Source organism: Ruegeria sp. CL3 (assembly GCF_056536505.1).
In genome coordinates, this window is record NZ_JBQFPT010000003.1 from 341,113 (window position 1) to 398,783 (window position 57,671).

Sequence of the window (57,671 nt, forward strand, 5' to 3'; positions counted from 1 at the left end):
ATAGATATTCACCGGTGGACATCGGACTCGCCGTTCTGCGCCTAGCTGCTGCCCCCAAGAAAGCTGACTATGACTTTTGTACGTTTAGATCGAACGGATAGCGTGGTGGTTGCAACTCGGCCCCTGGAGGTCGGCAATATTGTCGAGGATGTTACGACCAATGCGCGCATCCCCTCGGGACACAAGGTCGCCACGCGGGTTCTTGCACCCGGCGATCCGGTCAGAAAGTACTCACAGATCATCGGTTACGCCACCCAACCGATCGAACCCGGCGACCATGTGCACACCCACAATATCGAGTTCCGCAACACCAGCGTGGACTACGAGTTTGCGACGGATCACAGGCCTACGAAACCCGCCACTTCGGTCGATACGTTCATGGGCTACCACCGGGACAGCGGTCGGGTCGGTACGCGCAATTACATCGCGGTTCTAACCACCGTGAATTGTTCAGCGACTGCGGCCCGGATGATCGCCAACCACTTTACGCCGGACAAGCTGGCCGAGTTTCCGAACGTCGACGGCGTGGTGGCCTTTGTCCACGGAACGGGCTGCGGAATGGCCGATTCCGGCGACGGCTTCGAAGCTCTTCAACGGGTCATGTGGGGGTTTGCGAAACATCCCAACCACGCTGCTGTTCTGATGGTCGGTCTGGGCTGCGAGATGAACCAGATCGACTGGCTACTGGACGCGTATGGGCTGAAGCAGAGCCCCACCTTCCAGACGATGAACATCCAGAACGTCGCCGGATTGCGCCGGACCGTGGAAATGGGCATCAGCAAGATCAACCAGATGCTACCCATTGCCAATGAGGCAAGGCGCAGCGAAGCCCCGGCGTCTGAACTGATGGTTGCGCTGCAATGCGGAGGATCGGACGCTTGGTCCGGTGTGACCGCCAACCCGGCGCTCGGACATGCCTGCGACCTGTTGGTTGCCCAAGGTGGCACAGGAGTCCTTGCGGAAACGCCCGAAATCTACGGAGCCGAACACCTTTTGACCCGTCGCGCCCTTGGTCGCGCAACTGGGGAAAAACTGATCGGACTGATCGATTGGTGGCAGGACTATACCGCCCGCAATCACGGTTCGATGGACAACAACCCAAGCCCCGGCAACAAGCAAGGCGGTCTGACGACCATCCTTGAGAAATCTCTGGGGGCAGCGGCGAAGGGCGGAACCACCCCTTTGACCGGTGTATTCAAATACGCCGAACCCATCACCGCCAAAGGCTTCACCTTCATGGACAGCCCAGGATATGACCCGGCCTCGGTGACCGGGCAGATCGCGGCCGGGTGCAACCTTGTTTGCTTTACCACGGGGCGCGGCTCTGCCTTTGGGTCGAAACCGGCGCCGACGCTGAAAATCGCTACTAACTCTGAGTTGGCAGCGCGCATGCCGGAAGACATGGACGTGGATGCGGGCGACATTCTGACCAAAGGTGCCAGCGTCGAAGAAAAAGGACAGGAAATATACCGACGACTTCTGCAAGTCGCATCGGGCGCACGGACCAAGTCCGAGGCGCAGGGCCTGGGTGACTACGAATTCGTTCCCTGGCAAATCGGAGCGGTGATGTGAAACGGATCCTTGTAGCCGGCGGTGGATTGATCGGTATCCGCCACGTGCGCGCCGTGATCGAGCATCCCGGCTGCGTGTTGGTCGGGTTGGCCGATCCAGATGGCTCGATCCAGATCGACGCGCCGCGTTTTGCCAGTATGGACGAGGTGAAGGGCCCGGTGGATGGCGTCATCATCGCGACGCCGACCCGCCTGCATGCCGAACATGGCATTCTGGCCGCATCCCGCGGTTGGCACATGCTGATCGAAAAGCCGGTTGCCGCATCGATCGATGATGCCCAGCGCTTGAGGGCGGCCGTTCGCAAGGCCGATGTCCGCAGCCTTGTAGGCCACCATCGGCGATATCACACAACCTTACAGCACCTGAAAGAGGTGATCGCGCAAGGTACAATCGGGCAAGTCATCAACGTCTCGTTGCTGTGGGCCATGCGCAAACCCGAAAGCTATTTTGAACAGAATTGGCGGACTTCCGATGGCAGCCCAGTCATGATCAATCTGGTGCATGATATCGATGTCTTGCGCTTTGTGATCGGAGAAATCTCGGATGTCGTCGCCCTGCCCGGAGCATCAATCCGCGGATCGGATAGGATAGAAAGCGGGGCTGTTGCGATCGCGTTCGAAAACGGCGCGACGGGCACCATTAGTTTTGCCGACACCGCACCTAGCCCTTGGGGGTTTGAGGCCGGAACCGGCGAGAACCCGAACATCGGCACGACCCGTCAGGACATGATGTGGATCACGGGAACCAGCGGCGCTGTCAGTTTTCCCTCCATGACCCTGTGGCGTGGAAAGGATTGGGGCACTGCGGCCCAAAAAAACCAACTTACACGACCGGAACAACAACGCGCGCCGCTTGAAGCGCAACTGGATCACTTCCTTGACGTAATCGACGGCGCCCCTCCACTAATCGACGTCGAGGATGCAGCCCGGACGCTTGAGGTCACATCATGGATCGAACAGGGGCTCAAGGCGCGAACAGCTCGAGCGCGGGCACCGGCCTGATGGCCATGCGGCCCGGCAAATTTCCGGACCACTCAAAAACCAATGATTATCCGCCGGGCAATGTGAGCATTCAAACTGCAAAGCCGCCCGCGCCAGACACAAGAATGAAAACCAGACACATTCACGGAAAGGGAAACCAATGAGCAAACCATCAATCGGGTTTATCGGCTTGGGATTAATGGGCGGAGCCATGGTGAGCCGACTGTTGGACCAAGGATACTCAGTCGCTGTATTGGGAAACCGCGACCGAACATATCTGGACGCCGCGATTGGCCGGGGCGCCCGCGAGATGCAAAACGCCCAAGAGCTGGCTCAGGCCAGCGACATCGTGATGCTGTGCATGGGCACCTCCGAACAGGTCGAGAGCCGAATGCGCGGCCCAGATGGAGTGATTGCGGGATTGAAACCTGGGGCTATCGTCATCGACTTTGGCACCTCGCTCCCAGGCAGCACACGCGCCTTGGCCGAGGAGGTCGCTGCAGCTGGCGGAAGCTACCTGGATGCGCCGCTTGGTCGGACGCCTTCGCACGCGCTAGAAGGCAAGCTCAACATTATGACGTCCGGCAACAAGGCTGCCTTTGACAAGGCCGAGCCGACACTGATGGATTTGGGCGAAAACGTTTTCTACCTTGGCCCCGTTGGCTCCGGACACACGATCAAGCTTATCAACAACTTCTTCGGAATGACCGTCGCAAACGCGATGGCCGAAGCCTTCGCCATGGCAGATATCACCGGAGTTGACCGCAAGCAGGTGTATGACGTTATGGCCGCTGGGCCGCTGCATTCCGGAATGATGGATTTCGTCAAAGCCTACGGCGTCGAGAAAGATCCAAACCAGCTGGCCTTTGCAATCAAGAACGCGGCAAAAGACCTCGGGTATTATGACCGTATGGCACGCGATGCAGGCGTCACCAGCGTGATGTCGCAGTGCGCGCTTTCGGCGCTGAATGACGCGCGCGACCACGGTCAGGCGGATGACATGGTCAGCCAGATGGTTGACTACTACGTCAAGCGTTTCAACACCTGATCGATGGCCGTCACCGCCAACCCCAATGCGGACCTGCCGCGCCTTGGCATCGTGCTGATGCTGACGGCGTGGCTGTTCTTTTCGCTGGTTGACCTTGGGGCCAAATGGTTGGCGTTGGCCGGCGTGCCGGCATTTCAGTTGGCGTTCATGCGCTATGCGGGGCACTTTGTGATCTCTGTGGGCGTGATCGCCAAGGGCGGGATTGAGGCCAGCCGGTTCAAGACCGACCATCCATGGCAGGTCATTAGCCGGGCCTTACTGCTGATCTCAGCAACCGTTTTCAATTTTTATGCCCTGCGGTTTTTACCTCTGACCGTCGTGTCGGCAATCATGTTCTCAAGCCCGGTCATCGTGTGCTTCCTGTCCGTTTTCGTGTTGAAGGAGAGAGTGGGCCCATGGCGTTGGGCGGCTATCATACTGGGCTTTCTGGGGGTGTTGGTTGTCGTGCGGCCGTTTGGTTCGGCCTTTCATCCGACCATGCTTCTGATCGTCTACAACGCAACCGCGCTGGCCTTGTATTCAATCATGACGCGCAGGCTATCCGGGGTTGTTGCCGTGGATACCATGCAATTCTACCTCGGGCTTACCGGGACGGTGGTCCTGCTGCCCTTCGCCATCTGGTTTTGGGTCCAGCCGGAAAACACGTGGAGCCTGATTGTCCTGATCAGTCTTGGCGTCTTTGGCTGGTGCGGGCATCAACTGCTGACGAACGCGCATCGGTTCGGAACGGCGAACCAGTTGATGCCATTCACCTATTCGTTCCTGATCTACGTTGCGATCTGGGGCTACCTTTTCTTTGACACGGTACCGGACGCATTCACGTTGGCAGGAGCTGCGTTGATCATGGTCGCCGGGCTCATCATCTGGAAAAGAGAAAAGAAATGACGCGAATTGCCTGCATCGGCGAAGCAATGATCGAATTGTCTATGCTGGACACCGGCGCAAAGGTGGGCGTTGCGGGGGATACGCTGAACACGGCCATCTACATGCACCGCGCCGCTCCTGAGCTGCAGGTGGAGTATGTGACATGTCTGGGCGACGACCCGTTCTCAGGGCGCATCGCCGACTTTATCGCCAGTCATGGCATCGGGACATCTGGCATCCGCATCATTCCCAACTCTTCTCCGGGACTATACGCGATCACGACATCTGCGAACGGTGAACGCAGCTTTACCTATTGGCGCAGCGAGGCGGCCGCCCGCCAGCTTTTTGCTGATCACGACTTCAGCTCGCTGAAAGGTTACGACGTGCTTTACTTGTCGGGGATTTCCGTGGCCATTCTTCCGCATTCGGTGAGGATTGCGCTTTTGGACTGGCTCGAAGGCGCTTCAGCCCGGTTGGTCTATGACAGCAACTTTCGTCCTCGTCTTTGGCATAGCGTCGAACACGCCCGGCAGATCAACCAACGGCTTTGGCAGCGCGCGGATATTGCCCTACCGTCCATTGACGACGAGATGGCGCTGTTCGGGGAAAGCGCGGATCAGGTGGCGGCACGATTTACCGATCATCACGGTGTCGGTGCCTTGAAACGCGGAGAGAATGGCCCTCTGTCCATCGGTCAGAACATTGACCAAACCTATGAACCTGCCAAAAATGTGCTGGACACCACAGCGGCGGGCGACAGTTTCAACGGTGGGTACCTCGCAGCCTTGCTTACGGGAAAATCGCAGGCCGAGGCCCTGATGGTCGGACACAATCTGGCGTCCACCGTTGTTCAGTTCCGCGGCGCGATCATTCCCGGATAAGTGGCGCGAGATCTTCGGCACCGACAAGGCCCAAAAGTGGCACTATCGGATCTGGCTGCTTGACGGCCGAGGCGATTTCCAACGCACAAGGATCGTTCAGCGCCCTGCTCTTGGCGGTCTCGGACATGCAATAGGAGATCCAGGCCCGCATCCCCGCAATCACCGCCTGAGAGCCGGTCTCACGGAGTGTGGGAACAAACCGATACAGCAGCTTCTGGCTGCCATCCATCGCGATTTGGTCCAGACGGTGCGCCAGCTCGGGGTTTTCAAAGCGGTGCAACAGAGCCTCGGCATAGTCTGGAACTTGTGCTTGCAGCGCTGCGGGCAGCGTTGCGCCCGCATCCCTCATCAACTGGGAAACCAACGGGCGCAAAACCGGGTCTCGAACCGCTTCGTGGACGTAGGTCAGGCCTCGCTCCAACCCGACATAAGCCAACAGGGAATGTGCTCCGTTCAACATGCGCAGCTTTCGCATCTCGTGCGGGGCTACGTCATCGACCAGTTGCACGCCCGGCCAATCCGGGTGAAGACCGGCGAAATTGTCTTCGATCACCCACTCCGAGAACGCCTCGGTCGGAACAGCCATAGGATCGCCGCTGATTGCGCGAACAGCGTCCGTGGTGGCCGGGGTGATCCGGTCGACCATCGCGTTTGGAAAGCGAACGGCATTCCAATTCACGTCCAGACTGGCTGCATTCGCAAAATCGGCAACGGCCGTTTCGAGCGTTTTGCCGTTTTCCATTCGGTTGTCGCAGCTTAGCACCGTCACAGGCTTGCGCCATCCCGCAAGGCCGAAAGCTAGAAACCCGATCAGCGTCGAAGGCCCCTGCCCCGCCAGATCGGCGGCAATCGCCGGGTCCTGAAGGTTCAGATTGCCCGCTGCGTCCAAGTGATAACCTTTTTCGGTGACGGTCGCCGAAATGATCTCGGCATCCGCCATCACATTGAAAATCTTGGCGCGATCCTCGGGCGCGACCAGAACGTCCCGCAGAGCTTTGATGCGCCGGACGCCCTGCCCCTGTACGCACAAATCGTACTCGAAACCTTGCCGGGCCAATCCATCGCGAACCGATGATGAACGCAGGCTGACGCCGACAACGTCCCATCCGCCCGCTTGATCGGTGTAGTCTAGCAAATGCGCCCGGGCGAAGTTTCCAAGGCCGAAGTGAAGAATAGTACCCATCTAGCTTTGCAATCCGTAAACCTGTTTCGCCAGATCGACCGCAAGCAACCGTGCAAGATGCTCGGCACTGTCCCGACCGAAGTAACCACGCCCAACCTGCTCGGCCAAATGAATCGCAACACCTCGTCGCCACAGATCGTGCCGCGCAGGAATGGACAGAAAAGCCCGCGTGTCGTCATTGAATCCGGCCAAATTGTAATATCCGGCCGTTTCAACCACCTGGTCGAAATACCGCGCAATCCCGGCTGGGCTGTCGTGGAACCACCAGGGCGGACCGATCCGAAGGCACGGCCAATGTCCCGCCATGGGGGCCAGTTCACGGGCATAGGTGCTTTCGTCCAATGTGAAGAGTATGATCCGCAGTTCGGGCGAGTTTCCGACCCGGTTCAACAGCGCCTCAAGGCCCGTGACCCAATCCATCGCGACTGGAATGTCGGCCCCCTTGTCCCGTCCGAAGTCCCGCATTACTGCGTCGTTCGTGTTGCGCTTGCTGCCCGCATGTATCTGCATGGTCAGACCATCATCGACAGACATCTTCGCCATTTCGATCAGCATATGCCCGTAGAACCGGCGAGCATCCTGTTCGGTCCCTTCCCGCCGTCTCAGCCGTTGGTACAGCGCATCCGGGTCTTCCAGCCACTCGGTCTGCACGCGTTCGATACCGTGGTCGGTGGCCGTGCAGCCCAGCTGGATGAAATAAGCCCGCCGCATACGCAGCGCGTTTAGGTAGCCATCATAGCTGCCCAGATCGCAGCCTGTCAGCTCGGCCAACTTGTTCAGGTTCTGCACGAACTCTGAGTCCGCCCCATCCAAAACCCCGTCTGGGCGGAACGTCGGAACAACCGGCCCGCCCCAACCGCTTGCTCGAATCTCCCGATGCTCCGCAAGGCTGGCGAGAGCGGAGTCTGTGGTGGCCAGAACCTCGATCCCAAACCGGTCGAACAAAGCCCTCGGGCGAAATTCGGGTCGCCCCAGCTTTTCGGCAATCTCTTCATAGATCAGGTCTGCCGAGCGCGAAGACAACTCCTCAGACACGCCCAGCGTTTCATGCAACACATAGTTCATCCAGATCCGGGACGGCGTTCCCAGAAACAGATGCCAGTGCTCGGCAAAGGTGCGAAACACGGCGCGAGGATCCTTCTTTCGCCCCTCTTCCCCAACGCCAAGTTCGGACAAGGGAACGCCCTGTGAATAGAGCATACGGAACACGTAATGGTCGGGAACCACAAGCAGCTCTGCCGGGTTGGGAAACGGCGCATCGGTTGCGAACCACCCCGGATCGCAGTGACCATGCGGAGACACGATCGGCAGGTCCTTGATGCCCAGGTACAGGTCTTCTGCCATCCCATTCAAATTACCAGTCAATTCCGCCTCCGATGCTGCTGCCCGCAATTGTTAACACAGTTTTTAATGGTTGCATCTTTCCCGTTCGAACCCGCAGACTGACCGGGTGATCCGGGGGAACGAATGAATATTGCGCTGATTGGTTTGGGGATGGTTTCGGGCACGCATGTCGCTGCCATTCAGGCATCGGAGCAAGGCCTCAATCTTGCCGGCGTCCTCGGGCGCAATCCTGAAAAAACAGCTGAGTTCGCGCAGCGAAACGACACCCGCGCGTTCAGCTCGGTCGAGGAAATCGCAAACGACTCAAACGTCGACTTTGCGATCATCGCAACCCCGCCCGATCAGCGCACAGAATTGGTTCGGGTTCTTTCGACCGCTTCGAAACCGATCCTGATGGAAAAGCCTATCGAAAGAACGCTGGACGCCGCGACAGCCATTGTCGAGCAGTGCGAGGTGTCTGGTGTGCCGCTGGGAATCGTCTTTCAGCACCGCGCCCGCGCCGCCTCGCAGGCGCTGAAATCCGTCATTGAAAAGGGTGCGTTGGGCGCGATCGCCACAGTGGAGATCCGTGTCCCCTGGTGGCGCGATCAGAGCTACTATGACGAGCCGGGTCGAGGCACTTATGCACGCGACGGAGGCGGTGTCATGATCTCGCAGGCAATCCACACGCTTGACCTCGCGATGTGGCTGCTGGGGCCGATCTCGGACATTCAAGCCATGATGAGAAAAACTCCGTTGCACGATCTCGAGGCCGAGGATTGGGCATGTGCAGTCTTTGAAATGGATAGCGGCGCGGTGGGAACTTTGATGGCGACTACTGCCGTATATCCTGGGGCCGCTGAGTCCATCACGATCCAGGGCATGCACGCCAAGGCGCATCTAGAGTCAGGTGTCCTGACCTTGACCACTTTCGATGGTCGGAAATCCACGGTTGGCGAAACGTCCGCCACAGGCGGAGGGGCTGATCCCATGGCGTTCACCCATGAATGGCACCAGACGGTCATCGAGGATTTCGCCAAGGCCATCGCCGGTAGAACGCAGCCCATGGCCACCGGACGCAGTGCCCTTTTGACCCACGCCGCCATCGACGCGATGCAGATCGCCAATCAAACCGGCCAGAAAACACGAGTCATCTCATGAGTCTGACCTGCGTCGCCCTTGGCCTGGACCACCGCCATATCTATGGCATGACGGAAAACATGCGCAAAATCGGAGTGGACTGCGTTGGCTATTGGACACAAGGCGATCCCGAAACGCTGGCGGGCTACGTCAAAAGGTTTCCCGATATTCCGCGGCTGGCTCGACTGGAAGACGCCCTAACTTGCGGGGCGGATTTAGCGCTTATTTCGGCAGTACCTGCAGATAGGGCCGCGCTAACGATCGGCGCCATGCAGAACGGCATGGACGTCATGAGCGACAAGCCGGGCTGCACGACTTTCGAACAACTCGACCAGATCAAGCGAACTGTCGCGGACACCGGTCGCATCTGGTCGGTGAATTTTTCCGAACGGTTTGAAACGGCCGTAAGCACCCGGGCGACCGAGTTGGTCGAGGCCGGTGCCATCGGGCGCGTAATCCAGACGGTCGGACTTGGCCCCCACCGATTGAACCGGGCAACCCGGCCGGAGTGGTTTTTTCAGCGTGACCGCTATGGCGGTATTCTGACCGACATCGCCTCGCATCAGATTGACCAATTCCTGCATTACACAGGTTCAAAAACCGCAGAAATCACAAACGCCTATGTGGCGAACTATGCAAACCCCAACGATCCCGGAATGCAGGATTTTGGCGAGGTCAATCTACGAAGCGAGAATGGCACCGGTTACATCCGGGTTGACTGGTTTACGCCGGATGCCCTTCCGAACTGGGGGGATGGTCGTCTGACGATCCTAGGAACCGAAGGCTATATCGAGTTGCGAAAATATGTTGATGTGGGTGGGGCCTCAGGGACGGACCATCTGATCCTCGTCAATGGTGAAACCTGCCAAAAGATCGACGCATCTGACGCCGGCCTTCCCTACTTTTCGCGCCTCGCCGATGACATCCGCAACCGGACGGAAACCGCAATGACGCAGACCCACTGCTTCACGGTCATGGAACTCGCGCTGCGCGCGCAGGAAATGGCGGAACGTAGATGATCAACGTTGCGATCCTTGGCGCAGGTATCGGTGCGCAACATCTGAGCGCACTGGAACGGCTTGACCGCGACTTCCGCGTAGCCACTGTGGTCGACCAGAATACGGACCGGATCGAACAGATTCGACAGAACTCGGATTTTCGATCTCTCACCAACATTCAGGACGCACTGGATGATCCGGCGATTGATGTCATCGACATCTGCCTGCCGCCGCATCTGCATGTACCGACCACCCTTGCCGCACTGGCCGCAGGAAAACACGTTGTCTGCGAAAAGCCTCTTGCGACCTCGATGCAGGATGTGGATCGGATCACGGAAGCCGCCTGCAGCGCGGGCAAGCATGTTTTTCCAGTTTTTCAATACCGGTGGGGGCCGTCACTGGCCCAATTGCGCCACCTGCAACGCGCCGGCCTGACCGGAGCAGTCCAAACGGCCGCGCTTGAAACCCATTGGTCCCGAGGGGCAGACTATTACGCGGTGCCGTGGCGGGGAACATGGGCCGGTGAACGCGGCGGCGCAGTGCTGGGCCATGCCATCCACAACCATGATCTGCTGACTCATATCGCGGGTGATATAGCCTGGGTGTCCGCAATGGCCACAACGCGGGTCAACCCGATCGAGACCGAAGATTGCGCAGCGATCTGCTTTGGCATGACTTCCGGAGCATTGTGCACAAGCAATATCACACTAGGCGCCGCCACGGACGAAACCCGCCTGCGGTTCGTCTTTGAAAAGGTGACCGCCACCTCAGGTACGGAACCCTATGCCCCAGGTCAATCGCCCTGGACATTCCTCGCGCGGGACCCGGTGGATCAAGCCGCTATCGACGAGGCTCTTGCGGCCGTCGCCGCCGAGCCAATTGGTTTCGAAGGCTTCTTTGCCGAAGTCGGCAAGGCACTGCGGTCCGAGGCAAATTCGGCCGTTACGCTGCAGGACGGCGCTGCGTCCATCGGCCTTGTGACGGCGATTTATCACGCGGCGCGCACCGGGCAGCGTGTTGCCCTTCCCATCAGGCCCGATCACCCGCTGTATGAAGGATGGCTGCCATGAAACAATGCTGGCGTTGGTTCGGACCCGATGATCCGATCGCCCTGGCCGATCTCCATCAAGTCGGAGTTCAGGGCATCGTCACCGCACTGCATCACATCCCCCCGGGACAACCCTGGGACGAACCGAGCATCGCCGATCGGCAGGCAGTTCTGGCTACTGCCGGGTACAGTTGGGACGTTGTCGAAAGCCTGCCCGTCTCCGAGGCGATCAAAACACAGTCCGCAGACATGGCTGAACATCTGCAGGCGTATAAGTCCAGCCTCAGGTCCCTGTCCGCCCGTGGCATCAAAGTCGTTTGCTACAACTTCATGCCAATCCTGGACTGGACGCGCACCGCCCTTCGCGCCCCGCAGCCGCACGGCGGAACGGCCATGCTGTTCGACCTGACCGATTTTGCTGTTTTCGACATACATATTCTCAAGCGACCGGGCGCGTCCGAAGACTATTCCAGCGTCGTCCAGCAAACGGCCAAGGATCGCTTCTTGCGCATGTCGGATGAATCCAAGGCCCAGTTGCAACACAATGTCACTGCGGGGCTGCCCGGCGCCAACGATCAGTGGAGCGTGCAGGACGTGCGCGCTTTGTTGCAGACCTATGCTCATATAGACCGTGACCGGCTTCGCGCAAACCTGATCGACTTCCTGTCAGAAGTCGCACCAGTCGCCCAAGAACTGGAACTACGCTTGTGCTGTCATCCGGATGATCCGCCGTTCTCCTTGCTTGGTCTGCCGCGGATCATGTCCAGTACCGATGACTACGGCGCCGTTCTGGATGCGGTTGATTTGTTGGCGAATGGCGCAACGTTGTGTACCGGATCGCTGGGAGTGTCCCCCGAATTCGATGGGCCGGACTTCGTGCGCAGGCATGGCGACCGAATTCACTTTGTCCATCTGCGGAATACCCAACGCATCGCCGGGTCAGACAGTCAGAAGCCGGACTTTTTTGAGGCCCCGCATTTGGAGGGCGACACCGACATCGTCGGCACCATTCGCGAGTTGATGAACGAACAACGCCGCCGCAAATCCCAGGGGCGGGACGACTGGCAAATTCCGATGCGGCCTGACCACGGACAAGAACTGCTGAGCGATCTCGGCGGACACAGCACTCCCGGTTATCCGCTGATCGGACGAATGCGCGGGCTGGCGGAACTACGCGGCATAGTGGCGGCGTTTTCCTGACGCGTCGGATCAGGCAGTTTCTTTCCGCCCGTAACACTTCTTTGCTTGCCTGAGCGCTGCATTCTTCGTTTACTTACGGCACGTAAACGGGCAGCGGGGTGTCTTCCGGACTCGCCCGACGTCTGCTCAAGACGCGTGAAACTCCCGCGAAAACCGATGCGATTGGGCATCATTTTTCGAAACGTCTGCCATACGGAAATGGCGGAAAAACGGGAGGATTCCAAATGAAAACAGCAGGCGTAATCGGTCTTGGTGACATGGGCAGCGGCCTTGCCAAGAACCTGATCAAGAATGGCTTTGAAACATCCGGTTTCGACCTGAGCGAGACACGCATGACGGCATTTACCGACATGGGCGGCCTGGCCAAGGACAGCGTGGGACAGGTCGGCCGTCACGCCGCCGCTGTGTTTGTCATGGTGATGAACGGAGATCAGGCCCGCGATGTCATTCTGGGTGAAAACGGGCTGGTTGCGAACATGGCCAAAGGCGGAACGGTCATCCTGTCGGCGACCATTACCCCGGCCGAAGCAAGCGCGATCGGGCAAGACATGGAAGGTTCGGGCATCCACCTGATTGACGCCCCAGTCTCGGGTGGGTTTCCCGGCGCGCAAAACGGCACATTGACGATGATGGCTGCCGGAGCTTCGGATGTGCTGGATCGAAATGCCGAAGTAATGCAGGCAGTGTCAGCTACCATTCATCGGGTCGGAGAAAACGCCGGCGCCGGGCAAACCGTGAAAGCTTGCCTCCAATCCCTTATCGGATCAATCTTTTCCGCTACATTCGAGGCTGCGGCCCTGGCGGCCAAAGCCGGTGTCAGCGGTCAGGCCTTGCTTGATGTGTTCTCGTCCTCCAGCGCCGGGTGCGGCGTCGTGAATAACGCCCTTGAAAACATCATTGATCGCAAGTTCGAAGCCACCGGCAGCCATATCGCTACCATGCACAAGGACCTAACGATCTCTCTCGCACTGGCCGGTGCGTTGGGCGTTCCCATGCACACAGCGTCATCCGCGATGCAGATCTTTCACGCTGGGAAAACCAAATACCCGAACGGCGACAACTGGGTCTGTACCCGCGTCATCGAAGAGATCGTTGACGCAGAATTGCATCGCTGAGAGGACCGGACATGAAATTAGGAGTGATTTGCGACGGCATTTCCCGCGATCTGCGGCATGCCGTGGACGTAATGGACGAATTCGGTCTGGACTATGCAGAGCTTCAATTCGTTGGCGATACGGAGGTCGGAGACCATTCCCCGCAGGAAATTGCCGAGATCGACGCACTCTTGCGCGACCGGGGCAAGCCTGTGTCTTGTCTGTCGCGCCATATCTTTGCAGGGATGACAGCTGCCAACAGACCCGGCGACGACCTGCACACTCGGCACATGGACGCTTTGAAACGAGTGATCGACATGGCTCATGTTGTTGGGTCTCCTCTTGTTCGGATCATGACACAACGAAAAGAGCAGATACTCTGGGGGAAAAACGGCGCCGAAAAGTGGAACGTAGCGCATGGGGTATGGGACTCGATGCCGCCTCTGATCGCGCCGGCAGTTGAACTGGCAAGAGCTGAGGGCGTGACGCTTGTCGTTGAAACCGGAAACGGCACCATGGTCAATTCCAACTACACAGCCCGCAGGCTGATTGACGAGTTGGACGCAAAAGACAGTTTGAAAGTGCTGTGGGACCCCGGAAACAACTGCTGGTGCCACGAATTGGCGTACCCGGACGGTTATGAAGAACTGCGCGGCGGCTACTTGGGTCACATTCACATCAAGGACGTAAAGGTCGACACGCCGAGGGCGACGCTGGAAGTGCGCCGCATGGGGGAAGGTCAGCTCGCGCCTCTGTTCCAACCCATCGCGGACGCGCTCAGATCCGACGGCTATGATGGCGTCATTTCCTTCGAGAGCGTTTATCACCCCGGCAACGGAAACTTCGAAGATGGTTTTCGTCTGTGCGTGGAAAAGTTCAAAAGCCTGTTTGCATAAGGGTACAGTCAATATGCGTTCAAAATCATATGTTTGAACCCTGCTACTAAAGGCCAAGTAGGGTGTAGAAAGCTGGGCGCGTTCGCGTGAAATCAACGAAAGGGCCTGCTGGATGAAGCAAGAGTTTTTTGACCTGTCCATTGAAACGCCCGGCAAATCCATCACCGACATCAGCGGGATGGTTCAGCGTGCGGTGTCCGAACATGAATTTGTCTCGGGCCTGCTGACCCTTTGGTGCGTCCACACGGGAGCTGCGCTGTTGGTGCAGGCCAATGCCGATCCCGAAGTGCTCAGGGATATCGAGACGTTCTTCGAGAAACTCGTACCCAAGTCACCAGGGAAGTATCACCACCGTCCGACCGAGGACGACAACGCTCCATCGCATCTGCGGGCGCTGTTGACGCAAACTCAGGTATCGATCCCGGTCGAACAGGGGCAGCTTCCTCTGGGCCGCGTACAAAGCCTATACCTGTTCGAACATCGAGAGGCGCCAAAAACCCGCCGATTGAAGGTGCACTACATCGGGACATGAGATTTTGGATTAAATGGGGCGTTGGCAGTGCTAACGCCCCATCCAGCCCCCGTCGACGACAAGGATTTCACCGTTGACGAAGTCAGACGCGGCAGAGGCCAGAAAGACCACCGGTCCGGCAAAGTCATTAGGCGTACCCCAACGGCCTTGCGGTGTTCGTTCAAGGATCGACTTCGATCGGACTGGATCATCCCGCAGGGCTTGAGTGTTGTCGGTCGCGATGTAGCCAGGTGCGATCGCATTCACATTCACGCCCTGCCCGGCCCATTCGTTGGCCAAAGCCTTGGTCAACTGTCCAATCCCACCCTTCGAGGCCGCGTAACCCGGCACAGTAATGCCGCCCTGAAATGTCAGCAGCGATGCAGTGAAGATGATCTTCCCAGAGCCGCGCACCAGCATGTCCTTGCCAATCTCGCGAGACAGAACGAACTGCGAGGACAGGTTCACCTCAATCACTTCGTCCCACCAGTCGTCCGGGTGTTCGGCGGCGGGTTTGCGTTTGATTGTGCCAGCATTGTTGACAAGGATATCAAGGGTTTGCCCGTCGGCCCTCAACGTATCAACGAACCCATGCAGCGCGGCGCGATCCGAGAAGTCGCATTGGTACGCCCGGAACTTTCGCCCCATCGCCGTCACGGCTTTTTCGACATCCGACCCGGACAGCTCGAGCGAGGCGGACACTCCGATGATATCGGCTCCGGCCGATGCCAATGCCTCGGCCATGCCGCGCCCGATACCGCGTTTGCACCCAGTCACAAGGGCCGTCTTTCCCGTCAGGTCGAAACTTTGCAAAACACTCATGAACGCGGTCCTACTTCGATCAGGCTTTTCATTGCGGCTGGACTGCGATCCAGAGCTTCAAACGCGGCCTGAATGTCTGCTAGAGGGCTGACGTCAGTAATCACGACATCCGCGTCCACTCCGCCCGAGGCGACAACTGCGATGGCTTTCTCGTAGTCCTCTGGCTCATAGACCCGCGCACCGATCAGTTGCAGCTCTCGCCAGAAGAACTGGAACAGGTCGATCTGGGGCTTTTGAGCATGGATCGCGACCATCACGATCCGAGCCCGCGTCGCGGCAACGGCGGTCATCGCATCAACGCCGGGCTGCGTTCCTGACACCTCGAAAACTACATCTGCCCCTTTGTCGCCCGTGCGCGCGTTGATTGTGGACACCAGATCGGTTTCGGTTGGGTTGATCGTGTCGAAACCAAGTATTTCAGCAATCGCCAGACGGTTTGGGTTCACTTCGGAAATCACGACGTTTCCGCCTGCGTCCCGCGCAACCATGGCAACCAGAATGCCGATCGGGCCTCCGCCAATGACGACAACGTCCTCTCCAGATTGCAGGCTAGATAGCCGCACATCGTGGCAGGCAACGGCGACCGGCTCGATCAGCGCCGCGTGATCCATGCGCAAGTCATCCGGCAGAACGTGCAACGTGTGGGCCGGAACGGTCCAGATCTCTTGCATGGCACCATCGGTGTCGAGGCCGAGAAACCTGAGGTTCTGACAGATATGCTGATGTCCCCGTTTGCAAGCCGGGCATTCGCCGCAATGATCAAGCGGTCGGACAACGACCTTCTGGCCGGGTTCGACCGTATCGACGCCTTCGCCCACCGCTTCGACGGTACCTGACATCTCATGCCCAATCACCCGGTTCAGGCCGACACGAGCATCCATGTTGCCGTGGTAGACGTGCATATCCGTCCCGCAAATCCCACAATAGGCAACGCGAATGGCGGCCTCGCCGGGGCCCGGATCCGTCGTTTGGGCTTGCTCTACAGCAAAGCTCTTATCGCCCCTGTAATACGCCGCAGAGATTGTCTGGGTCGTCATGTATGCATCTCCCTGTGTTCCGCATTCAGTTTGTCCCAGTCGAATTCCACTCCGGTTCCCGGAGTATCCGGGGCAACGGCCAGACAATCTTCCACAACCAGCGGACGGGTCGTGTACTGGTCTATCGGGAATGAGTGTACTTCCAGCCACCCTGCGTTGGGTTGCGCAGAAACAAGGCTGACATGCAGCTCCTGCATCCCATGACTGCAAACCGGAATGCCGTGCTTTGCGCTTAGCGCGGCCACGCGAAGCCAGCCGGTAATTCCACCGCAGTTTGAGGCATCGGGCTGGATGAAACTCAGCTTCGCGTTATCAAAAGCGTATTCGAATTCGTGTATCGTGTGCAGGTTTTCACCCATGGCGAGGGGAACGCCCGTCGCTTCGACAATTCGGCCATAACCTTTGTAGTCGTCTGGAATAGTCGGTTCCTCGAACCACAAAATATCACAGTCGGCAAACCCTCTGGCAGCCACAATCGCCTCTTCGACGCTCATAGAGTAATTCGCATCGACCATAAAGAACCGGTCCGGGCCCAACATCTCGCGCACCGCCCGGGCACGTGCAAGATCGTCGGCCAGGTTTGGTTGACCGACCTTGATCTTGACTGCGTTGAACCCACGCGCAAGGTACCCTTCGGTCTGGCGCAGTAGTTTCTCTAACGAGAAATTCAGGTCAATCCCACCGGCGTAGGCCTTGCACCGTTTGGACGCTCCGCCGGCCATCTGCCACAATGGTACATTCTGTGTTTTGCCGCGAATGTCCCACAGAGCAATATCCACGGCCGATATGGCAAAGGAGGCGATCCCGCCCCGTGCCACGTAGTGCACGTGCCACTGCATGGCATCGTACAAGCTTTCGATCTGTTCGGCGTCTTGTCCTACAAGGAACGGTGCCAGATCATGCTGGATCATAGCCAGGATGGCATGCCCACCCTTGCCCCCCGTATAGGTATACCCGACCCCTTCGACCCCATCAGAGGTTTGTACAGTGACGGTGATCAATTGAAAAAACGTGTGATCCCCATGTTTGGCATCGACCAGAACCTCCGCGAGCGGAACGTTGAACAGCCGCGCTGAAACACTTTCTATGCGATTCATGAACCCAAGACCTTCTGCTGCCTGGCAATAACCCGAGACTGTAAAAGGATGACCGCAAATAGAAAGCCTCCACGTATGACCATCTGCCAATAGGCACTGAAACTGATGGTGCCTTGCTCGTTTTCGTATTTTGGAACGTTGAAGACCAGCATCAGCGCACTGGCCGCCGTCGCAGGGATCGAACCCATCCCACCCGTTAACAAAGTGCAGCCCACCACGACGGACGCGGCGGCCGACAATTCCCATCCGATGCCCTAAAGGGGTTGTCCGGCTCGAAAACCCGAGGCCAAAAAGACTCCGGCCAGCCTCCGGCAGCGCAACCTGAACTGCGTTTGGGCTGAGATACTTAGCAACAACCGACGTAGAGGCCGCAACGGATCCGACCGACAGATCACTCCCGCCAGTCATGATCGCGAAACATATGCCCAGCGCGATCGCAATGAACATCGCGTTGTAATTCAGGAAAGACGAGAAGTTATAGGCGCTGCCAAAGTTTACATGGCGCATCAGCCCCGACAGGTTCAAAGCCAGCAGTACGATCCAAACCGTCACCGAGGCCGAATTGCGCCAAAGATACTTTCAGACGCATATCGAGTGCCATCGCCCTCACCCCAAAAGTGGCTACTAGATACGGAAACACCGCAACTTTGTGCCGTGTATTTTCCGACAGCGGGATTTCATATTGGTAGTAGCAAGTGTCGGCAACGAGCCGGAAGGTCCTTTCGCAAGACGTTCTTCAATATAAGCATAGCCATTCAACTTCCCTGAGCTTCTTCAATGGTTTTGTGATCTGGCATTTCTGATGCATAATTAGTCAATTGCATATCCGATCAATACTGTCGGGAGCGATTGTATGACTGCCGAAACTTCTGATTTCGTGAAAGCCGCAGATAGCGCAAATGTAACCTCTACCAATTCGCCCAGCGGGTTTCACATCAAGATAAGAACCAAGTTGCTGGTCGCGCTACTTGGAATTGTTGGGTTAATGCTAATACTGGCGTTCACCGGGCTATCTGAGTTGCGCAAAGCGAACCTTCGAACTGCTGAGTTGCTTCAAGATCAGGTACGGCTATCAAATCTAAAGGTGTTTGAAAGCAGTCTGCAAGAAATCTGGTTGAATGGAACAGCAATTTTTGCCGAAACTGGAGGCAACACCATGCTTGGCGACAGTGCAGGCTTCTTTAAAGATAAGCTGCATGTTATTCAGTCGCTTGGCCATCTCATTGAGACAAGGGATCAACCGGATCTCAGCCTTTTTTCGAAGGATGAAATCGCGGATGTGTCGCGAAAGACTCAAGAAATAAAACGAATAGGACTTGATATCGTTGAGCGATATGAAGCTGGGCAGATTGTAGTTGCCAAATCAATGTTTGAGCTGCAGCTGGTCCCAATAATTAAGTCTTTGGATAATCTGATTGAGAAACGATACCTGCTTTTGCGCGATGGTATGCGTTCGAAAGCTTTGATTAACCAAAACGCGTTTGATCAATCGTGGCGAATAGTGCTTGCTTCAGCTGGGATTGCAGTCGTTATTGCGATTTTGCTTGGCTTCCTGCTCAGCAAATCTTTGATCCGCACGATTGAGCAAATCCGGGTCACGCTAAGAAAAGTTGCTCAAGGCGACTTTACCGCCCGAGCTAATATCAAGAGCACCGACGAGCTTGGAGATCTCGCCCGCAGCGCCAATCGTATGACAGAGCGTTTGGGTACGTTGTACGATGAGCTTGAGACTGCAAACCTACACAAGTCGCAATTTCTCGCCAATATGAGCCATGAATTGCGAACTCCGATGAATTCGATCCTCGGATACACCGAAATGATCCGGGATGGAATTTATGGTCCGGTGCCCAAAAAAATCGACGATCCGCTGCATCGGGTTCAAGTGAACGGCAAAATGCTACTGTCTTTGATCAATGATGTTCTGGATCTTTCAAAGATTGAAGCCGGCGCACTCGAACTGGCACTGGACACATATTCGATGTCTGATATCCTCAAAGACGTTGTTTCCACGATTGAGCCTATAGCAGCGAGCAAGGGACTGGAAATCCGCACCAAAGTAGAAGGCGGCCTCCCCGCTGGGTATGGCGACGCGGGTCGTATTAGACAGGTCTTACTTAACATCGTCGGAAATGCGGTAAAGTTCACTGACAAGGGCTACGTCGAAATAAACTTGGCGCGTAGTGATCAACGGTTTGTAGTAGCCGTAACTGATACAGGAGTTGGAATTTCCGCAGAGCAAATTGATGAGGTTTTCCTGGAATTCAAGCAAGCTGACGCCTCGTCCACGCGTGCCGCCGGGGGTACTGGCCTCGGTCTGTCTATCTCTCAAAAGATCGCAGAAATGCACGGTGGGCGAATTGAAGTCGCCAGCAGCCTTGGCAACGGTTCGACATTCACTGTTGTACTCCCCGTTCAGGCCACGAGGAGCTGAGCATGTCGAAAAGAATACTTGTAATAGAAGACCAGGCTGACAACAGACGCATACTCCGAGACCTTCTAGGCAGTCACGGCTTCGAAGTGCTGGAGGCCGAAAACGGAGCGTTAGGTGTAGACCGAGCGATTGCTGAAAAGCCCGATCTAATCTTGATGGATATCCAGATGCCAGAATTAGACGGTTACGATGCCACGCGCCAGATAAAACAGCACCCAAAGGTCGCGAACATTCCAATCATCGCCGTAACATCCTTTGCTTTGTCTGGCGACGAAACAAAAGCACGAGAAGCCGGATGTGATGACTATGTTACCAAGCCCTACAGTCCGCGTGCTCTGTTGGCCAAAGTCATTACCTTTGTTGGACAGGTCTGAATGAAAAAATGAAAGACCCACCACTCATTTTGATTGTCGATGACCAGCAGGACAATCGCAACCTGCTGACCATGCGACTTAGCGCGCATGGTTATAGTACTGCCGAGGCCATAGATGGCGAAGACGCTATAGAAAAAGCAACTGATTTGTCGCCCGACTTGATCTTGCTAGACGTAATGATGCCTAAGCTGGACGGTTTCGAAGTCTGTCGAAGATTGAGAATGGATCCAATACTCCCCTTTATTCCGGTGGTTCTGATCACAGCTCGTTCGAACACTGAAGATATGGTGCAAGGGCTTGAGGCTGGTGCAAATGACTATCTCACCAAACCAGTTGACACAATCGCACTCCTTGCTCGTGTACGTTCAATGCTCCGAACAAAAGCTTTGCATGACGAAGTGCAGAGCTGGAACAAGGAACTCGAAAAACGAGTAAATCAACAGATTGGTCAGATTGAGCGCTTCAATCGTTTGCGCCGTTTTCTACCAAGGCAAGTGGCAGAAGAAATTATTTCGGTTGGTGATGACAGCGCTATTCTCAAGAACCGAAGAGCGGACATCGTCGTTTTGTTTGCAGATCTAAGGGGATTCTCGGCCTTTACGGAAGCCTCTGATCCTCAAGTAGTACTGGAAGCCCTCAACGTATTTCACAATTGCGCTGGACCACTGATTGAACGGCACCAGGGCACACTTGAACGTTTCTTGGGCGACGGCATCGTTGTTTTGTTTAATGCCCCGCTGCGGGCACGCGATCCTACGGGCCAGGCTGTCACCTTTGCGAGCGAGCTGCATGCTGCGGTCGCAAACGCGCTTGAACCCTTTCAAAAGGAGGGATCGAGCTTGGGTCTCGGGATCGGTATCGCCAAGGGTGAAACCACTATTGGCTGTATCGGATTTGAAGGCCGGTTTGACTATGCGGCCATTGGAGAAGTGCCAAATCTTGCAGCTCGGCTATGTGAACACGCGCGAGCTGCCGAAACACTAGTCGATGCGTCGGTTGTCGAAGCGTTAGGAACATCCAAGAAAACACGATTTTTACGGGATCAAGTATTCAAAGGACTGACCGGAACGGTTCCCGTGTTTCAGCTTCTGAGTCAAGGTGCTGTCAACTAATTTGAACCAGCTTCAGCTAGGCTGATAAAGCTGCCGTCTATTCCAATCAACGAGGAACACTCGAAGGTGCTGTCAGACAAATTCTAACTAGTCTCAGCTAGGCCAGTAGCGCTGCCCTTTATGCCGCACTGAGTTCGCGCCACTCTGCGAGAGCGGCGGCTCGAGTCAGCTTGAAGGTGTCTCGGCTGGCTAGCGATCTTTCTTGGTTGAAATGGTTGTAGACCGAGGAATGGACGGAGGCGAGCTTCTGCAAACTTCGCATACGCTTAAAACGCTGCATCGCGCGTTCTCTTCGTCGGAATGGCAGGTGCGAGTTCTCAACGCGATTGTTGAGCCACCTACCCGTCCTTTCTTTTTCGGTAGCGCCAAGCTCTCTGAGAGCGGCCCGGTACGATGCGAAGCGATCCGTGACGACGGTTTACGACTTACCGTATCGCTTCGTCAGTGTCTTGAGGAATTTCAGCGCTGCAGCTTTGTTTCGGCGTTTGGTGACAACGGCTTCCACCACCTCACCTTCTTGATCAACAGCACGCCAAAGATAGTGCCGCTTGCCATTCACCTTCACAAAAACCTCATCCACGTGCCACTTCCATTTGAAGTATGCTCTCATTTACCGAACACGCTTTCTTCGGATTTCAGCAGCAAACATCGGGCCAAACCTGTTCCACCAATATCGGACAGTTTCGTGCCTCACGTCGATGCCTCGCTCGTGCAACAAGTCTTCGAAATTCCGAAGCGAAAGCGGGAAACGGATGTATGGCATCACTGCAAGGCGGATCATCTCGGGACTGGTTTTGAAATACTTGAAAGGCGACAATCTTTTCAAAATCGGAGGCTACGCAACACCCCTGCCCCGCTCAACCCAAGTTCCTCTGACAAGGCCATGGCAGCCTTTCTAAGAAATCAAGTTGAAACCTATTGGAGGACTAAATCTCTGAGAACAAAAAACCGAATTTGCGTGTTCGTCAATTAGGCCTCATAGTTTGCTACACATCCCCAATATTTGAGGGCACGGTGACAGCAGGGCTCGATTTGCTAGTGTGAGTTTGCAACGGCCCCGAGGTACTCACCAATGTAAAGTCAAATTCAAGACTGGTTTCCCAATTCAGCTCGGCCAATTCAGGTCGTGAGCGCGTTGGGCGGATGTTAGGCCGTTCTGGAAATAAGCGTCGTAGTATTCGTTCTCGACCCGATGCGTTTGAAGCCAAACACCAGGTGCGTGAACTGCTTCGCAATGAGCCGGGAATCGCCCGTGTGTTTCGTAAACGTACGTACAGATATCGCGGGCGCATTCGATTATGTCCTGCTCGTATTCACCCGCTTCTTCCAGATACTTGGCACCAAAATCGCCCTTGTAGATTTGGCTGAACAGCGCGTCGTTCTTGTAAATACCGTCGGAACCGAACTTGCCTTCAACAACTGCATCAACTGCCTCGGACATAGACGAATAATAAGGCGGACATTTACCCTTGATCAGGTGCTCTCCATGATGGCGCAATCCCACCGCATGGGCACGGACATGCTTCATCGCCGCAACCGGCAAAGTATGCCAGCGGAGCAGATCCATCAGCCGCCATTTGGGTGTGACATAGTCAAACCCCAACATCTTACCGAATCTGTCGCTGAACTTCGGATCGCCCATCAGAACCGGTGGAGATATCGCGGCATGAATCCAGCCGCCCAGACCCAGAGCCTCGGTCACAAGAAACAAGTTTTGCACCAGTAGATCAGCCTCGATCTGTGTGCGCATTTGGCCCAAGATCCCCAGCGGAATCTTGATATCCGGGTTCAGAAAACCCCTGTCGATCCACTTCTTGACACCAGCGGGCCGATAAAAATTTCGGTCGTCCACGATGACCGGCCGCGCCTTGTCAGGCTGCGTTAGAATGTACATCAATGCATTAATGTATTGGTGAGATAGATCCACCACCGGGAAGAAAATGGTCGAACCCGAAGTGTTTGACAAAAAACGGTTCGAATCGAGGTAAGCCGGAAAATCACGCATCCCTTCGGGCACGTCGACACGTCGGTCCAGAATTTGCACTTTTGCCTGTTCTGCACGCTCGATCAATACCTCGGGCGTCCAGCTTTCGGTCCCACCTTCAAGAGGTTCAAGCCTGCGCAGAAAGTAGGTACCACTGTCATTAATCATAAAGAAATGCGTACCTTGTGCATTGTCCGGGCTACCGGCAGTGCGCCCCTCCATCACAAGGTTCGGCTTCGACATGATCGGATCGCCGCTTTCGTCGTCGAAAAACGGCCTGTCAGGCATGGTCAGGCCCGTAACGCCGGTCGCGGCAATCAGGATCGCCTCTTGCAGCGGTGAAAGTGACGAGCGCTCATTCTGAGATTCCCAACTGAGCGAACCGGCGACTACATTCGAACCGCGGCTGACACGCTTGGTTCTGCGGTTCCACAACGTCTGCGCCAGCGGGGCATTCAGAAAGGCCTTCAGCCCATTTTGAACTTTGTCCTTCGGCATTTCATTCCCCCTCAACCACATTCCAGGGCGCAAAGGCCGTCGCATTCTTTGGCAGAACCGTTGCAAACTCGGGGAAATGCCGCAACAAAACGGATTTCATACCGTTTTGCGCCACCCACTCCATCCCAAGCGGCGTATAGATTTCCGGTCGAAAGTCAGTGGTCAAAAAGCGGTCCGACTGCAACCTGCGCGATGCCATTAGGATAAAGACACGAAACGCCGTGTCCGAGAATCCGAATCCTTCAGGCGGGGTTTCTCCCAACAGGCCAATCACCGTATCGACCTTGTCGATATCGCCATAGAGATCCTTTAGTATTTGATTAGTGTCGGGGTTAGCCGTCAGGTCATCCCAGTCGGTAACACGAGGCATGTGCAGCCCTTCGCGGAACGCGTTGTATCGCGGTACGTGCCGGGCGCGCGTGCGGACGATGTCTACCACCGATAAATCGATCAGCTCATCAAAACGTTCGAGGTTTTGAAGGGATTTCGGAAAGTTGTGCAATGTGATCGCACCGGGATGGGCAATACCCTGAGAATAAAGACAATCGCGCAGGCCAAGCTCTCGCAATTGCTCGTCAGTCTCTTCGCCCTGAATCTCCAGAAAGCCACGGCGCGCTTTTTCCTTGCCGGATTGAAAATCATAGAAAATGTAGTCGTCCGGAATTAATGGATGCATTCGGTAAACCGTCGCAAATTCTTCCGTCAGGGCGTAGCGCCCGGTGTGGTGATCAGGCTCAGTTTCCGGGATACCTTTAAGCGCGTGAACGTCAGTCAACCAGATGCCCAAGCGCGTCAACCACGACTTAGGCGGGCCGTACCAGTTGGTGTTCATTCCAATATCCAGCGCTTCGGTGCCAAGTATGGCTGGCGTCCATTCGACCGTGTGGATCTTCGCGATCAGGGCCGACACGATGAGGCGGGCGGTTTGATACACCCGTTCTTCGTCCATGTTAGGGTATTCGCGCTGCAACTCGTCGCAAAGAACATTGTGCTCTCGGGCAAACAACGTGTGCAGGGTCGACAGCCCCAGCCACCAGCTTTCGTTAAAGCCGGTCAGCTCAAATCCCTTCACATTCAAAGGGAGGTAGCCGTCTTTGGTCAGCTTTAGCTTGGGTCCGTTACGAAGTTTTTTCGCGGCCTCGGAATTGACGCCATAAACTTGCGAGCCATCCCACCAATGAGAGTTCTCGTTTGCAAACAGGATCGGATCATCTGCCCCCTCTTTCGGGATGTTTCCGGCGATGCGCATACTACGTTCCGGCTCTCCGTCCGGGCGGTTCTTCCAATCAGGGTAGCCATCTGGGACAGGAACGACGTCATCATCTTCGCCCAGTTTACGCCGCTCGTGCGATACCCAGTCATGGACTTGAAACTGAATCCACGAGGCCGCCAGGATGTTCAGGATTTTGGCAGGGATAAAGGCCTGTCTGTCCATCAACTTCCGGGCTACCTCAATTGGGTTGGGGCTGCCGTCTGGCTGGGCCTGCGGTGGCATGTTTCTGCCAAAGGTTGCGCCCGCCGCACCCATCGTCGGATCCGACAGATCGTTATATGTGCCGTCATGAGTTCGGTAAACGCGATGTTCGGGGGCCGGTTCAGGCGGCACCGCGCGCGCGCTTGGCACGGTTTCTTCCAGATCGGTGTCAATGAGATTCTTTTGCCTCAGATCATACCTGAGCGCGTCGAGGTTGAGCAGCTGAACCAAAAGAAACGGAATTTTGTGCCACGGAATCCTGCGGTTAACGGCGCGCAGTACGGATCGCGCGGCCGTTCCGAAGATTCTATTCTGAACCGGAGGCGGTGCGGCCTTGAACCGTTTGCCCTGCCGGTGCGAGGCGGATGCGTCATAAGCCGCTTTGCGCGCGCGGTTCAAGTTTCCCAAAGGACGGAACTCTTCCGCTGTATTCCACGGATTGAACCCTAGTTGCTCGATTTTCAGCGCCTCGGCTAGGGCCTGCGGTGACGACAGATCGCGCTGAGGCATTACCAATTCCGCCACCTTTATAGGCGGGCTGACCCGTTCGTCCCATTCATGCGCCGCGTCTTCGATAGGTGTTTGATCCTCTGAAACAAACCGCTGAACGAACAGGTCAAACACCACATCACCATTTGCCTGACGTGTGGCGTATTCTGAAGACAGACGCGACGCGCCAGAGTGGGTACCCTTCACCGCCGGCGCATCCGGTGCCGGTTTGAAAACGTACCGCGCCGCTTCGTTTCCCCAGGCAATGGCCCCGCGGCTCCAGTAGCTTTCCATCGCTACGCTGTCACATTCCCTGAGTGCTGTCCGCACGTTGTCAAGCATCCGGCGTGTTTCAGAGAAGCCCAGAACAAAGCACAGGCGCATCAACCCCACTAGCTTTGACAACCTCCCACCGGACACCGCATGTGCGAAGACCACGAACTGGCGGGCATTGCGCGCGTGGGGAACAGGAAAATTCGTGGCCAGTAAGTCATGGTCAACGCCGTCAGCATCGCGAACGCGTACTGCCAATCCACGCAGGTCTTTTTCTTCATCGGATTGGGTTTGCGACGATGCGTTGGAAATCCGCACCATCGCTGGATACCATTTGCCGGGTATCGCGAACCCCACCTCAAGGTCCTCTGGCAGGTCGTCGACAAACCTCAATTCAGCGCCTTCAAATGCGGCGATTGCCTTTTTATGAAAGGCGCGCTCGACCTTGGGCGCTTTGCCAGCCTTTGCAGACTTCTGCTGTGCTGCCATCATCAGTTCGGCAAGCTGTTTTGTCTCTTTCAACTCTGCCTCGGGCGAGCCTCCGACATACACTTCGCGCCATTTTCGCAGGGAATCCGAGCTACCGTCCATGGTGGCCTCCTGTCTACAACCCGAACCTTGAACGAATGCCTTGCCAGATCGCGGCAAGCACACCTTCGGGATGGGGTGAATAATTCGGCAACGCCAGACGTGTAATCCGCGCGTCAATGAGGGTCGGTTTGCCGCTTGCCAGAGCCGCCGCAAACGCCTTCTCGAACTCGTCGAGCTTGTTGACCACGTATCCATCTGCGCCACAGGCTCGGGCGTAGGCGGCGTAGTCTGGATTGTCGAATTCGACGAGCCCTGTTTTGAAGAAAGCAGACAGCTGATACAGCTTGATCAGCTTGAATTCGCAGTCGTTGAAAATGACCCAAACCACTGGAATGTTGTATTGCACGGCCGTCATCAATTCGAACCCGGTCATCAGGTAAGAACCATCACCAACAGCAGCTACGACCGAACGATTCATCTCGGCATACTTTACACCGATCGCTCCGCACACCCCGATCCCCATCGGACCATAGGTTCCGGGTTTTCTAAAATTCTGGCCTTCTTTCAACTCAAGATAGTAGCCGGCCCAGGCCGCATGTGCGCCAGCGTCTGCCAACACAACACCGCCCGGCGGCAGCATTTGCGAAATCTTTTGAACCATTTCCCCCGGATGCAGTTGCTTTTGCGGGGAAATGATGAAGCGTTCATCGTAATCCTTGGGCCGGTATTCCCGTTCCGGCACGGGTCCTACCGAGGCGTCTAAACGATCATACAGACCTTGCAAGGTCTGTTTCGCATCCCCCAAAACGACGTGATCAGCTTTGTAGAACTTGTCAAACTCACCTGCGTCAATGTTGACGTGAAGCAGGGTCTTGTTTTCGAACAATCTGTCGAAAAAATCGAATGTCGCATGTTGCGCAAATGAGTTGCCGACCGCCAGCACCACATCCGCGTCGTCGAAAAGATCCCACGCTGCCTTGTGCCCTGAATCACAATAGAGCCCTATAGCCAATGGGTTTTCCTCGGCTACGATCCCTTTTCCATCCATTGTGGTCAGCAACGGTATCTGAAACCGCTCGATGAACGCCTTGGTGACATCATTGGCTCCGGCCAGGATCGCCCCAAATCCGGCAAGCATCACGACTTTTTTCTCAGCTTTGATCGCCTTTTCCAACACGCTTGCAGCACGATCCAGCGAAGCCGGATCAGGCGTCACACCAGTCTGCGGCATGCGCAGAGGCCTGAAGTTGGACACTTCGATCTTGGGGTCGGTTATGTCCTCTGCGACGGCAACATGTACTGGGCCAGGGCGACCTTCAAATGCGATTTCGATGGCTTTTTGCAACGTATCGATCAAGTCATCGGGGTCGGTTACAAGAAAATCTGCCGGTTCGCCGGACTGCGGGTCTTTTTTTGTGGCAGCACGAAACATCATCCGCGAATCCGGAGTGCGGGCAAGGCCAGAGGTTTCGTTCAATCCCCCCCTTCCCTGCCATGCCACCGTCGAATACCCGCTGATCGCCAACAAAGGATAGCTGTCGGTCAAAGCCACGCACATTCCTGAAATAAGGTTGAACGCACCCGGACCGGCAGTGGCAAAACACACGCCTAGATTTCCGGTAAACATCGCGTGACCGCAGGCCATGAACGACGCTCCCTGTTCATTTTTGGCTATAATGGGTCTGATCTTTTCCGATGCGTCGAGCGCAAGCATCAAACCGGCTGCATTTTCGCCGGCACCGCCATAAGCGGCGTCTACCCCAATGGTTTCAAGCGCGGCGACAACCGCTTCGTAGACACGCATTCAATACCACCCAATAAACTTTCAACAATATGCTGCGATCATAGCAGAAATTGTCTTTTTAAGAAACAGAGCGCCCGTAAACTCGTGCATAGGTGGCAGGCAAGATACTAATTCTGGCAGCGCAATCGAAAAGCCGGGGTGAATTTAGGTCCCCTTCGCGTCCTAGCGCTGTCCTTTTGACATCAGGTCCGGATTCTGGTCAGCGACCTTTCGAACCACGTCCAGGGCTGTTGGCAAATTGGTCGTATCAATCCCATCCGGCTTTTGATTTGTTTCGTTCAGGTACTCCAGGAAGCGAAGCAAATTGCTCAGCGACTCTCCGTTTTCCGGGTTTACGGACAGGGCATCTGCGAACCATCTTGCGGGATCTCGGTAAGGAGGTGAGACATCGTGTGAACAGCAGAGCATGGCATCCGTCACGCCCAGAGCGTTGCGGTAGTGGGTATCGGTCGGGGACAACGTCGCCGCCTCAAGAAAGGATACGCGCGCAGCCATCCAGTCTTTTTCTTCCGAAGCCTGAATGAACCCTATCAACGCATGGGCCAATGCCCTGAGTTCCGGTTCATTGAGGGTCAACTCACTTTCCAGATAACGCTTTAGCGCGGCCTGTGCCATTTGCACTGTCCCGTCGGACACAGGCGGAAACTCATCGGACAACCGGTTTTGCCGCAGCCTTAGAAACCCGAGCGCACCATTCAGAAAATCAAGTTCGGGCAAGCTACTATGGAACAGATGCGAGGCTTCGGGGTTGATGCGAATGTATCCCTGGTTGGGATGGCCGCCGAACATGTCATCCACCTTGATCCAACCAGGTTCGGCCCCAATTTCAACACTGAACGCTCTTCGCTCGTTCGGCTCAAAGAGCAGCTCGTCGCTGGAGGCCTCAAGATCAGGACTACTGTAGACTTTGCTGGCCTCGATAAACGTAGTGTCGATGCGTTGGAACAACTCTTCGGAAACCACGCGCGGTGCAAAAGTCACGTCGAGCGCAGGTATCGAAATCGACATCGGCTCGCCGGACTGGCCAAGGTAAGCATGCAGAAATTCTTCGGCGAAGTTATTAGAAACAGGTTGCACGGCTTCGTATTGATCCGTGAGACGGCGAAACCCCCGGAGTCTGGACTGAACGAAAATCTGGTCCTCTTCCAAAAAAATGCGACCCTGCAAGAAAACCAGAATTTGCCCCTCACGCAATGGCTGCGACGCCCCGCCTGACAATAACAGGCCCAGAACAACGTCAGGATCGCAAACACCATCTAGGAACATATGTGCGACGACTCCAAGACTACCATAGGTCGGCTGATGCCAGCTATCCAGTTTGAAAAGCCAGCTGAACCGTCGTGCCGTTTTCTGTAGTTTCGCCAGTCGGTCCCCGTCACCTGATGACACATCGGCCGAGGTCGCCAGATACTCCAAAGGAACGATATTTGCTGCAGAGTCCTCAAAAACAAACGGATACTCGCAGGCGGTAAATCCACCAGCCTGAACGGCTCGTGAATCCGACACAACGCCCGCCAGAGACAACAGGGTAGCGGAAACGGCCAACCCTGCACGCGTCATGAATGACCTGATTGCGTGTTCCATTATTGACCTCCTCCATCGGTTTGAGATGGAAGCGGATCAACACAGAGTCCCTTGTCGTCAGCGTCACTTCCGCGAATTTCTCGAAGAATTGGAAGTGTACTCTGGTCACCAAAACTGTTCAGCGTCTCTCGATAAACACGATCCGCCCCTTCGCGAGCGAAATTGCCCAGCGCCTGCCATTCGTCCGGCTCCAGTCCAAGGTAGTCAGGCCTTGGTTTTGCTGCTTCTAGCGTTCCGATCGCATCACAATAAAACGCACGAGAACGTAGCAACATTGTCTTTTGCTCTTGGGTTTGAACCGCAGAGTCAGCCGCCCTTTCGTGCCGCAATCCCAGCGCCAAAGCTGAGAACAAACGCAACTCGGCATTGCCCCGAAACAGTTTATCCAGCCCTGCATCGATCTGGGCCTGCTCGTATAGGGCCTCGTGGTAACCCTGCATACGAGGCGGCTCAACGCTATGGAAACCGTAGTGGCGCAGGGGAATGACCACATAGGCCACGATAATGTCACCCCCGCTGACCCTGGCACCGACTTCTAGCAATACCCGTTCGTCGTTCAGAACGCCTGTTACGTCGGCATCATAGGTATTTCGATCCCGCAACTGACGCTGCGGGCAATAGATCACCTTTGCAAGAGACCCAAGCGAGGCGTCGGCCTTGTCAAAGTGCATTTCGAATGCAGCAAGCAGGGCGCGCCTTCTGCGTTCGCTGATCGGGCTGACCATATCCATCGAACCTATAAGCAATTTGTCGTTTCTTGCCGTGTCATCCGGGCAACCCTGAAGCCCCGCACGCGCGCCCTCACCCAAAAGAAAGATTACGATCAAGCCCACCACAACTCCCCTGCACATCTGCGAGAAGCTCTGTTTAGAAGGTTTGCAATTCACCAGAACATCCACCATTTCTGCGCCCTTTGGTTTGCTCTTTCGATTTTCGCCAATGCCGCCTGAATTGCCTTTTGAAATTCCGGCTGCGCATCAGCAGGCACCCCTGCATCTGTCAAATCCGCGCCGAGGCGTTCCAGCGGTTTCACAGCGTCGAGGCAACCTACGCTGCCAGCGATTTCGGAAACAGCCTTACGTGTTCCCCACTTGAAAGTTTGGGTAGGATCATCAATCACGCGGATGATAACCTCGCAGGTTTCGTCGTTCGTTATCAGCCCCGCCTGTTCCAATCCCAGCTTTCCCCAGCTGACCTGAAACTCATTTCCATGGTCGATGAATTGGACCAGCGGAAATGCTGCAACACTGCCGAAGCCCCCTAGCGCGAGCGCGGTCGCCTTGGATTTTTCAGCGCTATTCGCGAACTCATCACTGTTGAGGTCAAGAATGTAGGTCTTGAGCTTATCCGCCGCGTCCGCAGTAAATTGCGCTCGCTTAAGATCCAGTTCAACGCTCTGAACCAACAGGTATGCTAGAAAAAATGCGACCGAGGTTTTGATGAGCGAAGATAAAAGTTCTGCGAACCAGACCCCGGTCCGTCTGCTTCTGGGTTCGGGCGACGCTGGTCGTTCTGCGTTCCCACCGCTGCGGGCGTAAAGGAGTAGAGCCTCTGATTTTTCAGAAGCGTTTTCCTGGTTATTTGCTCCGTCAACACCCATGGTTTTGTCAGAACTTGCGATCCTGGGACTTGGCCAATCTTATCACAACATATCAAAATTCAGAAGAATTCCTCCTGAACTCAACTCATGCCAAGCATCTGGGCGCTGTACTTAAACGGGTCGTCTGGTCCTTCAAAACGGCGACTTCCAACATGGTCGACCGTCAAGCGGTGATTGACTTCAGAAATTGTGTTAAGGATTTCAGAGGGGTTTTCGGCAATTCATGAGGTTGAACATGTCTAACCGCCGGGTGAAACTGCGATATTTTTCGATTGTTTTGCTTCCAGTTCTGATATTCGGTGTTCACAAGCTGATCCAAGATCACATGATCGCATCGGAACTGGATATCCCGCTTAAGATCCTGAGCGATCAGAACACATGGCTTGAAGCGGTAGGCCGGCTCAGATTTCTTGCAGCATCTTGGTTCTTTGCGGCGCTTGCCGTTCTCGCCGTTGCCGTGCTGGCCCGCAGTTTGGCGCGACCGATGGAACAGCAAACCAGGGTGGCCGCCATAGTAACGACTTTGGCTGTCTTTTTGTTGGCACTGACGCCAACAATCCAGCAGTTTACAACATCCACCGCGCCCCGGATTTACTATCAGGTCGGCAAAACGGTTTTTGAAACGACCTTGGCCAATGGTTCGCTACCCGGTTGCATGAACGCGAATGACACCTGGCTGTTGGGCACTTGCGGTGAAAGCCCTGTATTTTCAATGTTCAACCGGGTTTTGGACATCGTCAATGCACTTGCTGGTCTGTCCGTTGGGGCACTGATTGCCGGTATGATCCTATGTCTGGCCTCCAGAGACAGCCCTGATATCGAAGAGAGAGCCGAAGAACTGGCCGCCAACATGCATCAGATGCGGCAGCAATTGTACCTGTCCAGCCTCATTCTGACTTTCGGCATGTTTTTTGCTTCAAGCTGGATGTACTGGCCCATGCCCCTTATAGAGGACAGCGGAAAGGCCGCCTACGGGTCGCTGGTCAAAGCGTCTGCATTGTTTACCGGAACCTATTTTTGCCTGTTGCTGCTCAGCTTCTATCTTCCGGTTGCTTTGGTTCTGGACAGCCGCGTAAAAAGACTTGCCCTGCGGGCCCGCGGGCGCTCGCGAACCGAAGAAACCTTTGATATCGCCGGTTGGAAAGCCACTCATGGGCTTAAGGAAGGTACGGGCGAAATCCTGCGTGCCGGATTTGCACTTGTCGCTCCGATTCTGGCTTCATTTGCCGGGGGCATAACACCGTTGGCAGTTTGATTGCGCCATGCGCAACCATTTGACTTGGCGCCAAAATTTGCGAACAGTCCACCAAACTGCAACCAACTGTTTTGAGGCGGGAAACTGCCTATTTTTCATGGTCAACTTTCAGTTGTACCGATTTTCTGCTAGTATTTACTCGGACCGAGAGAACCTAGTTCGGTCTGTTTTCATATAAGGAAGTCGTTCGGTTTAACTAGTTTCGTCACAAACACCAATTTCTATTTTGAGATGAAATCTCTTAAGCAATCGGATGGCTTCGCCGCTTAGCGAGGTATCCTGAAATGCTTTTCACGCTCGGTCACGGTCAAAAGATTATCCTATCCACACAAGCCGCCCCCGGGGCTATGGCAGGTCTGGCGCCGTCGGTGCGCACCGATGCCGTATCCTATGCCCAGGCTACGGCAAACTCGCCGGTCGCTGCTCCTGCCGGTGCTATGGCCATGCCGCAGGATGGTTCAACGCCGGGCGGACCTTTTGGTTACTTCTTCCCCGACGCGCCCGAAATTTCGACTGACGATACGACGATTGGAAAGCTGGACGCGTTGGCGGATGCGATGGTCGAAGCCGACAATGATCCACCTCATGCAGACAGCCATATTCCCCCTGTAATCACCTACCTCGGCCAGTTTATCGATCATGATATTACAGCCAACATGGATCCCTCGGGGGATCAGTCTGTAATCGAACCACCCGCCGGAGGAACCCTGGACCCATTGCCCAGAAGTACCGTGACGGCGTCCCTGCTGAACCTTCGAAAAGGATCGCTGGGACTGGACAGCCTATATGGTGACGGACCAGACAATGGACCTGCCGCAGTCAAACTGAAAGACGCCATGCGGTCGCCCGGATTTCCAGCCATGATGCGTCTTGACGTGCCCACTGACGTTGGTGGTCGTCCCCCGCTGCCTGCGGATGACGCCTGCGACTTGCTCAGGCTCGGCACGTTGTTGGATCAAGGAACTTTACAGGAAAGCGATATTCTGGGAACTCCAATCGAAAACGCGTTTGCTTCGAATGGCGTGATCAACCGGCGCGCAGCAGTTATCGGAGACGCACGCAACGATGAGAACCTTCTGGTTGCGCAACTCCACGCCGCGTTCCTGCGGTTCCATAACCGCGTTGTCGTCTGGCTTAGGGGGCAGGCGGGTGCCCCCACCGGAGAAGAGGCCGTATTCGAAGAAGCCAAGAAGCTGACGCGCTGGCATTATCAGTGGCTTGTGATGAACATCTACCTGAACAAGGTATGCGACCCCTCCATGGTGGCTGAAGTCATCGCAAACGGTGCAGCAAGTTATGCGGCTTTCTTCGAGCGAGTGAAAACAGCCAGTGGAGGCTCTCTGCCTGCGGAAAACCTTCCATTGCCATTCGAGTTTTCTGTTGCTGCCTTCCGCTTTGGCCACTCGATGGTGAGGGGCGCGTATGACCACAACCGTTTCTTTGGCCGCGGACCGTCGCCGATATTGCCGCAAGCGGGCTTCGATCTGCTATTCGCCTTTACCGGAGGTGGAGGGCTTGGCAATAACCCCACGCTACCAACGAACTGGATCATCGAGTGGGATCGGTTTACACTCGACAACCCGAGCGAGCCCGACCACTTTGCGCGCAAGATCGACACCCAGTTGGCACCGCCACTTGCCGATATGCGCAACGAACCATCCGGTGTCTTCAAGCACCTTGCCCGCCGAAATCTTCGCCGCGGCCATCGGTTGAACCTACCTTCAGCTCAGGCCAGCATCGCGGAATTCAACACCGACAGCTATGGCGGCATCACCGCGCTGACTACCGCTGAGCTGACTTCGGGCGATACAGGACAGGCCGTTTCGGACGGAGGTTTCGAAAACGAAACTCCGCTTTGGTTCTATGTCCTTCGCGAGGCCGAGGTTCAGGCTGACGGAGCCCATCTGGGACAACTGGGCAGCCGCATTGTCGCCGAAACGCTGGTTGGTCTGACCCTATGTGATCCTTCATCTTACTGGCATCAATCCGGGTCCGACAACGGGCGTTGGCATCCACAGGACGGCGCCAAACCGGACGGCATCGTCGTGGATGATATCCCCGCGATGATCCGCGCCGCACTCTGGATGTAAGGAGAGCCCTATGGTCGACAACGCCCTGCCCGACCCTATTCAAACAGACGAACTGCGCCGAAAGTTGTTTGATCCTTCCGTTTCAGAGGAAGATCTGGCGGCCTATATGGTGCTCGATCCATCAGCCAGTCGGCCATTCGCCCCGGTCGTGCGGGTAAACCCTGCGTTGATTCAGCCCCCGCCCAGCGGTAGCGGCCTGAACAGCGCTTTGCAGGGTGCATTGGCTCTAGGAGGGTTGAATGACGTTTCCCGAGCACGCAGACGCCAAGCCTACCAGGCAAAAATTGCAGCTGGTTGGAACGGGCTGAAAATCGTATCCGAGGGCGACAGCTGGTTTCAATACCCTTTCCTGTTGCAGGACGTCATCGACCATCTATCTCGAAAACACGCCATTCTGAGCCTCGGCGCAGCAGGAGATAAGCTGGACGATATTTCTGCACAAAACGAACTGGTCACGGCGGTGTTGGCGGAGCGCCCGCATGTCGTGCTTCTTAGCGGTGGTGGCAATGATCTCGTCGGTGGCGGCAACCTAGCCGCCATTGTCCGCCCCTTTACTCCCGGTCTGGATGCTGAGGGCCACATAACGAACATGTTCGACCGCATTCTGGCCGATGTAAAACAGCATATGCGCAACATCACAAACCACGTGGCCGCAGCCGCGCCCGGAACACCGATCGTGACACATACCTATGATCACGCCATCCCCGATAACGGTCGCTGGCTTGGCCGCCCGCTTGACTCACGCGGCATCACTGACAAAGGCCTGCAGCGTGAAATCGTGCGCATCCTGATCGACCGTTGGGCCGCAGCTTTGTTCAGCCTCGCCAAAGAACCGGGTCTGGCCGGGAAGCTCCACATTGTGGATTGCCGCGGCACCGTACCCGATCCTGGTTGGGAAGATGAGCTTCATCCCAATTCCAAATCATTCGGCAAAGTAGCGCAGAAATTCCAGGCGGTTATCAAGCGGGTAACCTCTGGCGCACAACCCGCACAGGCAATTGGCGCGATGGGCACACTGCGACGTCCCGCACCCGAGGAAAACGCTCTCGGCGATACAGTTCTTTCGCTCGCCAACCATTTCGATGACACTATCCTGTTGTCCGAAATCGGACGCCGTGCGTCGCTGGAACGGGCCGTACCTGCGGGTGCGGCAATGGCTATGCAGCACGACGTCGCAAATGTACCTGAATCCAGCCAAGCCGGCGGGTACCCAACGCTTCGCCAACTGGGTGCCAGAATCCTCGGGCGGGCACACCGAGAGTTACACAGTCTGCTGTGTGGAACCGACGATGCCGACAAGGAAGACCGCAAAGCCCTGCGGGATGCCTTCAACATCGGACAAGGCGCGCTGGCCGCGGCGATTGCGGGCCTGCTTGCTAGCGGCCCCTTGGGCCTGACAGCCTTTGTCGCAGCCCCGGTCGCGGCAATCATCGTGCGTCGCTTCTTGGCACCCAGTTGGGAAGAAACTTGCACGCTGTGGGGCGAGAATCTGAAAGGCGGAGGTACGGCGCAAGCCAGCCTCAATGTCGCTCAGCACGGTATCCAGACTGTAAAAGCCAACCCAGACCGGTTCTGCGCGGCATTTATGAAAAACGTGGATCCAAGCGAAGTTGAAACGTTAGAAGGATCAAGAGCGGCCTTGCTGAACAGCGCGAAATGGCCCTTTAACTCAAAGATCAAAGTGCGATTCCTTGAAGGGACGGATCACCTGAAAGCCCGGGTTGAACATTACGCCCAGCTTTGGGTTGCTGGTGATATGGCGTCACTGACATTCGAATTCGTCACTGACGGTGACGCGGATATCAGGATTTCGTTCATTCAGGGCGCAGGCTCATGGTCGCTGGTGGGGACCGAGTGCTTTTCAGAGCCTGATCAGACAAAACCCACGATGAATTTCGGCTGGCTGACAGATCAGTCCAGCGAGGAAGAAATTCGCGAGGTGGTGTTGCATGAATTCGGTCATGCCCTTGGGCTGATCCACGAGCATCAAAACCCCGATGGCGGTATTGAATGGAACGAAGCGGTTGTTTTGCAGGAACTGTCCGGCGCACCGAATTTCTGGGACGAGGCCACGATCCGGCGCAACGTTCTGGATCACTACGATCCAACTATCCTGACCCTGACAGAAATCGACCCGCATTCAATCATGATGTACCCAATACCAAATAAATGGACGATTGGGGACTTTGAAACCGGGTTCAATTCGGACTTCAGCCCGTCAGATCGCGAACTGATCCGACGTGCCTATCCGTCAATCTGAGGCCAACGGAAGATGCCGCAAAATGCCATGGCACTGGTAATTGCGATCAAGCGTTATCCCAGTTTTGGAGGCAATGCTTCTTCGGGTTCGCGGGATCTCAAAGGCCCCGTCAATGATGCCACAACATTTATCCAGTGGCTGAAATCTCAGGGGATACCGGATGCTCACATCTTTGACGTAACATCAGACGATTTCCCGGCTCCTGGTCCAATTGGCCCCGCTCTGGCGGACCTTACCAATAAGCTTGACGACCTGATAAAGGTCGCCAAGGAACCGCCCGCGAAAGAAAGGCTGTATATTTATGTTAGCGGTCATGGATATGGCAGACGACGGACCGAAGGCGGGCTCTACCTCGCCGACGCGACGCCGGACAACCTCACCAACTTGTTTGTCACCGACTATTTTCACTGGTTCATGGATGCCGCCCGGTTCAAGGAATGCATCCTGTTTTATGACGCGTGTATGGATCAAGGGCGGCTAGCCTCGCCGGCGCCGATACATTGGCGGCGCGAGGTAGACCGAGCCAGCCACAATATCCAGGCATTAGGGATTTATGCGGCGCGTTTTGCGGGACGCGCTGTTGAACGCACAATGGAAAACGGCAAGGACCACGGTGCTTTTTCCTATGCTTTGAAGATGGCGCTGGACGGTGCTGCAGCGGTGGACGACGGCCAAGGCAACCGGGTTATAACCAGTGAAAGCCTGCGCGACTATCTGATCGCAACGATGCAGAAACTGATGACAGACGATCAACGTCAGCACCCTCTGGTTTCGACAGAGCCTGATTTTGGTCCGTTTGACTCGGTCATACTGGTCAAAAACGCCCCGCCTTTTCTGAAATCCGTCCAAATCTTGCTGCCCAGCCCGGTGGTCGGCAAAACACTGATCCTGGAAAATGCCAATCTTAAGGAAGAGGCGCAGATAGATGCCATTGACGAAAGCATCACTCTGGATCTTTCACCGGGTTTGTACGTGCTTTCCGACGGTGCTGGGTGGGAACGCGCATTTGAATTTACCGGCGCAGAAACCGAGATTGATTTGCAGAGAGCAGAGTAAGAGCAATGCCTAAACTGAGTGTACGCGCTGCAGATGAAACCACCGAAATCTTCGTTATTGCTGCAGATTTCGCCTTGCGCGGACGCGGGGCCCGACGGCTGGATCAGGATCTGCAGGCCGGCATTTACAAGGTACGCGCAGTTTCCGGCAGGAGTGAATGGCAACGTGTCATTGTTTTGCGTGAGGATACCATTCTCGACGTACCAAAGATCGAATTTGGATCTGCGGCCCCATTGGCCAGCACGAACCGGACACACGAAACTCATATGTATGCAGCCGAACAGGCTGCGCCGCCGGAACAGGGCATTGTTGACGCAGCCCCTGGCATTGCCCTGTCTTTGGGTCGGCAGCGCGCGCCCGTCCACAGCGGATCTTTTGTCTTCATGGCCCGTTGGTGGACACCTTGGAGCGATTTTGGGCCAATGAATCTGGACAATCCGGCTGAAGGGGCAAGCCTACGTACCGGTGGTGGCCGGGGCCTACTGCTTCTGGACCTGTCCACAGAAGAGGGCGACCAAACGGGTCCCACCCATGCAGGACCCCGAATAGCACCTGAAGCGACTTGGTTCTCGGGTGATTTGTCATCGGACCGATTTTCCGGCGCATCTTTGAACGCGGCACCCGGTATGTATTCTCTGTCTTTGTCCGATGGCGAAAGCAAAATCGAGCAGATGATTACCATCCTGCCCGGCTGGCGCACCCATGTATTCGCCCTCTATGAGCCGCCGATCGAAAATATCGAAGGCACCGTTACAAACGTAAATAAACGACTTGTGGATATTTCGATTCATATCTCTCGCGACCGGATGTTTATGGGTGACGAGATGGCCCGACTGACGGATGCGGCACGGCTCGCGCTGGCGGATGAAAGGTCGACGGCGACAAACGAATTGCTGCGATACGTGGGTGGAAAGTTTGAAAACCCGATGCTCGGCCTGTATGGGGCCCATCTGTTGTTACTTCTCAAAGGAAAGAATTCAGCCGCCAGCATACCGCGTCCGGTTGACTATAACGACAGTCTGTATCGCGAAGTTGTCGAAAACACCGCACGTATTTTCGGCGACCAGCACCCAGACATTGTCGCTCTGCGCGGTCTGGGCAAAGGAATGAACACGATAAAATTTCCGCCAATGCTGTCACGCAGTTGGTTAGAGCTTCTGGCGAGTTCCGTCGAACATCCGAACCTGATACCGCCGAGTCTTTGGCGCCGCACAGCCCTGCGTTCACGGACCCAACCATTCTTCGCATGGCGCATCCCACAATATGGCGGTGATCGCATCATGCAGCGCGAGATTGAATTGACCCGCGCGATTCTTGAAGCCGCCGAAGAACGGGAGCGCTATGACGAGGCAGCGGCCGGTTTGAGGAGCGGCCGCGCCGACGCCTCGGTGCGCGAAGCGTTCCTGCGCGAATGCGTTACGCTATTTGAAGCTCCGCGCTCGGTCGTCGATCTGATCCTCAGGTAACGAGCATTCAACTGTTCTAGAAAACCGATTTAGGGCGGTGGAGCCGGAACCGCGTAGATATCCCTGATTTCAGCCGACCACAGCCTTTCTCCGGTCTCAAGGTCGTATGCAAGCAATTGCATCGGTTCTTCCAAAAGCTCGCCATCCTGCAGACGTGCGTATGGCTGCAGTTCAACAAACAGCTTGCCTTCGGATACGACAAAGGGTGAAAAACTAACCGGTAGGTCAACCGACCCAAGAACTTCGGTGCGGCCAATGTTGTGCAGGTTCCAGCGATAAACTGTCCAGATACCTTCGCCTTCCAAAGGTGCGCTTTCCAACCAGGTCATTCCGTCAGCAGACTGGAACTGCAGAGGGTTGGGTGCTGTGCTTTCTTCCGCTGGCTGTCCAGCCGCACCAGGACGGCGGATCGAAAACTGAGGTACGGTGGGAAGCGCACGTTCGACGGTCGGTTCGACCATCGGGCGCACTGTTCCGTCCTGCGGCGACAACCGGACCTGCCCCCGGATTACAGTCTCTTCATCTTGCGCCTCGGCAGGGGTTGCGCCTGGAAATGCTCCCAGCGCTCCGGTCGGAGGACCCATTCCGGGCAGAATTTCGTCGGGCAGCATTTCGTCAGGGCCGCTCGCAAGCCCGCGCAGGGGCCGCTCACGGTATTCCCAGCGCAATACGGCTTCGCCGTCCATGGGCTCTGCCGAAACGCTGAAACCGCGGTCGGTCGTCGCGGCTAGACTTGATTGTACGCCGGCAGGCAGTGGCACCGTGCTTTCGCTTTGCACGGCCCCTTTGTCATCGATCCGCAACATGCGGATCGCGACACCGTTGCCCGTATCTTTCGGCAATGCCTGGCTGAGAAGAAGGTTCTCTTTCAACAGCAACGGCTTATCTGCGTTTTCGGAATGCCAGATTTTGGCCCCGTCCTGCAGTGATATTGCTGTCACGCCGCCTTGGGGGGCCATGACATAGGCCCGTCCGCCCTCGGTATCGATGACAATGCCAGAGCTGAGTTCGATGCTTGTAGTCATAATCCTCTTCGCCTCCTCTCAGCTGGGTTGCACGGTGTTGGCCGCGGGGTTCAGGGCGATCAGCGGTTGCGACAGATCGAGGGTCCAAGCCCCTCTACCAAGTGTCGCGGCAAGCAGCACTTGATTGGCGTCATCATATTGCAGTTGCATGACCGGCACCGCAGGCAAATCGGCCGCCAAACGAAACCACCCGTTAAAGTTCGGAGCCTCGGCAGCATAGATGCCTGCATTAGTCCCCACTACCAGATGGCCATTTCCAAAGCTTCCGCACCAGACAACCGATCGAATGGTACGCCCGCCGGCGGCCAGCAGGTTATCGGTTATGTCCAACCAAGTCTGGCCCGAGTCGACTGTCTGATGAATGCTGTTGAACAGAGTCGCGAACGCAGTGGTTGGCATGCTTGCGTCCAATGCCACAGCGGTCACGTCCTCTCCGTTACTGAACCTGGTTGTTTGCTGCAGTTGTGCTGGCGCAGGACCGGTCCGGACGAAGACATCCAAACCTGCGCCGACATACAGCACATCCGCGTCGTTTGTACCGCCATAAGCCACAGAGGCCGCCGCATTTGCCTGAACTCCGATCGGCCCGACCAGACGCAAAGTATCACCCCGGTCAAAAGATTCCCAAACGGCATTAGCTCCGCAAATGACCAGACGCAAAGGATCGCCCGGGTTCGTCTGGATCGGAGAATAGAACTGAGGCGAAAGGGACATCGTCGTTCCGACCTCAAACAGCTGAAGCCGCTGGAACCCCAGCGAAACCCCGTTTGCATCGAAGAATTGCCGATGCGCATTTCCCAGAAACTGAAAACTGAAATAGCGGACCGATCCGCCGTTCGTGGTGTCAGGTGCAATTGCCACGACACCGCCATCTCCACCCATCACAGTCGGCCATCTTTCGGTTCCAGAACCGGGTTGGCGCAGCGTTCCGTTGTCCTGTGCGCCGCCCAACGCGACCTGTGTCGCCGGATCCCAGGCGGCGGAATGAAATTCCGTGTTCTGCAGCGACCCTATCATCGTTACCCAGTCACCAAGGTTCGAATGCGGATCTGTGCGGCGGTAAACACCACCGTCATCGCCTTCGATCAGATCGCCGTTGCTCGCTATGGCCATGGTTCGGGAATCCGCATGCGGCGCGCTGTTTGCATTGGTGTTCTGATGCGTGATCGGGCTGGCTTGTGCTCCGGTCGGCTGGCTCGCATCGACACGGAACAGACGGCCCGAAAAGGTTTGTGCGCCAATCGAGTTGGGAAACTGCGGCAAGGCAAGCCCCGGTGGTGCGTTCTCATCAAACGAAGGTTGCCGGTCACCTCCGATATACACAATGTTGGCATCCTGCAGGTCAGCTGCCATCGAAAAGTGGATACCTGCCTGTCCGCCCGGATGCAGGCCAAAGGTATTGCCGCCGCCTTCGGTTGTCGTAGGTAGATCCAGATTGGACCAGTTAGCTCCCCGGTCAGCCGAGTGGAACAATGCTGCAAGCCGGCCATTCACCGCAATCGCAACAAAGACCGTATCGCCTGGCCCAGGTGCTATGCGCACACTGGTTGGACTGAATAGGAACGACTCCATGACGCTGGAACTGATTTTTGCCCACGACACGCCACCGTCAGATGTCACAAAGATCGCCCTGCCAGCGTGCACATAGACCAAATCCGCATCAACCGGAGATGCCGCGACCGCGAATGACGGACCTGTTTGCAGAGAGGCGGGCGACAGATGAGTGAAGCTCTGACCCTTGTCATCCGAACGGTAAACTCCATCCGCCAAAGAAGCCCGCCCACCGTTTCCCGCAAGAATAATCACATCTCCGGCGGCGTGAATTGCCCTGATATGTAGGGCGCGAAACAGCCCGCCATTGTCCAGAATGCTCCAGCTGGCACCATCATCTTCAGACAGCATAACGCCCAACAACGCCCCGCCGACACGGCGCATGCTACTGAAGCGCCCGGTGCCGGCGACGAGTGTCTGCACTGTCGGATCGTTGCGATCCAGACAAAGGGCTCCGATCGAAAGAGAGTCTTCGTTTGGCATCAGACTAACCCAGTCTGGCTGTGCGTCCAGCGCGTTCCGTGTACGCCATACGCCTCCGTTCACGGCACCAATATAGAGGATGTCGCTGTCAGCCGGATGTGGAGCCACGGCGTTTACGGCCCCTACGATTTCGTTGTCGGCAACAGCTTCAGACTGGCCATCCGTAGCGGGTCGCGGTCCTTGTGGTATCCAATTCATCACGCTCCCCTCTTTTGTTCAGTACAAATGTTCAAGCGCCCGAAACTAGGGCTTGCCTTGCTGTCGACGAAAAACAAACAGCGGTCGTTTCAATATCTCTACTGGTTTCCCGGCTTGCTGACCGGTCAACCCCAAAGTCTTTGATACTATATATTCTTCGCGGCCCCGCGCAGGCTTAGGATCTGTTCTCTGGCTGCAACCGTGTCAGCAATTGTGAGATCAAGAAGCTCACCACAAACCAGGTCGGAAGAAAGGCCAGAAGTTCCAGAAGAAAAGAACCAAACTTGTAAAACGTGTTTGCGATGGCAATCGAAATTATCAGCGACGGGCCCTCAACAACAAGGAGCTTCCGGATGCTCTGGGACTTGACTGCATGGTACATGTCACAATCCTTATTTTGTAAACCAAATGCGTTTACTTTAACGGTCTTAGGTTCTCTCAAACTGCCGATTTAGTCAAGTTTTTAACGCGCCGCGACGGTCCGGAGACCGCCAAACAAACGTGGTTTGCCGAAGCAACAGCTGCACCGACAAACTTGCAGGCGCTGCCCTAATCACCCGCTTAACTACGGCTGACTAACCGCCGAGCCTCATAGATGATCTCAATTGGTTGCTGTCCGACAAACTCGAACCAGTCTCAGTGTGCCGCGGAAACCGCGAACCTATCCGGAACAAATTTGACGCCACTCGGCAAGAGCGGCAGTGCGTGTCGGCTTGAAGGTGTCCCGGCGGGTGAGCGATCTTTCCTGGTTGAAGTGATTGTAGACCCAGGAATGGACGGAGGCGAACTTCTACAAACTTGGCATGCGCCTGAACCGTTGTATGGCGCGTTCATGCCGTCGAAACGGGAGGTGTGAATTCTCGACTCGGTTGTTGAGCCACCTGCCCGTCTGTTGTTTTTCCGTAGCACTAAGCTCTCTGAGCGCGGCCTGGTATGACGCGAAGCGATCCGTGACGACGGTTTTCGCTTTACCGTATCGCTTCACAAACTTCTTGAGGAATTTCAGTGCTGCAGCCTTGTTTCGGTGTTTGGTAACAACAGCTTCCAGCACCTCGCATTCATGATCAACAGCCCGCCAAAGATAGTGCCGCTTGCCATTCACCTTCACGAAAACCTCGTCTACGTGCCACTTCCATTTGGATAATGCGCGTAGCTGCTGAAAAAGCTTCTGTCTGATCCCAGCAGCAAACATTGGGCCAAACCTGTTCCACCAATACCGGACAGTTTCATGACTCACGTCGATGCCTCGCTCGTGCAACAAGTCCTAAATACTCCGAAACGAGAGCGGGAAACGGATGTACGGCATCACCGCCAGGCGGATGATCTCGGGGCTGGTTTAGAAGTACTTGAAGGAGGCAGGTTTAGTCATTCCTAAATGCTATGCAACCGCCCTGCTCCGCTCAAGCAAAGTTCTTGTGACAAGACCTTCCGGTCTACCGAAACCTATAGGGAGCCAATGTAAGTCAGGGGCTTGCGCCCCTCGTCGTGCAACAGCCAACACTTCGATCCTTCGAAACCCGCAACCGTCAGAGGTTTGCCATATCCCGCCCCGGTATCGATGTTCACACGGTTTCCATGGTGTTCAGGGTTGGCGACGTGGGTGTGGCCGTGAACAACCAGCCACGGGTGAGGGTCCGGACAGTCCAGAAACTCGTCTCGGATCCAGATCAGGTCGTCGGGGTCCTGACGATGCAAGGGGATGCCGGGCTGTATGCCTGCATGGACGAACAGCACGTTGTTGCGAAGGTAGTAGGGTAACAGACCTGCCAGAAAATCGATATGGGCCTGCGGCACGGCGGCTTTGGCCTGAGCATGGACCTGATATATTCGATCCCCTTCGCTGACCTTAACGCCATAGGAGTTCAGCGTTTCAACACCGCCTATCCGAGGATGCAGCCAATGATACCCGACCAGTAGACGCGCGTCGTTTCGCGGGTAGTCCTCAAGGAACATTGCGCACATCTGATCGTGGTTGCCGCGCAGGAATGTCCAGTTTCTGCCTTCGGACTGCCCTTTCACTAATAGATCGAGAACCTGTCGACTGTGGGCGCCGCGATCCGTGTAATCACCGATAAAGACGATTTGCGCATCAGGCCCACCGTCCTTTTCGATGCGGGCCAGCGCGTCCTCTAGCATGTGCAACTGACCATGGATGTCACCAATGGCATAGATAGGTTCTGGCATTTTTAGCGCTCTTATTCAGACCAGTGGATACGGAGCTCTTCCCGAAAGGCAAAACGCACCAAGTGGGCTTCTATCACGCCTTTCCACTGCTCCAAGTCCCCGCGCGGCCCGGTCGCAGCGTTAATCGTCAGCCTGTCGTCATTCGCTTCAAGGGTCACGCTGTCGCCATCCGCAAAGGCCACGTTTCCCTTCTTTTCGTCAAAAAACACCTCGGCCTTGTGCGACCAGTGTTTACACAGCTGCTGCAGATATTTGCTGGCCGCAGCGGTTTCCGCAACGCCTGAGGCGGTCTGATCCGGCAGCAGGCCTAGCCCGACTTCGGCTGCGTTACGCATCGCAGTTGCAAACAGGGTCACGTCGATATTGGTGGCCATGAATGTGGCCCCCAGATCCAGGCATTTGCGCTGCATCGCCGGATCAAGGGTCAGGATACCCGCCGCCTTGCCCGCCGCCACGATGCGGGCCAGCGCGTCCAAAACGGCCGCAACCACAACGGGGTGACCGGCATTTCCGATATGTCCCATATCGGCGGCCAGATCGGATGGGCCGATGAACACCCCATCCACATCGGTTGTCAGAATATCGTCCAGCGCCACCAGACCCTTTTTGTTTTCCACCTGCACCAGCAGGCAAATCTGTTCGTCCGCCGTTTTCAGGTAGTCCGGGATGGCTGAAAACCGCGAGGCCCGCGCCAGTGCCGATCCAACGCCCCGCACGCCATGCGGTGGGTATTGTACTGCCCGAACCAGCTCACGCGCGTGATCCCCGCTTTCGACCATGGGCACCAGAAGGTTCTGCACGCCCGCGTCCAAATACTGCTTGATCATCCAGGTTTCGCCTATCGGCAGGCGCGCGACCGGAGTGCTACCTGATCCTTCGATCACCTGCACCTGTTCGAGGATCGAGCGCAGATCATTCGGCGCGTGTTCACCGTCAACCAGCAGCCAGTCGAATTGCGCGGTCGCCGCGATCTCGGCCGTGTAGGCGTTGGCCATCCCGATCCAGCAGCCGATCTGCGGCTGCCCCGCCTTGAGAGCGGCTTTGAACGTATTCTTTGGCGCAGGCATATGCGGCTTTCCTTTCAGGCGAAATTGATATCGACCGAGCCAAATGGCCCGAAATCGGCATGGATTTCAGTCCCAGTCGGGCACTCGACCGGGCGGATAAAGCTGCCGGACAGGATGATTTGACCGGGTTCGATGTATTGTCCGTATTGCGCCATGCGGCGGGCCAGCCAGACAACGCTTTCGACCGGATCGTTCAGAACGCCCGCGCCTAGGCCGGTTTCTTCGATTTCAGCATTGCGAAAGGTCAGCGCACCGACCCAGCGGAGATCAAAAGCATCCACGGCGTGCCGGTCCGCGCCCAGCACGATTCCTGCATTGGCGGCATTGTCGCTGATCGTGTCGAATACTGTGCGAGCTTTGCCGGACTCGGGATCCACGCGTTGAATACGCGTGTCGAGAATTTCAATGGAAGGCGCTACATAGTCCGTGGCAGCGATGATGTCCTCGCGGGTGACGTTCTCGCCTCCAACGGCAGACTTCATCACAAAGGCGATCTCGGCTTCGATCCGTGGCTGGATGAAACGGCCCGTCGGAACAGTCCCGCCATTTTCGAACGCCATGTCGTCAAACAGGATGCCACTGTCAGGGATGTCGATGTTCAGCGCATATTGCATCGCTTTCGAGGTCAAACCGATCTTCCAGCCAATCACCTTGCGCCCCTCGGCTAGTTTCTGGCGATAGATGGCGTTCTGCACCTCGTAGGCATCGTCCATGCCCATCTCGGGGTGGCGCAGGGTCAGCAGGCCGATCTGATCTCCATTCCGTTCAGCCATCAGCAGATCAGCAGCTGCGCGGGAATGATCTTCGGGCGTCATCGCATTTCGTCCTCTACAGTGTTGCGCAGCGTACCTATGCCCTCGACGGACACCTCAACCATATCACCCGGTGCCAGATATTTCGGAGGATCAAACCGCGCCCCTGCCCCGGTCGGCGTGCCGGTGACGATGATGTCGCCCGGCTGCAGGGTCATGAAGGTCGAGATGTATTCGATCTCGCGCCGGATCGGGAACATCATGCGGTTCAGGGTATCATCTTGGCGCAGCTCGCCGTTCACATGGGTCTGAATACGGGCATCATCCAGTTGCGCGGCGTTGGTGAACGGCACCAGCCACGGGCCGATAGCACCCGTATTATCCCAATTCTTGCCTTGCGTGACATTGAACTTGGCATGGCGCACCCAGTCACGGATCGTGCCCTCATTGCACAGCGTCAGGGCTGCGATGTGGTCGTAGGCGTCCTCCTGTGAAATCCGACGTCCGGTCTTGCCGATAACAATCGCCACTTCGCCTTCGTAGTCCAGCGTGTGGTTTTCCGGCGGACGGATCAGAGGGCGGTTGTGACCGGTGAAGCCGCTTGCGAAACGTGGAAACAACGACATGTATTTAGGCTGCGCGCTGCCGTCTTTGTACTCAGCGTTGCGGTCCGGGAAGTTAACGCCGACGCACAGGATGCGGCGGACATCGGGCATCACCATCTCGTAGGTGAAATCCGTGTGGGTCACGCCCTTACCTTCGGCGGCTGCAGCCAGTTGATCAAAAGCTCCAGCAGCGACTACCTCATACAGGCTCGCGTGATCTGGGAAAGCATCATTCAACGCGATTGCGCCGACGTCCGTGATCGCACCAAAGTAAGTCTGCCCATCGGCAGAGAAGGTTGCGAATTTCATTTAAGTGTCTCCCAAACCTCACGAATAACGTCTGCTGCCATCAGTACATCGTCGCGTGTTGTATCGAATTGTCCGACCTGAAAACGAATGATCTTGCGACCATCAAACATGCCTTGGGTGAGATAAATCCGGCCGTCATCATTCAGCGCATCAACCAGACGCTGCTGCATCGCATCGTCACCCGGGCAGCGGAAGGAAAACAGGCTGAGTATCGGCCCGGTCGTGATCTCGAATCCCTCCATCGCGCCAATCTTCTCGGCAACCTCATTGGCCCAAACGACGTGATTTCGGATTCGTGTACGCAGACCGTCCAACCCGTAAGAGCGCAACAAGAACCAAATCTTCAGCGCACGGAACCGACGTCCCAACGGGATCGTCCATTCCGAATAATTCGTCACCTCAGCACCGGTTGTCTTGAGGTATTCGGGTTCGATCTTCAGCGTGTTGAGTTGCGGTGTGGCGTCACGCAGAAACTGGATAGCGCAATCGAATTGAGCGCCCATCCATTTGTGTGGATTGAAAACAATGCTGTCATAGCGATCAGCCCCGTCCCAAAGGGCCTCGCGGAACTCCGGGCAAATCATGGCCGATCCGGCCCAAGCCGCGTCGAGATGGGTATAAAGGTCGTGTTTCTGCGCGATGTCAGCCACAACTTCCAGATCATCACAGGCCCCAACGCCTGTGCCGCCTGTGATCGCAATGATCCCGGCTGGCACATGACCGGCTTCAATATCATCGCGGATAGCGGCCTCAAGCGCGACGGCGTCAATCGCGTAGGTCGGTCCCTGTATCGGCAGCTTGACCAAGTTATCCTGGCCGATGCCAGCAACCCAGCAGGCCCGGTCAATCGAGGAATGTACCTGGTCCGAGCAATAGATCCGCAGCGCCCCTTTGGTGTTCAGCCCCTGGCGATTGCCCGTGTACCCAGTGGCGCGTTCGCGCATCGTCAGAACCGCAGACAAAGTCGCCGAAGACGCGCTGTCCTGAATGACGCCGGTCATACCATCCGGCAGACCGAGTGCTTGTCGCAACCAGTCCACCATAACGCCTTCAACCTCAGTCGCTGCGGGTGCGGTTTGCCAGAGCATGCATTGCGCGGCGATGGTGGTCACCAACATCTCAGCCAGCATCGAAGGCGGGGCTGCATTCGCCGGGAAATACGCAAAGAACCGAGGGTGCTGCCAGTGCGTGATCCCGGGCATCACGATACGCTCGAAATCGGCCATAATGGCCTCCATCGGCTCACCAGATTCCGGAGGTGAGACCTCAAGCTGAGCAGTGATATCACCCGGCGCTGTCTGCGCCCGAACAGGCCGATCCGCCAAAGTCTTGTGGTAGTCAACAGCCCAGTTGGAGATTTGCTGCCCCCAATGAGAAAATTCGTCCCAATTCATACACTAAGCCTCCTCAGAAGGGGAAATTCCGCCCATGCAGATGTACTTCAACTCCATGAAATCATCGAGGCCATATCGAGATCCCTCGCGTCCAAGACCCGACATCTTGACGCCTCCGAACGGAGCCTCTGCCGTTGAGATCAGACCGGTGTTCACACCGACCATCCCGTATTCCAACGTCTCGGATACGCGCCAGACACGCGCCATGTCACGGGAATAGAAATATGAAGCCAAGCCGAATTCGGTATCATTGGAAGCGGCGACAACCTCGCTTTCGGTTTCGAATTTGAACAAGGGAGCGACGGGGCCAAAAGTTTCTTCGGTCGCCACCGCCATATCCGAGGTCACATCGGTCAGAATGGTTGGCTCAAAAAACGTACCGCCCAGCGCGTGGAGCTTGCCCCCAAGAGCGACCTTTGCGCCTTTCGCGGTTGCATCATCGATATGTTCGGCTACCTTTTCCACGGCGGCTTGGTCGATCAGAGGGCCAAAGATGATACCTTCATCGAACCCATTGCCGGTTGGCAGGGTCGCAACTTTTTCAGCTAGCATTTCAGCAAAGGCGTCGTAGACCCCGGCCTGCACATAGATGCGGTTTGCACATACGCAGGTCTGTCCATTGTTGCGGAATTTCGCGATCACAGCGCCTTCGACGGCGGCATCCAGATCGGCATCGTCGAACACAATGAACGGCGCATTGCCACCCAACTCCAACCCTAGCTTCTTGATCGTTGGCGCGCATTGCGCATAAAGCATCGCTCCGATCTCAGTCGAACCGGTGAAGGTCAGCTTTTGCACGATCGGGCTTGAGGTCATCTCGCCACCTATCTCCCGCGCCGAACCGGTGATGACCGAGAACAAACCAGCGGGCAGTCCCGCTCGTTCGGCGAGAACGGCAAGTGCGATGGCCGAGAACGGCGTCTGGCTAGCAGGTTTCAATACCATCGAGCAGCCCGCGGCAAAGGCCGGTCCAGCCTTCCGGGTGATCATGGCGTTGGGAAAGTTCCACGGCGTTATCGCGGCCACAACACCGACGGGTTGCTTGACGGTAATGATCCGCTTGTCTGGCGTATGGCCGGGTGTGACATCGCCGTAGGCCCGGCGAGCCTCTTCGGCGAACCACTCGATGAAGCTTGCGCCATAGGCAATTTCGCCCTTCGCTTCGCCCAAAGGCTTACCTTGTTCGGCTGTAAGGATGGCACCCAGATCATCCTGGTTTTCCATCATCAGATCATACCAGCGACGTAAGACTTGGCTGCGCTCTTTCGCGGTACGTTTGGCCCAGCCTTTCTGAGCGCGCTGCGCATCGGCAATCGCCTCGACCGTCTCGGCAGCACCCAGTTTGGGCACACGCCCGATCACCTCACCCGTCGCCGGATTTATCACGTCAATCGCGCGCTCACCGTCTGAAGCATCAACCCATCTGGACCCGACCCGCGCCCTTTCGGCAAGCAGGCTTGGATCGTTAAGACGCAGTTCAGTCATTCAAATTTCCCTGTGTTTCCGGTTTTAGACCGAGAAGCTGACATTTGCCTGCCCGGTCCCGGAGCTACCGAAATACGGGGTGTAGATGTCGATCTTGCCTTTATAGCTGCCCCATCCAAGAGCGCCGAACAGCAAGGCAGTATCGTTCATGGCGCACTCGCCAGCGCATTTCTTGGCGTAGTCGGGCAGAAGTTCGAGGAACTCTTCGAAGCGGCCCTGTTCCCAAAGGTCCAGCACGCGCATGTCCATCTGGCGATTGAACTCGCCGTTTACCGAGTTAAGACCGTCGACCGAGCGTTCATTGGGCGTGAAATCGTGACTCAGCGACCCTGAAGCCAGGATCGAAACGTTCCGGTCCGAGCGTCGGATGCCTTCGGCAATGGCTTCGCCCCAGACCCTATTTTCAGCGATGGACGAGAATTGATTGACCGCCACGGGCAAAACCCGCGCATTCACGCCTTCATTGATGAAGTGCATCGGCAGCAAGGTGCCGTATTCCATTCCCATATCGGGATGCGAATGCCCCAAGGCCCGTTCGCCACGTTCACGCAGAACGTCAAGGATAGTTTCCCCAAGCTCGTGATCGCCGCGATAGTCAAACTCCATATCCGCCAACATGTGCGGCAGTTCATGACTAATGAACCGGCCCTTGTGGTGCTCTTTCGTGTTCAGGTGGAACCCCTGATTGGTAATCCAGTGCGTGTCAAAAATGACAAAAGTATCGACCTTGCGGTCGATCGCATCCTGACGAAGACGCGCATAGCCGTCGATGGCAGGTTGGCGGATGCCTTTGTATTTCGGCATCGTGTGGGACATCCAGATGCTTGGCACATGCGTTATCTTCGCGGCCTGTACAATCTTTCCCATGGCAGTTCCTCCTCGCATTTGTAACGCCTGGCAACCGAAGTTGAAGCTACCTCACATCGTTCGGTCCTGCAGTAAGCGGGAAGTGCCGGACCAGTTTTGTCTATCCTAGCCTTGTCCCCGCCCAATGGGGACAGTGCCGCCAGTTTACTTCCCCAACTGCATGATCTTGTGCTGACCTGTTGCAAAGCCAATGTGCTTTTGCTCCATATAAAACTCGAACGACCAGTCGCCGCCGTCACGGCCGATGCCGGAAGCTTTGACGCCACCAAAGGGCGTCGGCAGGTGACGTACGTTTTCCGAGTTCACCCAGATCATTCCGGCCTCAAGCTTGTCGGTAAAGCGCAGCGCCCGCGTCAGGTCGTTGGTCCAGACATACCCGGTCAGACCATAAGGCGTGTCATTGGCCATCTGCAGCGCTTCTGCCTCAGTTGAGAACGGGATTGAGGTCAGGACAGGGCCAAAAATTTCTTCGCGCGCGATGCGCATCTGGTTGGTGGCATTAGTGAACAGGGTCGGACGAATGAAGTAACCTTCGTCGCCCAGCTTCACACCTCCGGCTGCGACGGTCGCGCCGTCCTCTTTGGCGATGTCGAAATAACTGGTCACCTTGTTGTAGTGCTCTTCCGTCACCAGCGGACCGATTTCGGTTGCCGGATCCAGAGGGTGGCCAACCTTGATGTTGTTCACGCGCTCGATCAGCTTGGCTTCGAACTCTTCCTTGATGCTGTCCTGCACCAGCAGTCGCGAGGACGAGGTACAGCGCTCGCCATTGATCGAGTAGATCATGAAGATCACGGCATCCAAAGCGCGGTCCAGATCGGCATCGTCAAACACGATGACAGGGTTCTTGCCGCCTAGTTCCAGATGCATCCGCTTCAGCGTGTCCGCGCCCTGTTTGGTGATGATGCTACCTGTGCGGCTTTCACCTACAAAGGCGATGGCCTTGATCAGAGGGTGCTCGGTCAACGCCTTACCCGCATCGGTACCAAAGCCGTTCACAGTGTTCAGCACACCTTTGGGCAGACCTGCCTCTTCGGCGATTTCGACCAGCAAGCGGGCTGACAGGGGCGAATCCTCGGCGGGTTTGTGAACCACGGTGCAGCCTGCAGCCAGAGCGGGCGCGATCTTCCAGGTCGACAGCATGAACGGTGTGTTCCACGGGGTGATCACGCCAACCGGACCAATCGGCACGCGGGTGGTGACATTCATCAGGGTCGGCGATTTCAGATGCTGACCGTCGCGCGCCTGCACAACCTGATCTGCAAAATAGCGAAAATTCTCTGCTCCGCGCAGAGCCGCCTTGGACATAAATCGCAGGGTCTGACCCGTGTCCCAGCATTCGCACAGCGCGATTTCCTCGGCACGTGCTTCGATGGCGTCCGCCACGTTCAGCAGGATGCGGCGGCGTTCGCTGGCGGGCATGTCGCGCCACTCTGCAAAGGCGGCATGGGCTGCTTTGGCCGCAGCGTCGATGTCATCTGCTGTAGCGTGTGCAACATCGCAGATCACAGATTTGTCGACTGGCGAGGTAGACTGAAATACGCCAGCGGAACCAGCAAAATCCTCGCCCGCGATACGGTTTTTGATACCCGTCTCTTTGAACCGCACCAGAAAGCCTGCAAGTTTCTCGATGTTTGTGTCCAGTACGCTCATGGGTCAGGTCTCCTGCGTGGTGGCGCCAAGGTGATCGCGGATCGTACCAGTCTTGGGCGAAAGCTTCGGGTCGATGTCGCGCATCTCAAGCGAGAGCGCGATTGAATGATGTTTGAAGGCTGGTGCCAAATACGCTTTGACCGCCTCGAAAATGCGCTGCGTGGCATCCTGCTTTACCTCGTCGGACCGACTGGCGCGCAGGCGGATCGAGATATCGATAAAGCCATGCGCCGGATTACCGTCTGCAATTGCAAAATGATCGACCCGCACAGCGCGGACACGAATTCCCGGCATCGGAAAGGTGTCAATCTCAGCGGCCGTTGCTCGGATGCACTCACACAAGCCACCCATGTCGACCTTGTCCTCTAGGTTCCCGGAATACTCGACGTGAAAATGTGGCATGTGCCCTCCCTTATTGGTTAACATGTTTACTTTCTTGCGACCTCACTGTCAAGAACTTGCCTTGTTAATCTTTGCAATTTCGGAATCGGCAATTTAGAAAGCCGCATGACCACGCAAAGCCATACAAAAAGTACCGCCCGATCTCTTCCGATTGCGCTGTTGCGCGCACGGGAAACCGTCATGGCACCGATCCGGGACATGCTTCATGACATTCAGCTCACCGAACAGAAGTGGCGCATCCTGAGGGTTTTGGACGAGCTGGGCGAGGTTGAGCAAAGCGCAATTGCCCACGAGGCCTGCCTGCTTCTGCCCAGTCTCACCCGCATTCTGCGCACTATGGAGACCGATGGCCAGATCACCCGTCGCCAGGACAAACAAGACAAGCGCCGCACCATGGTTCGGATCACCGACGCCGGCCGCGCGGTTCTGGAAGACAACCTTGCCACGTCGCTGGCGATCTCAAACAATATCGAGTCGCAGATGGGCCGCGAGAAGCTGAACCAACTGCTGGACCTGCTTGAAGAGTTGCAGGCGGTTAAAGTCTGACCCTGCCCTAAGGCGGGCGAGGTCACGTAAGTGTTGGTTAAAGAGACGCCAGACCGGTATCCAGCGCAGACAGGATCTTGGCCACGTCCTCTGATGTTATGATCAGTGGCGGCGACAGGATGATGTTGTTGCCGGACACACGCACCATCACACCGTCTTCATAAGCCGCTTTCTGAACCTGCAGCGGCAAGTGTTTCGCGATGGGTGCCTTGGTCGAGCGATCCGAGACCAGTTCCAGCGCACACATCAGCCCCTCGCCGCCGCGCACATCTCCGATCACGTCGTATTTCTCAGCCAGCTTCTGCAACCCGGCAAACAGCTCATCCCCGCGCGCAGCGGCGTTTTCCCAGACGCGCAGGCGCTTGATCTCGGAAAGCGCGGCCAGCGCCGCTGCAGCCCCAACCGGGTGACCGGAATAGGTATAGCCCTGATCTACCGATGCTTTGCCGGTGGTATCACTTTCAAACACCTCGGCAACTGCACCTGAAATCATCGCCGCCCCAAACGGGAAATAACCGTTGGTTATGGCCTTGGCCGTCGTCATGATGTCGGGCTGCACCCCCCAATGCCGTGCGCCGCTTTCACTGCCGGTACGCCCAAAAGCGGTAATGATCTCATCCGAGATCAGCAGAATGCCGTGTTTCGAGCAGACCTCACGCACCATCGGCATGAAACTCTTATGCGGCGGGATTACGCCCCCCGCCCCAAGGACCGGTTCCATGATGAAAGCCGCAACTGTGTTCGCACCCTGGAATGCAATCTCGGCCTCAAGCGCCTTGACGCAAAGCTGCGCCAAACGCTTAGGGTCGGTCTCGTCGAACGGGTTGCGATAGGTCCATGGCGCGGGCACATGGAAACAGCCCGGCATCATCGGCTCATAGGCCGCGCGGAACTTCTGATTGCCATTGACCGAAGCGGCGGCGAAATGGGTGCCGTGATAGCCCTGTTTCAGGCCGATGAATTTCGTGCGCCCAGCCTCGCCCCGCACCTTGTGAAACTGCCGCGCCATTTTCAGCGCGATCTCAACAGAATCCGAGCCGCCCGAGGTGAAGAAAGCGCGTGTCAGGCCGTCGGGCTCAAAAAACTGCGCAAGTTCATATGACAGCTCGATTGCCTTGTCGTTGCTGGTGCCACGGAAGGTCGAATAATAGGGCAGCGCATTCAGCTGATCGGCGATGGCCTGCTTAACCGGCTCGCAGGAATAGCCCAGATTGACGTTCCAAAGCCCCCCGACCGCGTCCAGCGCCTTGTGACCGTCGACATCGATAATACTGACACCCTCACCGCCGTTCAGAATCGTGGGCGGATTCTTCTGACTGTCGGCGGGATGCGCCATCGGGTGCCAGAAGTAACGCGCGTTGTTTTCTTTGAGAAAGTTCGAGTCTTTCATTTCTCTGGTCTCCGGGTTTTTCGCCCACCCGCTCACGGGTGGAATTCGGTTGGGAAAGTGTCGGGAAGTTGACCGCCAAAACTTGCGGTCAGGTCAGTTGAGAGGGTGTGCAGGACGGTCAGGATTTCCGGCAGCCGGTCGTCTCCGGCGCGGCCTTCGGGAACGGCAATCGCAATGGTTCCCAGCGCTACTTGATCAATGCCGAAGATGGGTGCCGCATAGCCATAGACGCCGTCTTCGTAGCTTCCACTGCTATTCGCCCAACCGGCCTGACCGATTGCCGCGACCCGCTCTTTGATCTTGGCCGGGTCGGTCAGCGTGGCGTCCGTGTATCGTACTTGTTCTTCCTGACCGAGACGGTCCAGCAAGAAGGATGGCCCAAAGCTGAGCATACAAAGACCTGATGCTGTCGCATTGATCGGAAGAATCTCGCTGGGGTCGAGGCTGACGCGCACGCTGTGGCGGTTCGTTTCGACCACCAGCGCGGTTTGAAGCCACTCCTTTTCAAGCAGGGAAAGATGCAGGCTTTCACCAACGTCCTGCATCGCGACCTGCATTCTCTGGCGGGCGCTCTCGATACCGGGACGGGCGATCTGGCGCAACGCGGCCAGGCGCAAAGCGGCAGGTCCGACCGCATAGGATTTGGTCATGGGGTTCTGCTCGATCAGCCCGTATTCCTCAAGCGCCCGCAGGTGGCGCAGCGCGGTGGCTTTGTTCAATCCAGACAGGCGCGCAAACTGACTCAACCCAATTTCTGGCCGAGCGTTTGAAAAGTAGTTGAGCATTTTCAGGGCGTTCAGGGCAGTACCCATGCGATTCACATCCTCCTGTTAAGGTAATACTTGACAGAACAAGCTTAACAAAGCAACATTATTATTGTTAACGCGGATCAAATAATGAACCACTGACGGGAGGTGTCAATGAAGAAAGTTCTAACAGCCGCCGCTTTTGTTGCTTCTGCAACCGCCGCACTGGCCGAGTATCCAGAGAAACCGGTTTCCTTTGTCGTTCCATGGCCTCCGGGTGACTTGGAAGACGTTCTCACACGGATGATCGCCGACGAATTTCAGGCCATGTATGGTGTTCCTGCCGCCGTCGTGAACAAGCCCGGTGGCGGCGGTGGTCCGTTCCCCGGAGCGGTGGAAGTTGCGACCGCTCCGGCAGATGGCTACACCGTTGGCTCGTTCGTCATAGGCGTACCGGTCATCGGCCCGGACATTGGCATTCCCGAGCTAAACCCCAACCCGTTCGAACCGATTGGCATTTTTCTGACCTATCCCTTCGTCATTGCCTCCAGCAAGGATGCCCCGTTCGCGACATGGGAAGAACTGGTGGAACACGGCAAAGAAAACGATGTCGCGCTTGGTCACTTCGGCTCGGTTCTGCCGCCCACACAAGTCACCTTTGCGGCCGCAGTCAGCAGTGGGTTTGACTTCGCCAGCGAAGCCGCCTTCGACGCGTTGGACTGCAACACCCTGGCTTCGGGCGACGTAGACGTGATCAACACGACGCTTCAACTTGTTCTTCCCTGTCTGGACCAAGTGAATGTCCTGGCCAGCATCGGTGGCGAACGGATCTCATTGGTCCCGGATACGCCCACGGTTACCGAGCTGCACCCCGAACTGCCATTGGCGCTGTGGAATGGTCTGTTCGTCCACAAGGACACTCCGTCCGAAGCACGCGAAAAGATCACTGCCGCCGCGCAGAAAGCGCTGGGATCTGACAAGGCCAAGCAACTTGCCGAAGAAACTGGAGCACTGATCTACTGGCAGGATCCGGATGCCT

The 57,671-nt window shown here is 56.3% G+C and carries 47 protein-coding genes and 3 pseudogenes (2 of these 50 only partly in view); 23 read left to right on the plus strand and 27 right to left on the minus strand.

Annotation, left to right across the window (positions count from 1 at the left end; translation table 11 throughout):
• The 6 genes and pseudogenes from ACR0NO_RS06100 to ACR0NO_RS06125 all read left to right on the plus strand — a co-directional run.
• On the plus strand, nt 1-45 hold the final stretch of the coding sequence (locus tag ACR0NO_RS06100; protein ID WP_170665445.1) for a phytanoyl-CoA dioxygenase family protein. The gene continues 906 nt to the left of window position 1, outside the view; 45 of the gene's 951 nt are visible here — the last part of the coding sequence; the start codon falls outside the window, past its left edge; the stop codon is at nt 43-45.
• 24 nt (nt 46-69) lie between these two features.
• The gene (locus ACR0NO_RS06105; protein WP_480723316.1) at nt 70-1,572 is read left to right on the plus strand and encodes a UxaA family hydrolase; all 1,503 of its coding nucleotides are present in this window, start codon (nt 70-72) and stop codon (nt 1,570-1,572) included.
• Entirely contained in the window at nt 1,569-2,573 is a 1,005-nt protein-coding gene (locus tag ACR0NO_RS06110; RefSeq protein ID WP_480723317.1) for a Gfo/Idh/MocA family protein, read from the plus strand. The genes ACR0NO_RS06105 and ACR0NO_RS06110 overlap by 4 nt, the downstream gene beginning before the upstream one ends.
• A 100-nt stretch (nt 2,574-2,673) precedes the next feature.
• Nucleotides 2,674-3,600: pseudogene (locus ACR0NO_RS06115) on the plus strand (NAD(P)-dependent oxidoreductase); the annotation flags it as partial.
• A gap of 3 nt (nt 3,601-3,603) precedes the next feature.
• Nucleotides 3,604-4,485, plus strand: coding sequence for a DMT family transporter (locus ACR0NO_RS06120; protein ID WP_480671558.1), 882 nt, complete (start codon nt 3,604-3,606; stop codon nt 4,483-4,485).
• Entirely contained in the window at nt 4,482-5,345 is an 864-nt protein-coding gene (locus tag ACR0NO_RS06125) for a sugar kinase (protein ID WP_480723318.1), read from the plus strand. The genes ACR0NO_RS06120 and ACR0NO_RS06125 overlap by 4 nt, the downstream gene beginning before the upstream one ends.
• Here ACR0NO_RS06125 and ACR0NO_RS06130 read toward each other — a convergent pair.
• On the minus strand, nt 5,332-6,528 hold the full coding sequence (locus ACR0NO_RS06130) for a mannitol dehydrogenase family protein (RefSeq protein WP_480723319.1): 1,197 nt from the start codon (nt 6,526-6,528) through the stop codon (nt 5,332-5,334). The two genes, ACR0NO_RS06125 and ACR0NO_RS06130, sit on opposite strands and share 14 nt — an antisense overlap.
• Nucleotides 6,529-7,872, minus strand: a complete 1,344-nt coding sequence (gene uxaC, locus ACR0NO_RS06135) for a glucuronate isomerase (RefSeq protein WP_480723381.1) — start codon at nt 7,870-7,872, stop codon at nt 6,529-6,531. It lies immediately after the preceding gene.
• A gap of 123 nt (nt 7,873-7,995) precedes the next feature.
• On the opposite strand from uxaC, the gene ACR0NO_RS06140 reads away from it, so the two are divergent.
• From ACR0NO_RS06140 to ACR0NO_RS06170, 7 genes are all read left to right on the plus strand, one after another.
• Nucleotides 7,996-9,012 carry a Gfo/Idh/MocA family protein gene (locus tag ACR0NO_RS06140; protein ID WP_480723320.1) on the plus strand — a complete coding sequence of 339 codons (1,017 nt, stop codon included), beginning with the start codon at nt 7,996-7,998 and terminating at the stop codon, nt 9,010-9,012.
• Nucleotides 9,009-10,010 carry a Gfo/Idh/MocA family protein gene (locus ACR0NO_RS06145; protein WP_480723321.1) on the plus strand — a complete coding sequence of 334 codons (1,002 nt, stop codon included), beginning with the start codon at nt 9,009-9,011 and terminating at the stop codon, nt 10,008-10,010. The genes ACR0NO_RS06140 and ACR0NO_RS06145 overlap by 4 nt, the downstream gene beginning before the upstream one ends.
• Nucleotides 10,007-11,059, plus strand: coding sequence for a Gfo/Idh/MocA family protein (locus ACR0NO_RS06150; RefSeq protein ID WP_480723322.1), 1,053 nt, complete (start codon nt 10,007-10,009; stop codon nt 11,057-11,059). Before ACR0NO_RS06145 ends, ACR0NO_RS06150 begins: the two co-directional genes overlap by 4 nt.
• The gene (gene uxuA, locus ACR0NO_RS06155) at nt 11,056-12,237 is read left to right on the plus strand and encodes a mannonate dehydratase (RefSeq protein ID WP_480723323.1); all 1,182 of its coding nucleotides are present in this window, start codon (nt 11,056-11,058) and stop codon (nt 12,235-12,237) included. The genes ACR0NO_RS06150 and uxuA overlap by 4 nt, the downstream gene beginning before the upstream one ends.
• A gap of 224 nt (nt 12,238-12,461) precedes the next feature.
• Complete coding sequence (locus ACR0NO_RS06160) at nt 12,462-13,352, plus strand: NAD(P)-dependent oxidoreductase (protein ID WP_480723324.1); 891 nt, start codon at nt 12,462-12,464, stop codon at nt 13,350-13,352.
• A gap of 11 nt (nt 13,353-13,363) precedes the next feature.
• Nucleotides 13,364-14,227 (plus strand): sugar phosphate isomerase/epimerase family protein, encoded by an 864-nt coding sequence (locus ACR0NO_RS06165; RefSeq protein WP_480723325.1) that lies wholly within the window; start codon nt 13,364-13,366, stop codon nt 14,225-14,227.
• A 112-nt stretch (nt 14,228-14,339) separates the two neighbouring features.
• Nucleotides 14,340-14,759, plus strand: a complete 420-nt coding sequence (locus tag ACR0NO_RS06170; protein WP_480723326.1) for a secondary thiamine-phosphate synthase enzyme YjbQ — start codon at nt 14,340-14,342, stop codon at nt 14,757-14,759.
• A gap of 30 nt (nt 14,760-14,789) precedes the next feature.
• Here ACR0NO_RS06170 and ACR0NO_RS06175 read toward each other — a convergent pair whose 3' ends face one another.
• From ACR0NO_RS06175 to ACR0NO_RS06190, 4 genes are read right to left on the minus strand one after another with little or no spacing between them, the layout of a single operon-like run.
• A complete protein-coding gene (locus ACR0NO_RS06175; protein WP_480723327.1) occupies nt 14,790-15,560 on the minus strand; it encodes an SDR family oxidoreductase in 771 nt (256 codons plus the stop codon).
• Entirely contained in the window at nt 15,557-16,597 is a 1,041-nt protein-coding gene (locus tag ACR0NO_RS06180) for a zinc-dependent alcohol dehydrogenase (RefSeq protein ID WP_480723328.1), read from the minus strand. The genes ACR0NO_RS06175 and ACR0NO_RS06180 overlap by 4 nt, the downstream gene beginning before the upstream one ends.
• A complete protein-coding gene (locus ACR0NO_RS06185) occupies nt 16,594-17,694 on the minus strand; it encodes a mandelate racemase/muconate lactonizing enzyme family protein (protein WP_480723329.1) in 1,101 nt (366 codons plus the stop codon). Before ACR0NO_RS06185 ends, ACR0NO_RS06180 begins: the two co-directional genes overlap by 4 nt.
• On the minus strand, nt 17,691-17,933 hold the full coding sequence (locus ACR0NO_RS06190) for a hypothetical protein (protein ID WP_480723330.1): 243 nt from the start codon (nt 17,931-17,933) through the stop codon (nt 17,691-17,693). The genes ACR0NO_RS06185 and ACR0NO_RS06190 overlap by 4 nt, the downstream gene beginning before the upstream one ends.
• A 614-nt stretch (nt 17,934-18,547) precedes the next feature.
• On the opposite strand from ACR0NO_RS06190, the gene ACR0NO_RS06195 reads away from it, so the two are divergent.
• The 3 genes from ACR0NO_RS06195 to ACR0NO_RS06205 are packed head-to-tail and all read left to right on the plus strand — an operon-like array spanning nt 18,548 to nt 21,611.
• Entirely contained in the window at nt 18,548-20,125 is a 1,578-nt protein-coding gene (locus ACR0NO_RS06195; protein ID WP_480723331.1) for a sensor histidine kinase, read from the plus strand.
• A gap of 2 nt (nt 20,126-20,127) precedes the next feature.
• On the plus strand, nt 20,128-20,499 hold the full coding sequence (locus ACR0NO_RS06200; RefSeq protein ID WP_480723332.1) for a response regulator: 372 nt from the start codon (nt 20,128-20,130) through the stop codon (nt 20,497-20,499).
• 8 nt (nt 20,500-20,507) lie between these two features.
• The gene (locus tag ACR0NO_RS06205) at nt 20,508-21,611 is read left to right on the plus strand and encodes a response regulator (protein WP_480723333.1); all 1,104 of its coding nucleotides are present in this window, start codon (nt 20,508-20,510) and stop codon (nt 21,609-21,611) included.
• A 118-nt stretch (nt 21,612-21,729) separates the two neighbouring features.
• On the opposite strand, the pseudogene ACR0NO_RS06210 reads toward ACR0NO_RS06205, so the two are convergent.
• From ACR0NO_RS06210 to ACR0NO_RS06240, 7 genes and pseudogenes are all read right to left on the minus strand, one after another.
• Nucleotides 21,730-22,392: pseudogene (locus ACR0NO_RS06210) on the minus strand (IS6 family transposase).
• A 324-nt stretch (nt 22,393-22,716) separates the two neighbouring features.
• Nucleotides 22,717-24,093, minus strand: coding sequence for a hypothetical protein (locus ACR0NO_RS06215; protein ID WP_480723334.1), 1,377 nt, complete (start codon nt 24,091-24,093; stop codon nt 22,717-22,719).
• A gap of 1 nt (nt 24,094) precedes the next feature.
• Nucleotides 24,095-26,920, minus strand: a complete 2,826-nt coding sequence (locus ACR0NO_RS06220) for a peroxidase family protein (RefSeq protein ID WP_480723335.1) — start codon at nt 26,918-26,920, stop codon at nt 24,095-24,097.
• Nucleotides 26,921-26,933: 13 nt separating this feature from the next.
• Nucleotides 26,934-28,664, minus strand: a complete 1,731-nt coding sequence (locus ACR0NO_RS06225; RefSeq protein ID WP_480723336.1) for a thiamine pyrophosphate-binding protein — start codon at nt 28,662-28,664, stop codon at nt 26,934-26,936.
• Nucleotides 28,665-28,826: 162 nt separating this feature from the next.
• Nucleotides 28,827-30,248 (minus strand): hypothetical protein, encoded by a 1,422-nt coding sequence (locus tag ACR0NO_RS06230; protein ID WP_170677357.1) that lies wholly within the window; start codon nt 30,246-30,248, stop codon nt 28,827-28,829.
• Nucleotides 30,248-31,150 (minus strand): hypothetical protein, encoded by a 903-nt coding sequence (locus tag ACR0NO_RS06235; protein WP_480723337.1) that lies wholly within the window; start codon nt 31,148-31,150, stop codon nt 30,248-30,250. The genes ACR0NO_RS06230 and ACR0NO_RS06235 overlap by 1 nt, the downstream gene beginning before the upstream one ends.
• Nucleotides 31,132-31,848, minus strand: a complete 717-nt coding sequence (locus tag ACR0NO_RS06240) for a hypothetical protein (protein WP_170639098.1) — start codon at nt 31,846-31,848, stop codon at nt 31,132-31,134. The genes ACR0NO_RS06235 and ACR0NO_RS06240 overlap by 19 nt, the downstream gene beginning before the upstream one ends.
• 325 nt (nt 31,849-32,173) lie before the next feature.
• On the opposite strand from ACR0NO_RS06240, the gene ACR0NO_RS06245 reads away from it, so the two are divergent.
• From ACR0NO_RS06245 to ACR0NO_RS06265, 5 genes are all read left to right on the plus strand, one after another.
• The gene (locus tag ACR0NO_RS06245; RefSeq protein ID WP_480723338.1) at nt 32,174-33,103 is read left to right on the plus strand and encodes a hypothetical protein; all 930 of its coding nucleotides are present in this window, start codon (nt 32,174-32,176) and stop codon (nt 33,101-33,103) included.
• 284 nt (nt 33,104-33,387) lie between these two features.
• Entirely contained in the window at nt 33,388-35,193 is a 1,806-nt protein-coding gene (locus tag ACR0NO_RS06250) for a peroxidase family protein (protein WP_480723339.1), read from the plus strand.
• 10 nt (nt 35,194-35,203) lie between these two features.
• Nucleotides 35,204-37,453, plus strand: a complete 2,250-nt coding sequence (locus ACR0NO_RS06255) for a GDSL-type esterase/lipase family protein (RefSeq protein WP_480723340.1) — start codon at nt 35,204-35,206, stop codon at nt 37,451-37,453.
• 27 nt (nt 37,454-37,480) lie between these two features.
• Entirely contained in the window at nt 37,481-38,509 is a 1,029-nt protein-coding gene (locus tag ACR0NO_RS06260) for a caspase family protein (RefSeq protein ID WP_480723341.1), read from the plus strand.
• Between the two features lie 5 nt (nt 38,510-38,514).
• The gene (locus ACR0NO_RS06265) at nt 38,515-39,975 is read left to right on the plus strand and encodes a hypothetical protein (protein ID WP_480723342.1); all 1,461 of its coding nucleotides are present in this window, start codon (nt 38,515-38,517) and stop codon (nt 39,973-39,975) included.
• A 29-nt stretch (nt 39,976-40,004) separates the two neighbouring features.
• Here the strand turns inward: ACR0NO_RS06265 and ACR0NO_RS06270 are convergent, their stop codons facing one another.
• The 12 genes and pseudogenes from ACR0NO_RS06270 to ACR0NO_RS06325 form a co-directional block, all read right to left on the minus strand.
• Nucleotides 40,005-41,000: a hypothetical protein gene (locus tag ACR0NO_RS06270; RefSeq protein WP_480723343.1), complete on the minus strand. Its 996-nt coding sequence runs from the start codon at nt 40,998-41,000 to the stop codon at nt 40,005-40,007.
• 18 nt (nt 41,001-41,018) lie between these two features.
• Entirely contained in the window at nt 41,019-43,232 is a 2,214-nt protein-coding gene (locus ACR0NO_RS06275) for a hypothetical protein (protein WP_480723344.1), read from the minus strand.
• 661 nt (nt 43,233-43,893) lie between these two features.
• Nucleotides 43,894-44,556, minus strand: a pseudogene (locus ACR0NO_RS06280) (IS6 family transposase).
• A 119-nt stretch (nt 44,557-44,675) separates the two neighbouring features.
• Nucleotides 44,676-45,416: a metallophosphoesterase family protein gene (locus ACR0NO_RS06285; RefSeq protein ID WP_480723345.1), complete on the minus strand. Its 741-nt coding sequence runs from the start codon at nt 45,414-45,416 to the stop codon at nt 44,676-44,678.
• An 11-nt stretch (nt 45,417-45,427) separates the two neighbouring features.
• Entirely contained in the window at nt 45,428-46,483 is a 1,056-nt protein-coding gene (locus tag ACR0NO_RS06290; RefSeq protein ID WP_480723346.1) for an aldolase/citrate lyase family protein, read from the minus strand.
• Nucleotides 46,484-46,497: 14 nt separating this feature from the next.
• Nucleotides 46,498-47,298 (minus strand): 2-oxo-hept-4-ene-1,7-dioate hydratase, encoded by an 801-nt coding sequence (gene hpaH / locus ACR0NO_RS06295; protein ID WP_480723347.1) that lies wholly within the window; start codon nt 47,296-47,298, stop codon nt 46,498-46,500.
• Nucleotides 47,295-48,149 (minus strand): fumarylacetoacetate hydrolase family protein, encoded by an 855-nt coding sequence (locus tag ACR0NO_RS06300; protein WP_480723348.1) that lies wholly within the window; start codon nt 48,147-48,149, stop codon nt 47,295-47,297. Before ACR0NO_RS06300 ends, hpaH begins: the two co-directional genes overlap by 4 nt.
• Nucleotides 48,146-49,543 carry a pyridoxal phosphate-dependent decarboxylase family protein gene (locus tag ACR0NO_RS06305; protein WP_480723349.1) on the minus strand — a complete coding sequence of 466 codons (1,398 nt, stop codon included), beginning with the start codon at nt 49,541-49,543 and terminating at the stop codon, nt 48,146-48,148. The genes ACR0NO_RS06300 and ACR0NO_RS06305 overlap by 4 nt, the downstream gene beginning before the upstream one ends.
• Nucleotides 49,544-49,546: 3 nt before the next feature.
• A complete protein-coding gene (locus tag ACR0NO_RS06310) occupies nt 49,547-51,028 on the minus strand; it encodes an NAD-dependent succinate-semialdehyde dehydrogenase (protein ID WP_480723350.1) in 1,482 nt (493 codons plus the stop codon).
• A gap of 24 nt (nt 51,029-51,052) precedes the next feature.
• Nucleotides 51,053-51,895 carry a 3,4-dihydroxyphenylacetate 2,3-dioxygenase gene (gene hpaD, locus ACR0NO_RS06315; protein ID WP_170380896.1) on the minus strand — a complete coding sequence of 281 codons (843 nt, stop codon included), beginning with the start codon at nt 51,893-51,895 and terminating at the stop codon, nt 51,053-51,055.
• 144 nt (nt 51,896-52,039) lie between these two features.
• A complete protein-coding gene (gene hpaE, locus ACR0NO_RS06320) occupies nt 52,040-53,548 on the minus strand; it encodes a 5-carboxymethyl-2-hydroxymuconate semialdehyde dehydrogenase (RefSeq protein WP_480723351.1) in 1,509 nt (502 codons plus the stop codon).
• Between the two features lie 3 nt (nt 53,549-53,551).
• On the minus strand, nt 53,552-53,950 hold the full coding sequence (locus ACR0NO_RS06325) for a 5-carboxymethyl-2-hydroxymuconate Delta-isomerase (RefSeq protein ID WP_480723352.1): 399 nt from the start codon (nt 53,948-53,950) through the stop codon (nt 53,552-53,554).
• 105 nt (nt 53,951-54,055) lie between these two features.
• Between ACR0NO_RS06325 and hpaR the strand changes: the two genes are divergently transcribed.
• Nucleotides 54,056-54,496 (plus strand): homoprotocatechuate degradation operon regulator HpaR, encoded by a 441-nt coding sequence (gene hpaR / locus ACR0NO_RS06330; protein ID WP_170556492.1) that lies wholly within the window; start codon nt 54,056-54,058, stop codon nt 54,494-54,496.
• A gap of 37 nt (nt 54,497-54,533) precedes the next feature.
• Here the strand turns inward: hpaR and ACR0NO_RS06335 are convergent, their stop codons facing one another.
• Both ACR0NO_RS06335 and ACR0NO_RS06340 read right to left on the minus strand, forming a co-directional pair.
• The gene (locus ACR0NO_RS06335) at nt 54,534-55,886 is read right to left on the minus strand and encodes an aminotransferase class III-fold pyridoxal phosphate-dependent enzyme (protein ID WP_480723353.1); all 1,353 of its coding nucleotides are present in this window, start codon (nt 55,884-55,886) and stop codon (nt 54,534-54,536) included.
• A 32-nt stretch (nt 55,887-55,918) separates the two neighbouring features.
• Nucleotides 55,919-56,698, minus strand: coding sequence for an IclR family transcriptional regulator (locus ACR0NO_RS06340; protein ID WP_480723354.1), 780 nt, complete (start codon nt 56,696-56,698; stop codon nt 55,919-55,921).
• Nucleotides 56,699-56,806: 108 nt separating this feature from the next.
• Between ACR0NO_RS06340 and ACR0NO_RS06345 the strand changes: the two genes are divergently transcribed.
• On the plus strand, nt 56,807-57,671 hold the 5' portion of the coding sequence (locus ACR0NO_RS06345) for a tripartite tricarboxylate transporter substrate binding protein (protein WP_480723355.1). It continues 65 nt past the right edge of the window; only the first 865 of its 930 coding nucleotides appear in the window; its start codon is at nt 56,807-56,809; its stop codon lies off the right edge, out of view.

Excerpts from the sequence above, each read along its gene's own strand:
- ACR0NO_RS06105 (WP_480723316.1), top strand. The coding sequence starts at position 70 with ATGACTTTTGTACGTTTAGATCGAACGGATAGCGTGGTGGTTGCAACT.
- ACR0NO_RS06120 (WP_480671558.1), top strand. The coding sequence starts at position 3,604 with ATGGCCGTCACCGCCAACCCCAATGCGGACCTGCCGCGCCTTGGCATC.
- ACR0NO_RS06125 (WP_480723318.1), top strand. The coding sequence starts at position 4,482 with ATGACGCGAATTGCCTGCATCGGCGAAGCAATGATCGAATTGTCTATG.
- ACR0NO_RS06130 (WP_480723319.1), bottom strand. The coding sequence starts at position 6,528 with ATGGGTACTATTCTTCACTTCGGCCTTGGAAACTTCGCCCGGGCGCAT.
- uxaC (WP_480723381.1), bottom strand. The coding sequence starts at position 7,872 with ATGGCAGAAGACCTGTACCTGGGCATCAAGGACCTGCCGATCGTGTCT.
- ACR0NO_RS06140 (WP_480723320.1), top strand. The coding sequence starts at position 7,996 with ATGAATATTGCGCTGATTGGTTTGGGGATGGTTTCGGGCACGCATGTC.
- ACR0NO_RS06145 (WP_480723321.1), top strand. The coding sequence starts at position 9,009 with ATGAGTCTGACCTGCGTCGCCCTTGGCCTGGACCACCGCCATATCTAT.
- ACR0NO_RS06150 (WP_480723322.1), top strand. The coding sequence starts at position 10,007 with ATGATCAACGTTGCGATCCTTGGCGCAGGTATCGGTGCGCAACATCTG.
- uxuA (WP_480723323.1), top strand. The coding sequence starts at position 11,056 with ATGAAACAATGCTGGCGTTGGTTCGGACCCGATGATCCGATCGCCCTG.
- ACR0NO_RS06160 (WP_480723324.1), top strand. The coding sequence starts at position 12,462 with ATGAAAACAGCAGGCGTAATCGGTCTTGGTGACATGGGCAGCGGCCTT.
- ACR0NO_RS06165 (WP_480723325.1), top strand. The coding sequence starts at position 13,364 with ATGAAATTAGGAGTGATTTGCGACGGCATTTCCCGCGATCTGCGGCAT.
- ACR0NO_RS06170 (WP_480723326.1), top strand. The coding sequence starts at position 14,340 with ATGAAGCAAGAGTTTTTTGACCTGTCCATTGAAACGCCCGGCAAATCC.
- ACR0NO_RS06175 (WP_480723327.1), bottom strand. The coding sequence starts at position 15,560 with ATGAGTGTTTTGCAAAGTTTCGACCTGACGGGAAAGACGGCCCTTGTG.
- ACR0NO_RS06180 (WP_480723328.1), bottom strand. The coding sequence starts at position 16,597 with ATGACGACCCAGACAATCTCTGCGGCGTATTACAGGGGCGATAAGAGC.
- ACR0NO_RS06185 (WP_480723329.1), bottom strand. The coding sequence starts at position 17,694 with ATGAATCGCATAGAAAGTGTTTCAGCGCGGCTGTTCAACGTTCCGCTC.
- ACR0NO_RS06195 (WP_480723331.1), top strand. The coding sequence starts at position 18,548 with ATGACTGCCGAAACTTCTGATTTCGTGAAAGCCGCAGATAGCGCAAAT.
- ACR0NO_RS06200 (WP_480723332.1), top strand. The coding sequence starts at position 20,128 with ATGTCGAAAAGAATACTTGTAATAGAAGACCAGGCTGACAACAGACGC.
- ACR0NO_RS06205 (WP_480723333.1), top strand. The coding sequence starts at position 20,508 with ATGAAAGACCCACCACTCATTTTGATTGTCGATGACCAGCAGGACAAT.
- ACR0NO_RS06215 (WP_480723334.1), bottom strand. The coding sequence starts at position 24,093 with ATGCCGAAGGACAAAGTTCAAAATGGGCTGAAGGCCTTTCTGAATGCC.
- ACR0NO_RS06220 (WP_480723335.1), bottom strand. The coding sequence starts at position 26,920 with ATGGACGGTAGCTCGGATTCCCTGCGAAAATGGCGCGAAGTGTATGTC.
- ACR0NO_RS06225 (WP_480723336.1), bottom strand. The coding sequence starts at position 28,664 with ATGCGTGTCTACGAAGCGGTTGTCGCCGCGCTTGAAACCATTGGGGTA.
- ACR0NO_RS06230 (WP_170677357.1), bottom strand. The coding sequence starts at position 30,248 with ATGGAACACGCAATCAGGTCATTCATGACGCGTGCAGGGTTGGCCGTT.
- ACR0NO_RS06235 (WP_480723337.1), bottom strand. The coding sequence starts at position 31,150 with ATGGTGGATGTTCTGGTGAATTGCAAACCTTCTAAACAGAGCTTCTCG.
- ACR0NO_RS06240 (WP_170639098.1), bottom strand. The coding sequence starts at position 31,848 with ATGGGTGTTGACGGAGCAAATAACCAGGAAAACGCTTCTGAAAAATCA.
- ACR0NO_RS06245 (WP_480723338.1), top strand. The coding sequence starts at position 32,174 with ATGATCGCATCGGAACTGGATATCCCGCTTAAGATCCTGAGCGATCAG.
- ACR0NO_RS06250 (WP_480723339.1), top strand. The coding sequence starts at position 33,388 with ATGCTTTTCACGCTCGGTCACGGTCAAAAGATTATCCTATCCACACAA.
- ACR0NO_RS06255 (WP_480723340.1), top strand. The coding sequence starts at position 35,204 with ATGGTCGACAACGCCCTGCCCGACCCTATTCAAACAGACGAACTGCGC.
- ACR0NO_RS06260 (WP_480723341.1), top strand. The coding sequence starts at position 37,481 with ATGGCACTGGTAATTGCGATCAAGCGTTATCCCAGTTTTGGAGGCAAT.
- ACR0NO_RS06265 (WP_480723342.1), top strand. The coding sequence starts at position 38,515 with ATGCCTAAACTGAGTGTACGCGCTGCAGATGAAACCACCGAAATCTTC.
- ACR0NO_RS06270 (WP_480723343.1), bottom strand. The coding sequence starts at position 41,000 with ATGACTACAAGCATCGAACTCAGCTCTGGCATTGTCATCGATACCGAG.
- ACR0NO_RS06275 (WP_480723344.1), bottom strand. The coding sequence starts at position 43,232 with ATGAATTGGATACCACAAGGACCGCGACCCGCTACGGATGGCCAGTCT.
- ACR0NO_RS06285 (WP_480723345.1), bottom strand. The coding sequence starts at position 45,416 with ATGCCAGAACCTATCTATGCCATTGGTGACATCCATGGTCAGTTGCAC.
- ACR0NO_RS06290 (WP_480723346.1), bottom strand. The coding sequence starts at position 46,483 with ATGCCTGCGCCAAAGAATACGTTCAAAGCCGCTCTCAAGGCGGGGCAG.
- hpaH (WP_480723347.1), bottom strand. The coding sequence starts at position 47,298 with ATGACGCCCGAAGATCATTCCCGCGCAGCTGCTGATCTGCTGATGGCT.
- ACR0NO_RS06300 (WP_480723348.1), bottom strand. The coding sequence starts at position 48,149 with ATGAAATTCGCAACCTTCTCTGCCGATGGGCAGACTTACTTTGGTGCG.
- ACR0NO_RS06305 (WP_480723349.1), bottom strand. The coding sequence starts at position 49,543 with ATGAATTGGGACGAATTTTCTCATTGGGGGCAGCAAATCTCCAACTGG.
- ACR0NO_RS06310 (WP_480723350.1), bottom strand. The coding sequence starts at position 51,028 with ATGACTGAACTGCGTCTTAACGATCCAAGCCTGCTTGCCGAAAGGGCG.
- hpaD (WP_170380896.1), bottom strand. The coding sequence starts at position 51,895 with ATGGGAAAGATTGTACAGGCCGCGAAGATAACGCATGTGCCAAGCATC.
- hpaE (WP_480723351.1), bottom strand. The coding sequence starts at position 53,548 with ATGAGCGTACTGGACACAAACATCGAGAAACTTGCAGGCTTTCTGGTG.
- ACR0NO_RS06325 (WP_480723352.1), bottom strand. The coding sequence starts at position 53,950 with ATGCCACATTTTCACGTCGAGTATTCCGGGAACCTAGAGGACAAGGTC.
- hpaR (WP_170556492.1), top strand. The coding sequence starts at position 54,056 with ATGACCACGCAAAGCCATACAAAAAGTACCGCCCGATCTCTTCCGATT.
- ACR0NO_RS06335 (WP_480723353.1), bottom strand. The coding sequence starts at position 55,886 with ATGAAAGACTCGAACTTTCTCAAAGAAAACAACGCGCGTTACTTCTGG.
- ACR0NO_RS06340 (WP_480723354.1), bottom strand. The coding sequence starts at position 56,698 with ATGGGTACTGCCCTGAACGCCCTGAAAATGCTCAACTACTTTTCAAAC.